The following is a 56,863-nucleotide window of genomic DNA, read 5'->3' on the forward strand; positions in this document are numbered from 1 at the left end:
GGCGACACCGCCATATCCGGCCTCCGGTTCCGCTTCGCTCCACCTCCGTCCGGATATGGCGGCGATGAGCTTAATGCACTAACAAACCAATCGGTCCACTCGGTGGGGGCAGATCAAGATGCGCTGGTTTCTATCGCAGGAAGCCGCTGGCGAAGCGGGTTTCGACGACCTGGTTGCGATGACCCAAGTAAAGCTGCCGGCGCGCGCGAAGCTCGAACTGGCACGCAATTACTGGGACGAGATGTGGCGCGGGAATGCGAAGGGTATGCATGGGCCGATGCTGGGCCAACTGGTCGATATCCTCGAGCTCGACGCGCGTATCGAGAACACTGTCTGGGAAAGTTTGGCGCTCGCCAATGCCATGACGGCCATGGCGACCTCGCGCTATTTTGCCTGGCACAGCGTGGGCGCCCTGGGCGTGATCGAGCTCACCGCGCCAGATCGCTCGGCGCACACCGCCAGAGGATTGAGGCGGATCGGTCTGTCCGGATCTGAACGACGTTATTTCGATCTGCATGCTGTGCTCGACATTAAGCACAGCCGTGACTGGAATGATGAGGCGATCCGCCCGCTGGTGGCGGAGGATCCCCGTCGCGCAACTGCTATGGCGGAAGGAGCGCTGATCCGCTTGCGATGCGGCGAACGTTGCTTTGACCGTTATCGCGGCCATTTCGGATTGGAATGAGTGATGAACAACCGCATCCTGCTGGTCGAGGACGACCCTGCTGTTGCCACCGTTATCGCCGACATATTGGAGGGCGCCGACTATGTGGTAGACGGGCCTTATCAAACGCTTGTCGACGGTATCGCTGCCGTCGCTGACGATATGCCGTCCGCCGCTGTTCTGGACATCCGGTTGCGGGACGGCGACGTCGGCCTTTTGGCAGATGATCTTGATTTGTACGACATTCCCTATGTTTTCTGTTCAGGTGCACAGGACTTCGCGATGATGCGCAGGCATCCTGCCGCGCCCCTGATCCTCAAGCCTGCGCTTTCCACCGAACTCGTGCGCACGCTGCGAAATATGCTGCACTGAGGGCTGTCATCCGGATACGCCCAACGTGAAGGAACGCGTGGTTGCGGAGAAAGCGTCGCGTCTCGCCATTCGCACCTTGCTGTCGGTTTCTCGTCGCGGCAATGGCAGGAAATGGCGTCGGCTAGTGCGCGCGATTTTGGATCGGTTATCCGATAGCAGAATTCTCGGACCGATAGATAATCGGTACAGGATCGCGCACAGCCCTACGGCTCTTTTTGAGCTAGAGAACTTGCCATCCGAATCGATCGCGCCGCTGTAGAGGATCGCGTCGGATAATGGTCGCAAGAAATGAGCCGCCGCCATTTTCAGGCGCCGACCCATTCCGTATTGCCGGCTGATCAGGCTGCGAGCAGATTCACAGCCGTAGGCTTTGCGGCGGGCAGCCCGTCTGTCTTCGCCTGGGCAAGCAATTCTTCCTTGCGTGTGGACATCATGTCACGGAGTGCCACAAGATCGACGTCCGTCTTCCGGCATTGAGCGAACATGCCCTCCGACGGCATCTCCTCCTCGTGAACATGATGCTTGATCTCCTCTGACAGCACCTTCACCTTCGCGTCGTAGAAAGCGTCATCAGGCGATCCGGCCTCAATGTCATTGATCAGCACCTTGGCACCATCATGTTCGACATAGGCTTCGTCGAGCGTGTCATCCTCGATCAACCCGCGGAAAGCGGGGTAGAAGATTTCTTCCTCGATGAGCGTGTGGATTTTGAGCTCGACGCAAATCTCGTGCGCCAGCGCCTGCTTGCGGTCTGCGGATTTCGCGCCCTCGAACTTCTCGAACAGATCCTCGACCTTGCGATGGTCGGCCTTCAACAGGGCGATCGCATCGGTGAATTGCGGCTCGGCCATCCTAATTCTCCTATGGGGTGATGGCCAATGAAGCTGTCGGCACCAACTATGGTTCCTCGCTAACGACTCGCAAAAAGGAAGTAGGCCGGGAGTATGGAGCCATCCACATCTGCTTACTCGCCCGTCTGGTTATGAGGGGCTGCTACAGCCTTGGATTCCGGCGATTCCCGTTGGCGCAGAAAAATGGATAGAAGCACCAGAACTGCAGTCGAGAGAAATTCGCTTTGCCAGTTTTGGAAGGATTCAAACCAAAGCTGAGGATCGCCGAGATAGGCTATCGTTGTCAGCGGCTGTTCCCCATGTGCTATTGCATCCTGCGCTGCCACCCTGGCACTTTGGCTCCAATGGATGACGAAAGAGATGACGAAAAGGGCGGCCAGAGCCAGGCCGAGCGATTGCGCATAGAGAGCGCGCCAGATTGGCCCCCATCGCAGGATTTTCGGTGCACCGGGCTTGCTCGCCTGGAGATCGAGGTCTGCGTCTCGCGGCGGGCCGTCCGGGTCCTTGGATTCGGCCGAACCGCGCTGGATGAGGAAAGCTGTCAGCACCACATAGGCTGACATCTGAAGGAACTCGCTCTCCCAATTTTCAAAGACACTGGAGAGAAATTCGGGGCTGAAGCTGTAGGCGCTGAGCGAAAGCGCCTGTTCGCCATGGCGGTGCGCATCTTCGACCTGAACATGCCAGCCCGCGATCCATTGCCCGACAATGCTCGCTCCAAACAACAACAGCAGCACGAGCGTCAGTCCGTTGTTCCGCACCATGACCATCTTCCAATCCTCATGATCCTGTGGCTGACGGCTTCCTGGCTTTCGGTCCGTCGGTAAAGAATGCCACGTGACACTCCGTGGGCAGCAGTCCGGGGTTGAATGGACACGCCTGCGCCGGCCCGCGGCGCCTTGCCTGCGGACCGGCAGGGGCTATCAGATGATCGCGCCGACGCTGGTTGCGGCGCTGTTGCGCTCGATAAATTGGTAGGCGGCTTCCGCGACATCCTGCCAGCCCGGTTCATTGCAAATATAGTGGCTGCGACCGGCGAAGGGCAGAAACTCGGTCAGGCTCGCGGCATCCGTGTACGCCTTGAAATTCTTCTCGGTGAGGTGCGCAGGGATGATCTGATCCTCTTCACCACCAATCAGAAGAAGTGGTGCGTGGGGTGCATCGAGATCGATTCTGCCATCCTCACCCATGCAATCGCGCAGCACATTGCGGCTGTCATGCGTAGCCGTTGCCTCGAACTCGGCTGCAGCCTCGGCTTCGCTGAGCGTGTTGGCGAAGGCGCGATGGAAGGTTTTTTCATCCATAAGCACAGGCGCATTGCCCTTCAGGGGGTTTGCGATGATCGCGGCGTTCTTGATGAAGCCCCAGTCAAGATCGATCATCGCGTTAGGCGCGACCGAATTGATCGCAACGCCGCTCGACAGCAATCCGCGACTGAGCAGGATCTGGGTGATGAGCCCACCGACCGAATGACCGATCATGATCGGCAGGTCGTAACGCCGCACTTGGGCCTCGATCGCTTCGATCACCTCATGAAGGTGGAGATCGCCCAGGCCTTCAGGCGGGCTCTCACGCAGATCGACTGGGTTTCCCGCATGAAGCGGCCAGGCCGGGGCCACGCAATCATAGCCCTTCTCGGTAAAATAACTGGTCCATTTCTGCCAACTGACAGGATTTTGAAACATGCCATGGACGAATATTATGGTCTTCATGGAACACTCCTCGACTGGTGGGGATGGCCGAGCGAACGGCTCACGCCACTGTCCGTTCCAGCAGCCCAAGGCAGGATATTTACACCAGAAAAGGCTTGCGGGGCCATTTGTGGCGCGGCCCAGCGCATAGCGCGGTGCCAAAACTGATCTCTATCAATAAGATTTATGCTGCCGGTCATGGGGCTATTGTCGAGACCGTCGCGTTGAGGGATGGCGAGACCGAGGATCGCCTTTGATGCGCCCATACATGCTGGCGCAGCCTATTTTCCCATGTCCAAGGAGCTATGCCCATGAGCCATGCGACAGACGATGCCCCTGCGGCCACTGCAAAGTCGAGCGAGCAGAAGAAAGAGGCCGCAACCGCCGTTGAGGGGGCGGGCCATGAAAGCCTCATCGGCAAGTCCGTGACCATCAACCGCCCTCGCACCGAACTTTTTGCCTATTGGCGCGACTTCAGCCAGCTGCCCAGCTTCATGGATAATGTGGAGCGCGTGGACATTCTGGCCGCTGAACGCTCCCACTGGGTGGTGAAGGCGCCGGCGGGAAAGACCGTCGAATGGGATGCCGTGATCACAGAAGAGATAGACGGTGAACTGATCGCCTGGACTTCTGTCGAAGGCGCTGACGTCCCCAATAGCGGCCGGATCGAATTTCGCGACGCAGGCGAACGCGGCACCATCGTCACGGCCACCATCACCTATGATCCGCCCGCCGGGTTCATCGGCAAAATCGTCGCCAAGATGTTCCAGCGTGAACCGGCCATCCAGGCGCGACGCGATCTGCGGCGTTTCAAGCAGCTTATGGAAACCGGTGAGGTCGCCACTGCCGCCCGCACCGCCCAGCAATTTGCCGAGGAGAAGAACTGATGCGCGCGCTCACCTGGCGCGGCAAGCATGAAGTCCGCGTCGACACCGTCGACGACCCTGAAATCCTTAATCCGCGCGATGCCATCATCAAGATCACCTCGACCGCCATCTGCGGTTCCGACCTGCACCTTTATGATGGCTACATCCCGACCATGAAAGCGGGCGACATCCTTGGCCATGAGTTCATGGGCGAGGTGGTCGAGACCGGAGCAAAATCGACGTTGAAGAAGGGGCAGCGGGTCGTCGTGCCTTTCACCATCGCATGCGGGAACTGCTACCATTGCGGCAAGCATCAATATTCCGCATGCGATAACGGCAATCCCGCCGACAATCAGGATATTGGCCAGGAAATGTATGGCCAGCCAATGTCCGGCCTGTTCGGTTATAGCCATCTGACCGGCGGCTATGCGGGGGGGCAGGCCGAATATGTCCGCGTGCCCTTTTCCGACGTCGGGCCGATCGTCGTTCCCGATGGGCTGGAGGATGACCAGGTCCTTTTCCTCTCGGATATTCTCCCCACCGGCTGGCAGGCGGCCGAATTTGCAGATATCGAGCCGGGCGACACCGTCGCGGTCTGGGGCTGCGGACCGGTCGGCCTTTTTGCGGTTCAGTCCGCCTTCCTGATGGGCGCGCAGCGGGTGGTCGCGATCGACCATTTTCCTCATCGCCTTGAGCTGGCGAAGCGCTTCGGCGCGGAAACCATCAATTATGAAGAATCGAAGACCTATGAGGCGCTGATGGAGATGACTGGCGGCATCGGTCCCGACGCAGTCATCGACGCCGTTGGCCTCGAAGCGCACGGCTTCTTTCTTGACAATGTAGTCGATCAGATCAAGGCGTCGATGTTCCTTGGCACCGACAGAACCCATTCGATCCGACAGGCAATCCATGCCTGCCGCAAAGGTGGACGCGTCTCCATGCCGGCAGTTTATGGCGGCTTTGTCGATAAATTCCCACTGGGCGCCTTCATGGAGAAGGGGCTGACGCTCAAGACCGGCCAGACCAGCGTCCAGCATTATATGCCCGCGCTTCTGAACGCGATCGTCGAAGGGAAGATCGATACGACCTTCCTCATCTCGCACCGCATGGGGCTGGAGGATGCGCCCAAGGGCTACAAGATGTTCCACGACCAGCAGAATGAGGTGACCAAGATCGTGCTGAAGCCCGGCCTTGATCGCGTCGCTGCGTGAGGAGAAAAGACATGGCTGACAAATTCGCAATCATCACCGGCGCATCGAGCGGGATTGGCGCTGAATTGGCAAAACTGGCGGCCGCAGATGGCTATGATCTCCTCGTCGTTGCCGACACGCCCTTTGCCGATGCCTGGGCTGGACTCGCAAGCTTGGGCGTTGCGGTCGATACGCTGGAGGTGGACCTTTCGACCGTCCAGGGTGTCGATCAGTTGCTCGATCGCGCCGACGGGCGACAGGTCGACTTGCTCTGCGCCAATGCGGGGCATGGCCTTGGACATGCGTTTCTCGACCAGCAACTGTCCGATTGGCGCCATGTCATCGACACCAACATCACCGGCACCATCTACCTTCTTCACAAGGTGCTCGGCCAGATGGTGGCGCGCGATTCGGGAAAGATTCTGGTCACCGGCTCGATCGCCGGTTTCATTCCCGGCAGCTTCAACGCGGTCTACAACGGCACCAAGGCTTTCATCGACAATTTCACCGAAGCGCTGCGCAATGAACTGAAGGATCATAAAGGCGTCACGCTGACGACGCTGATGCCCGGCGTGACCGACACGGAATTTTTCGACCGCGCTGGCCTGGGCGCCGACACTGCGGTGGGTGCCGACGATAACAAGGCCGATCCGGCCAAGGTTGCAAAGGATGGCTGGGACGCGCTCCTGGCCGGAAAGGACCATATCGTTTCGGGCTTCTCGAACAAGCTGCAGGTCGCAGCAGCGGGTCTAGTTCCACAATCAATATTGGCTGAGCAGCATCGTAAGATGGCTGAGCCCCGCAGTGCGCAATAGGAGGTCAGGATGTGCAAAGATACCGGTAGGGTAGCACGAGGGCCCCTGGGCGATGCTCGTCCAGACCATGAGGCTGACGATGATCGGCCTAAGGGGAAGCCATCCGAAGACGTCGAGGACCGACCCAATGTCGGCACAGTAACACCCGAGGACTATCCGGCCGAGGATCGCGACAGCGCGCGCCCGGATTGAGATGTTTCAAACTATCGCCGGAGGCCCGATGAACAACCCAATCCCCTATACGCCCGACGTCGAACGCATTGACCAGGATGAGGCGGACGTAAATGCCGAACTGGCGGACACTTTCCGCCAGATCATCGAGACCACATATCGTGATCTGGGCCACGGGTTTCGCGGCGTCCATGCCAAGAGCCATGCCCTCCTTCAAGCGCGCGTTCGCGTGCTTGAAGGATTGCCGCCTCACTACGCGCAGGGCGTTTTTACCGAGCCGAAGAGCTTTGATGCTTTGGTAAGAATATCCACCGGTGCTGGCGACATATTGCCTGACAGCGTCTCATTGATCCGTGGCTTTGCAATCAAGCTCGTCGGCGTCGAAGGCGAGCGGCTGGCAGGGAGCGAAGGCGACAGTACGCAGGATTTCCTGTTCGCCAATGGTGTTGCCTTTCCGACCCCGGGTCCAAAGAAGTTCCTCGCGAACCTGAAGCTGCTCGCCAAGACCACCGACAAGGTCGAAGGACTCAAAAAGGCAGTATCTGCCGTCTTTCGAACGGCCGAGAAGGGCGTCGAAGCACTGGGCGGCGAGAGCGCCTTGCTCGAACAGCTTGGCGGCCATCGCCACACCCACCCCCTTGGCGAGAGCTTCTTCACCCAGGCGCCGATCCGTTATGGCGACTATATCGCCAAACTTGGCGTGGTCCCGCTCTCAGAGAATTTCAAGGCGCTCGAAGGCCAGGAAATCGACATCGCCGGTCGTGACGATGCGCTGCGCGAAGAGATTGCCACCCTACTGGCGGCGCAAGGCGGTGAATGGGAAATATGCGTTCAGCTTGCCCGTGATCTTGCTGCCAATCCGATCGAGGATGCGTCGGTTGCCTGGCCTGAAGAGGACAATCCCTATGTTGCGGTCGCGGTCATCAGCATTGCGCCACAGCCGAGCTGGACCTGGGACAGAGCGCGGGTGCTCGACGATCAGACAGCGTTCAATCCTTGGCATGGGATCGAGGCGCATCGTCCGCTGGGCGCGGTGATGCGCGCACGTAAGGTCGCTTATGCTGCTTCGTCCGAGTTGCGCGGACGGCTCAACGGTTGCCCGCTCCATCAGCCGTCGAACGCAGACCTCCCCGCATGAACTGAAGCCGATAGGGCGAAAATGACCACGCACTTACAGCCATAATCTGCAAACAGGAGAAGATCATGTCTCTCAAGGCGCTGGCGATAAACTGTACGTTGAAGGCCCATGCGAACGAGCAAAGTTCAACCGATGCAATGATTGCCGTCCTCGAAAAGGCCTTTGCAGATGTGCAGGTCGAGGTGACCGAAACAGTCCGTGTTGCGGCGCTCGACATCAAGCCGGGCGTTACATCTGACGAGGGGGAAGGTGACGAATGGCCCGCCCTGCGATCGAAGATACTGGCTCATGACATTTTGATTTTCGGTGGTCCGATCTGGATGGGCCAAGTTGGCAGCGTCGCCAAGCGCGTGCTGGAGCGGATGGATGCTTTCTTGTCCGAAACTGACGAGCAGGGCCGCATGCCAAGCTATGGAAAGGTCGCTGTGGCTGCGATCGTTGGCAACGAAGACGGCGCCCATTTTTCATCCGCTCAGCTGTTTCAGGCCCTGAACGACGTCGGATGGACGATCCCGGCTGTGGCCGCATGCTATTGGGTGGGGGAAGCAATGGGATCGACGGACTTTAAGGATCTGGACGAAACGCCAAAGATGGTCACCAAGACCGCGAAGATGGTGGCGGGCAATGCCGCGCATCTTGCGGGCCTCCTGAAAGCCAGTTCTTATCCATGATGATGCGTGACGCTTTAACACGCGATCGAGACGGTGGAACCAGGCACGACGCTATTTGCCGATTATGGCTCGGCCTGACCCCGCCATCTGTCGAGAGCGGATCGGTAAGCCTCGTCTTCCCGATCTCGCCGTTCTTCCAATTTAGCCAGAGCCAAATCCCGCTTTGACCGGAGGGTCTCCCGCTCTTGTCGCAGGTCAGCTATCCGACGGTCGATTTCCGACAAAGCGTCCGCGAAATGTCGCCTTTGCTCTTCCAGAGCATGCGTAGCATTGTCGAGCCTACTCCGACTGGGCTTTGGTTTGGGCTTCGCTCGCATCAGGCTGGGAGCCACGCTGTTCCCGTCCTGCCCTTTTCGCCCCGACTTGGCGCGGCGCGGCCGAGGGGCGCCCGCAGCCGCGAGGTGCTGCGCTGGCGTGCCGCGAGGCGCCCGGATGACCTTGCCTGGCTGTGCGAGCCCCGCCTTGGTGAGTTGCGGATCCGTGACTATCTCAGCCATGCCGCTGGCGAACAGGTTCGACCTCGCTCCCCATGCCTCCAGCGCAGCCTTCTGGCTTTTAGCAGCGACATAGGCATCCTCAAATCCGGCCGAGGTTCGAAAGACTTTGAAAGGACGCTGGGCCATCCTCGCACAACGCACGTCGACGGCTGCCGGTCCCACGCTCAAAAGGCATTATCACAATCACAGTCTGACGCATGAGGACCGGGATCGACCTGCAAATAGCCCATGCCCCTCCGATCATCGGCAAGATCGCATGACAACGCAGTTGATCGATGGCGGAACATCCTGAAGCACAAGCCGTCTCCTTGGTACCACTCACAAGGAGAAGCCATGATGTCGATGACCGTTGCCGAACTTTTGGTGCAGACCCTCGACCAGATTGGCGCCCATCAGGTCTTCGGCATCGTAGGGGACGCGCTTAATCCCTTTACTGACGCTATCCGCCGCCAGGAGGTCGTCCGGTGGATTGGTGTCAGGCATGAGGAAGGTGCCGCCCTGGCGGCTACCGGCCAGGCGAAGTTGACTGGCAGGCTCGGGGTATGTTGCGGCACGACTGGTCCCGGCGCCAATCATCTGGTGTCCGGGCTATATGAAGCGCGCAAGGATCACGCGCCGGTGCTCGCCATTTCCGGCGGCGTCGCATCTGCCAAGCGTGGTACGGATTATTTGCAGGAGGATGCTCCTGTAGCGCTGTTTGGCGACGTCGCGGTTTATAGCGAGATCATTGCGTCTCCCCAGCAGGCAGCCTCGGTGATCCACCAGGCTATAGCGCAGGCCTATGGCAATCGGGGCGTCGCGCATATCTCGATTCCGCCGGACATTTTTTCTGCGAAGGTCACCGCGTCCGTGCCGAGCATCGCCACGCTGCGGCCGCGGCCCGAAGTAGCGCCGGCAGCCGAGGACGTCGCAGGAATAGCTGCGCAAATCGGCGAGGCGACCAAGGTCGCCGTCCTGTGCGGCCATGGCTGCCATGGCGCCGCAACCGAACTCAGCGCCTTGTCGGACAGGCTCCACGCTCCCCTTGTCCACACCTATCGTGGCAAGGACATTCTCCCCTATGATGACCCGCGCTGGATCGGTGGTGTCGGTCTCATCGGAGGTCGTCCCGGTGTCGATGCTCTTGCCGATGCGGATCTTCTACTCATGCTGGGGACCGACTATCCCTATTCGGAATTTCTCCCCAAGGACGTAAAAACCATCCAGATCGACGAGCGCGCTTTTGCCCTTGGACGGCGGACGCCGATCACGCTCGGCGTGGTAGGTTCGGTCAGGCCGGCTTTGCGCCTGTTGCTAGACCGCCTGCCGCAACGGTCCGACACGCATTTCTTGGATAAGGTCAACGCCGACCGCGCAGCCTGGAACAGTATGCTCGATGAAAAGGCTGCTCTCGACCGGTCACATGACAAGCTTCATCCGCAGGTCGTCGCCCGGGCGATCAGCGACCGGGCAAGCGACAATGCCATCTGGGTGACAGATACTGGAGAAGTGACCTTGTGGGCGTCGAACTGGTTACGCCAGTCGGGTCGTCAGCAAATTACCGGCTCATTCAACAATGCGGCGGTCGGCACAGGGCTTGGCATTGCCAATGGCGCGCAGGCGCTGGACCTGCAACGCCAGGTGATATTGCATGTGGGCGATGGCGGTTTCACCATGCTGCTCGGCGAGTTCATGACCGCGGTAGAGCATGCGCTTCCAGTCAAGATCGTCGTCTATGACAACAGCGGCTGGGGCCTTGTCCATCTGGAAATGGAGGGGGCTGGCGTGCCCCCAGCGCCTGGCTCCGTTTTCCCGAACATGGATTTCGCCGCCTTTGCGCAGGCGTGTGGCGTTCAGGGATCTCGCGTTGAAAAGCCTGCCGAGCTTCCGGCTGCGGTCGACCGCTGGCTAGGGGCAGAGGGGCCGGCCATCCTTCATGCCATCGTCGATCCTGATGAGATACCCGCGATGCCCCACATTGAGCCGGGCCAGGCGGCGCGCTTTGGCATTTCCAAGCTCAAGCAAGCCATCAACAGCCTTTCACCATTTAGGCGCTCACCGACACATTAGCCCCCATGACGAAGACGCCTTCATCGGCTTCTTGGCAGACTCGGCGGCATCAGGAGGGGAGGCTATTCCCCTGATTTCGATCAATGTGCCATTTGTTGACACAGTCCTGTGTTGTCGTCATCCCCGCTGCCATGCGCAATCGCCTTTCCCGGAATGTCTCCCTCACCGCCGAGCTTGATCGCTTCATCGAGGCCCGGCTTGAAGCTGGCGAGTATGGCAATGCCAGTGAAGTGGTCCGCACTGCGCTCAAGCTCCTGCGAGAACGGGAAGAGGTTGCATCCGACGACCCATTCTGGTGGCTAAAGGGCCGCGGAGAATCGATCGACCTGATGCGCCGGGTGGACTGGGCGTCGACGCAGCTCGGCAATCCATCGCGCTGGTCGGCGCAGTTGCGCGCCACGGTCAACAATGTGCTGAACTCGCCGGTGCCAAAGGTCCTCATGTGGGGACCGGACCACGTCATGATCTACAATGACGGCTATGTCGCCATTGCGGGCGACTATCATCCCAGGGCGATGGGTGGGACCGTTCCGGGAATCTGGCCGGAAATCTGGGACTTTAATCGGCAGATTCTGGCGTCCGGCTTTGGTGGCGAGGTCGTTTCTCACCTTGATCAGCCTATGGTGCTCAATCGCTACGGCACGCCTGAAGAAGTGATTTTCGATCTCTTCTACACGCCGATCTATGATGAGGACGGCAAGGTCGGTGGGGTGATGTGCACCGTCATCGAGAATACCGAAAAGGTCGAAGCGCAGCGCGCGCTGGCCAAGAGCGAGGCCGAACTGCGCACCATCACGGATTCTCTGCCGGTCCTGATTTCCTATGTCGATGCGGACCATGTCTATCGCTTCGCCAACAGCTTCTACGAGGATTGGGTGGGCAAGCCTCCTTCGGAGGTGATTGGTCGCCATGTCAGGGACGTCGTTGGCGAAAAGACATATGTGGCCCGCCTGCCGCTGATCGAGCGGGCAATGGCGGGCGAATGGGTGGTGGCCGATACCACCATGCCACATCGTTCGGGCGAGGACCGCGCGGCCGAAGTACGCTATATCCCCCGGATCGAGGCAGACGGCGCTGTTGCAGGCTTCCATGTGCTGGTGTTCGATATAGAGGATCGCGTCCGGCGCGAAGCGGCCCTTGAACGACAGGTCCAGCATCGTGAACGGGCGGAGGAACAGCTGCGCCACCTCAACGAGACGCTCGAAACCCGTGTGGTCGAAGAGATGGCAGAGCGGCGCCAGGCCGAGGCGATCCTGGCGCAATCGCAGAAGATGGAGACAATCGGCCAACTGACCGGCGGCGTCGCCCACGATTTCAACAACCTTCTTCAGGTCGTCTCGGGCAATCTTCAGCTGCTGGCGCGCGACATTGCCGGCAACGAAAAAGCCGAAACCCGCGTTGCCAATGCTATGGCTGGCGTCACCCGCGGTGCCAAGCTCGCTGCCCAATTGCTGGCTTTTGGACGGCGGCAGGCGCTTGAACCCAAGGTCGTCAATGTAACGCGCTTCGTGCGCGACATGGATGACATGCTCCGCCGTGCGATCGGCGAGGGCATCGAAGTCGAGACGATCGTGGGCGGCGGGCTGTGGAACACATTCGTCGATCCTGCGCAAGTTGAAAATGCGTTGCTCAACCTTGCTATCAACGCCCGCGATGCGATGGAAGGCCAGGGCAAACTTACGATAGAATTGGGCAATGCCAGCCTCGATGATGAATATGCCCGCAGCCATAGCGAGGTCGCGCCCGGCCAATATGTGATGCTGGCTGTCACCGATACCGGCAGCGGTATACCGCCGGAAATTATCGAAAAAGTGTTCGATCCATTCTTCTCAACCAAAAGCGAGGGCAAGGGCTCGGGTCTTGGCCTCTCGATGGTCTATGGCTTCGTCAAACAGTCGGGCGGACATGTCAAAATCTACTCGGAGGTCGGCGAAGGCACGACCATAAAGCTCTATTTCCCTCGTTCCGTCGAAAATGAGGATCTCGAGGTCGAACTGGACAGCGGTCCGATCCGCGGCGGCAGCGAGACAGTTCTGGTCGTCGAGGATGACGACGCCGTCCGCGCCACGGTCGTCGAGATGTTGAATGATCTTGGCTATGGCGTCCTCAAAGCAGTCGATGCTTCGAGCGCGCTCAGCGTGATCGAGAGCGGCATTCAGATCGACATGCTGTTCACGGACGTCGTCATGCCGGGCCGGCTCAAGAGCGCGGAACTCGCCCGCATGGCGCGCGAACGGCAGCCGGACATCGCCGTGCTGTTCACCTCGGGCTATACGGAAAATTCCATCGTCCATGGCGGTCGCCTCGACGCAGGCGTGGAATTGCTTTCAAAGCCCTATTCGCGCGACGCGCTCGCACGGAAGTTCCGCCATGTGCTGGCCAATCAGCGCCAGCGCAACCTTGCCCGCACGATGTCCGCTCGCCCGGCGCCGGACGACAAGCCGGACCGCCGCAACGCGCTTGCGCTGATCGTGGAAGATGATGCGATCATCCTGGCAAACACCGCCGAGCTGGTAAAGGATCTCGGCCTGACTGTCATCGAGGCGCTAAGCGCTGAGGATGCTGTTTCAGCGCTCCAGACGACCCATGTCGATGTGCTGATCACCGATGCGAACCTGCCGGGAATGACAGGCCCCGATCTTGCGGCGAAAGCTCGTCAGATGTTGCCTCATATCGGCATCATCTTCGCAACAGGTGACACGCAACTCGATTATGATCGGTCCGCGCCAAAAACGGTGCTGCTCGCCAAGCCCTATGATGGCAAGGCGCTTTCGCAGGCTATCGCGGAGGTGGGTATCGACCCGATTTCGGTCAAGATTCGAACCCCGAAAAGCAGTTCGAGCGACTGAACAAGCACAGGGCGCTGATCTCGATCAAGACGAAAGCCGTCGTTCATCCGCAGGACAAATGCTATGTCTGGCACCAGTCCATCATAAAGCGGGTAACGCCCATGGCACCCATCCAAGTTGCACCCTTATTCTCCCTGGCCTCTCCAGACGATGTAGAGGAAGAGACCTCGGATGTGGCGCTGCTTCATCGCATCAGCGTCGAGCTTATCGGCGAGCAGGATCTGGGTGAACTATATAGCAAGATCGTGGCAGCAGCAGTTGCGATTACCCGGTCGCAATTTGGCACGATGCAGCGGCTGTGCCCCCTGGGAGATCCGTCTGGCCATGGCGGCGAGTTGCAGCTCTTGGCCCATTGCAACCTTCCCCCGGAAGCCCTGGAATTTTGGCGATCGGTAAGCCCTGCGGCGCATAGCAGTTGCACCATGGCCCTTCGCTTCGGACAGCGAGCCGTCATTCCGGATTATGAACTGTGGGATGAGATTAGCAATACACCGGATCTTGAGGCATTTCGCCGAGCCGGTATCCGCGCCGCGCAAACCACCCCCTTGCTATCCCGCAATGGCAAGTTGCTCGGCATGCTATCGACCCATTGGGCGGCTCCGCACGAACCATCCGCGCGCGACCTGCGCCTCCTCGATATTCTTGCTCGCCAGGCAGCGGACTTGTTGGACCGCACCATCGCGGAGGAGGAACTGCGTAGGCTGAATGAATCGCTGGAAGTCAGGATCGAGGAGCGCTCGCGCGAATTGCTGGCGGCTGAAAACCAGGTCCGTCAGATGCAGAAAATGGAAGCGATCGGCCAGCTGACCGGCGGCGTTGCCCATGACTTCAATAATCTTCTGACGATCATTCGTTCTTCGGCGGAATTGCTTGGTCGGCGCGAACTGCCGCGTGACCGGCAGCAGAAATATATCGACGCCATTTCAGAAACCGCCGACCGAGCAGCAAAGCTGACAGGACAGCTCCTCGCCTTCGCCCGTCGGCAGGCTCTGCGGCCCGAGATTTTCAACGCCGTCGCCCGCGTGGAAGCGGTGGCCGACATGCTGAGGACCGTGGTGGGCGCGCGTGTCGATCTCATCGTTACGTCTGAAGGGGAAGGCTGCTGCGTCGAAGTCGATGCAAGCCAGTTCGAAACCGCGCTTGTAAATCTTGCGGTGAATGCGCGTGATGCGATGAATGGAGAAGGGCGCATCGAAATCTCGATCGTGCCTGCCGATGGTGTTCCGGCGCGACGGGGACATGCCGCTGCCAAGGGCGACTATGTGAAAGTCTCGGTGATCGATGCTGGATCCGGGATCCCCCCAGAGCAGCTGGAGCGTGTCTTCGAGCCATTTTTCACGACCAAGGAAGTGGGCAAGGGCACGGGCCTCGGCCTTTCCCAGGTCTATGGATTCACCAAGCAATCGGGTGGCGAAATCGATGTGATCAGCAAAGTTGGTCAAGGCACGATGTTCAGCTTGTATCTTCGCCGTGTCACCGCATTGGACGAGAAGGGAGCAGACATTACGGCAACGCGGATCGATGCGTCCGAGGCAAGCATTCTCATCGTAGAGGATAATGAGAAGGTCGGCGAATTCGCGTCTCAACTGCTTGGCGATCTGGGCTTTGTAACCCAGCGCGCAGCCAATGCGCTTGAGGCTATCGCCATTTTGGAAATGGCTCACGACGATGTCGATATCATATTCTCGGATGTCGTCATGCCGGGCATGAATGGCGTGGAACTGGGCAAGAAAATCCGTGCACGCTGGCCCGACAAGACAATAGTGCTCACCAGCGGTTATAGCCATGCCCTGGCCGAAGATAGCGGGCACGGATTTCCGCTTCTCCACAAGCCCTATTCGGTAGAGGAGTTATCTCGCGTCCTCCGCGATGCGGCCGCCTGAGATTGGCCCGGCGCTCTTGATGTGAGAATATGAAGGCGTCGCAGCGTTGCGTGTCGGGTGCCTTCAGTCCAGGCCGGTATGAGGATGAACGCGCGATATCCTAGACGCGGCATTTGCTGGCAGGGCCAAAAGCCCCTTCGATCTGCCTCATGCAAGATCGAAGGGGCAGGGAGCCGGGTCATTGGCGATCACCGCCATGGCCCGTCCGTACACGCAGAGATTCTGAAAAAGGAACCTTCGCTCAGGACTTGAGGCCCTTCGCCATGTTGAGATGTGCGGTCACGATGGGAACAAGCTTGGTCGCGAACTCCTTTAATGAGGGAACCTCGCCACTGGCCGAATAGGCTTTGAGGGTGTCGAGCGTCTCCTGATGTCCCCTGGTCTGCGCTTCGATATAGGCGGCATCGAAGTCGGCCCCTTTCTTGCCCTTGAGCGCGTCGAGCGACTGTTGCTGCGCGCTGGACAGGAGCGGCTTGGGCACGATGGCTGGCGACGCAGCGCTCGCAGCCCGGCCGAGCTTTGCCGTTGAATCGGTATGCGCCTTGATCATCGACTCCGCGAATTTCTTGACGGACGCCGACTGGCTGTTGGCTTGCGCCAATCTCGAGCTTTCGATTTCGAATGTATCGCTCGCCGCTGCCGCATTGGCGAACATCTGGCCTGCGCTCTCCGCAACGGGCGCCGGTTCGATGGCGTTGACGCTGTTCATCGGCGCTGCCGCGGCGTTGTTGGACGTCGTATCGACCTTCTTGCCGCATCCGCCAAGTGTCAGCGCTGCCAATGATATCGCCACTGTCGCGAACTGCATCTTCATCGATCGTCTCCCGGATCATCCTCTGTCGGAACGTCAACCCGCCGCGTCCAAGCTCGTTCCCATGGGAGCCTTCTTTGCCACCCGCCGTTTGGTGATGATTGAACCATCAAACGGAGGACAGGCACATGGGCATCTTCAGCAAGATCAGGGATAAGATTTTTGGTCATGACGACCAGAAGGCAAGCAATGGCGCTCCTGCACCCGCCACGAATGTCCAGACGGCCAGCCCGACCCCGCCAGCCACTACGCCCCCTGCGTCGCCCGCCGCGGCCACCGCGTCACCTGAGGCAGCCTCGCTGCCGCAGGTCGATGTCGGCGCGGTTCTCTCGGCCATGGCCGACGCCAAGGGAGGCGGGGGAAATTATCAAAGTTCGATCGTCGATCTGCTGAAGCTGCTCGATCTTGATTCCAGCCTTGCGTCGCGCAAGGAACTGGCCGACGAACTGGCTGTCCATGAGGGCGCTGATGGCAGCGCCGAGCAGAATATCGCGCTGCACAGGGCGGTGATGACGAAACTCGCTGAAAATGGCGGCGTGGTTCCCGATAGCCTGCGCGACTAAGGCCTCTGGCCGTGCCGCTCCTCCTTGAGGTGGCGGCCCGGCGTTATCCTGTCAGAACCATATCTGTTGGGACGGTGGCCCCGCGGTGACGCGGGGCCATCCTTGCGTCAAGCGATCCCTGCGCCGCCGGTCACGCCATAGACTTCACCGGTGATATAGCTGCCCTCCTGCGAGGCTAGCAGCACATAGACGGGCGCGATCTCGACCGGCTGACCAGGGCGGCCGAACTGGCTCTGCTCCCCGAACTTGGTGACCTTGTCCTGCGGCTGACCGCCACTGGATTGCAGGACCGTCCAGAATGGACCGGGGGCAACCACATTTGCCCGGATGCCCTTTTCGATCAGTTGTTTGGCCAGCGCCTTGGTATAGGCGACAATGCCCGCCTTGGTCGTGGCATAATCGATCAATATGGCCGAGGGCTCATAGGCTTGGACTGAGGCGGTGGTGATCACCGATGCGCCGGCGGGAAGATGCGGAACGGCAGCCTGTGTGATCCAGTGCATGGCGTAGAGATTGGTCTTGAGCGTGCGGTCGAAATCTTCCGAGCTCACTGCCTCCACGTCATCGCGATATTGCTGGCGGCCAGCATTGATGACAAGAATGTCGAGTCCGCCAAGGCCCTTGACGGCCTCATCGACGAGCTTGCGGCACCAGTTCTCGTCCGTAATGTCGCCAGGCAGCGCGACCGCCTTGCGGCCCTCTGCCTCGATCAGGGCGATGACCGCCTTTGCGTCCTCCTTTTCGCTTGGAAGATAGGAGATGGCGACATCGGCGCCCTCGCGCGCATAGGCGATAGCGGCAGCTCGGCCGATGCCGCTGTCGCCGCCAGTGACCAGCGCCTTGCGGCCCTCGAGCTTGCCCGAGCCGGTATAGCTTTGCTCGCCATGGTCAGGCCTGGGATCCATGTCCGCGGCGATGCCGGGAACCGGCTGCGGCTGCTCTGGAAATGGGGGCTTGGGATATTGTGCGCGCGGGTCCTGCATGGTGAGACGCTCTGCCATGTTCGCTCCTTGCTGATGGGGATGAAGGACGACAGTCCAGTTTGCCGTTCTAGGCGACACGGCAAACTACGAGCCGCAGAGCCATCCAGTTCCACACCGGGCTCAGCGGGATGGCAATCTTCTTCAAAGCTCTGATCTGGATCAGGAAAACAGGTCGCCTCTCGTGCGTTCTCCCCTGCAATCAGTTCAAGGGAATGTCGTTATCAACATAATCCGGCTCGACAACGCTCGCCCCCGGCGCGACGCGGAAAACTGGTCCGAGAGCCTCGGCGCCTATAATTTCTATCCGGGCTCGGATCGCCTCGATGCGTCCCTCGCCCTTGCTGTGCGCTTTGGGTTCGATGGACGGGATCGCCTTCGTCGAACGGTCGAGGCGATCGATCGGGAGCTCGGCTGTGGACCCTATCATTATCGCTATTCCGGAGCCGACAAGGAAGAAGGCTGCTTCCTCGCCTGCACCTTCTGGATGGTCGAAGCCAAAATTCTGCTTGATCAGCCTGAAGCGGCGTCCAGGGCATTTACCGAAGCCATTGGAGGGCTGGCGCCCACTGCTGGCGTATATCCTGAAATGATCGACCCTGCGTCCGGGCGCTATCTCGGCAACATGCCGCAAGGACTGACCCATCTTGCGATCATTCAGGCTCTCATGTCGCTGCAGGCTCGCAGAGGCTAGGCTCCCGAACATGGCCCAGCTTCCAGGCTCCGCTGAAACCCGCGCCGTTCAAGGCTGCTGATTATAGGATGGGCCAGTATGCTCGGTCGCGACGTTGTTGCCGGTGGCCTGATCCTGCTCAAGTTCCTCGCCATGCCAGACATTCCTCGCGACGAATATGATGATGAACAGGGCGATGATGACGCCGCAAATGAATGCGCCGGCCTTTGCGAGCCGGCGCGGCGAGGGCTTCTCATCTGACGCCATCAGTGAGCGTCCTCCAGCAATAGCTCGCCTTCCTCCTCGCCATCCCAATAATGCGCGCGCTCGCCGATCACCTGGATCAGGACAAGGCCAGGCGTCTGCGTGCCCTGCGGCCACCACCGTTCCAGGCCTTTCGTCCAATGCGCTTCGAACTGGGCCTTGTCGCGGATGAGCATGGCGGTCCCTTCCACCGCCAGAAAGAAGGGACGTTGTCCCAACAAGCCCGATTTACCCTGATAGCTTAGATTTACTGCGGGATCGGCCTTGATATCGGACACCATGAGCGTGGTTTCCTCCGTGAAAAACCAGGCGCTACCGTCATAATCGACCTCGCGGTTGTTGCTCATCGGACGCGATCCGATCGCGCCGCCACCCGTATGGGTAGCAAGCATCGCGAAATCGATCTCCTTCATCTTGCGCGACAGGTCTTCAAGCGACATGGACATGACTGTCTACTCCCATTGTTACGGCATCAACGCACGAGCAGAAACAACGAGCCACCCCACAGCGAAGCGTCGCTACAAGAACGCGTCCGCCTGGACAGGATCAGCCTTGTACGAGCTTTCTCGCCTGCGACGGCAGTTGCGCCTCTGCCTGGGCGTCCGACGATGACGGGCGGCGGCCGCCTCGGACCATCTCCTCTATCCAGGTGAGCAGCAACTGGTTGTAGGCCCGTCGGCCGCCTTCATCCCGCAGCGAATGATCAGCGCCTTTTAGAATACGATAACTCAGCGAATTGCTGTTGTGGAACGCCGACATGTAGGAGCTGATGGTGGCGTGCGGCACATAATCGTCATGTTCCGATTCAACGATCAGAACATCGCCGGCAAAGCGCTCGCAAGCGGCCAGAGCCTTGTCTTCCCGGCCCGTTCGAAAGTGTGCCCGATAGGCATTGATGAGATCGCGGTCGAGCTTTGCCTTGGGCACATCCCAATGTTCGTCAGGATAGAGCGCAGGAACACGAAGCGCCAACCAGTTGACCGGGCGAGCCGCAGTCAGCAATGCCGCGAGATAGCCACCATAGCTGGTGCCAACGACCGCAATCGCCGAGGGGTCGACCTGGTCCTGCCTGACGAGAAAATCATAGGCCGCCGTCACGTCCGCAAGACCGTGCGACCGGGTCACGACATTGCGCTCTTCGGCATGTCTGGCATGGCCTCGCAGGTCGAACGTGAAGCAGATGCAGCCCAATTGGGCGATCTCTTCGGCTCTCACCATGTCCTGTTCGCGCGAACCGCCCCATCCATGGATGAAGAGAATGCCAGGGACCAGCTTGTCGGGCGACAACAAGGTTGCCTCCAGGCTCTCGCCCTCGACGTCAAAGCATAGCTGACTGCCTGTCATTCCAGCTCCATCGCATATTTTGTCATCGGTCCTGCCACGGGGTCGACACCGCTATAATAGATAATGCTGCCGTCCGGAGCGGCATCGACCTCGCCATAAATCTCCATCGTCATGCATGTCACAGCCGAGCGGCCGGCATCCCGCGCCAGGGCTTCGAACGCCGCGATCTCCGCGCCGCTCGCGCCGCCGGCGCGCCAACTCTGCTCGAGCACGCCGATGCGACGTTCCCCGTAGGAATTGACGCCCGCGGCGACATCGTAATTGCGGCGAGACGCCAGCAAATCCGGATAGAACCGCGAGACGATCGCGTCATAGGCGATCGCTTTATCGATCCCCTGCTGCAGTTCGTCAGCCAGACCCAGGCTCGCAAGCCGGTCCAGACCGCCCCTCACGACATGAAGGGTGGAGCCACCATAGACAGTCGCGCCACTGTTGTTGGTGGTGAGCCGCTGCGTGCCCCAATAGGAAATCACCTCGCCAAACAGGCGCGTCGTGCCGACGCTGTATGTGACAACGTCATCGAGATTCTCCTCGATCACCACGCCATGCCTCGAAATGGCAGCCTGGTCGAGCTGGGCGATCGCTTCGTCCAGTTCCTTGACCGAGGTCGCGACGAACTGGCCTAGTCCGGCAGTGGCCTCGACTTCCTTCAGGCGGATCGCCGTGCGTCCGAGCATATCAAGAGCGGCGGCGCGGACCGCATCGAGAGTGAAGGCCGACCAGCCCGAAAGAACGTGAGGAGCAAGAGCCAAGCCCAGTTCAGCGCGCCATCCGGCGGGAATTGCAGGGTCGTCCCCGAGGACCGGATGCGTGATGACCTTGCTCCCGACAAAGGGAAACGGCACGACGCCACCGTAGATCTGGCTCTCAGTCTGGATGCCCAGTTTTCTTGCCGTCGAGAGATCGATTGTGCCTGTCGGAATGAAGAGCGTGTCCGCCTCGCCCCCCGAAAGCTGCTGGTCGCTCAAACTGTCATGATCGACAAATCTTGCCTCGCCGAGCCGGGCAATCCTGCGGGCAAGCTCGCTCCGTGAGGCCTTGTCATGTTCATTGTTCAGGGCGCTGGACTGCGTGGAATGGATCTTCACAAAGTGGGTCTGATGCGAGCGAGCCATTGGGCCTCACGGATTTGGAGGGGCTGCCGAGCGGCATCTTGCTACAACCCCATGCTCAGACATTTTATCCATGATCTCGCGAACCAGGCATCCCTGATTTGCGGCTCCAGATGTATAAGGGGGTCAGGGCTTTTCCTGGAATGCGCGCCACCAGGGCATCTCGCCGCTTAAATGCCCCTGATCGCCTGCAAAATGATCCATGATATCACGCATATGATCTGCGCAGGCTCGGACGAGAATCCAGCTTGGATCGCCTTTACCCTGCGTGGAAAGGTCGCGGAGGAGCGAAATTTCCTCCGCCATGAGCGTCAGCGCTTCGACATCATCACGCATGCGTGAATCCCGGCTAATATGTTCCTCTCATCCTGGTGAACTCGACACAGGAGAGAAATATCCTGATCGGCTTCATTCCCGCGCTCGCAAAGGGGATCATTTGGCCAACCCATCCATTTCTCCGAAAAGGAGAAAGGCGGTGAAGCAAATGCATTGGCCGAGGAAACTGACGGTCGTTCGGCATGGCCAGAGCGCAGGCAACGTCGCGCGGGATGCAGCCATGCAGGCCAATGTCGATCGCATAGACTTGTCCGAGCGAGACGCTGACGTGCCCCTGAGCGACCTGGGCCGCGACCAGGCCGGAGCGCTGGGACGTTGGTATGCCGGCGAGGCACCGCGTGAGCGTCCGGATGTTCTCCTTGCATCTCCCTATCGACGCGCGTGCGAGACCGCAGATCTGTTCCGTCAAGCCGGAGGTTGCGCAGGCAATGTGCCCATCTGCTTTGACGAGAGGCTGCGGGAAAAGGAATTCGGCATCCTCGATGGGCTAACATCCATGGGGATAAGCAGCATCGAACCGCAGCAAGCAGAATTTCGCAGGCTGCTAGGCAAATTCTATCATCGCCCTCCAGGGGGCGAAAGCTGGTGCGATGTCATTCTGCGACTGCGCTCCGTCATGGATACGATCGCGCTTCATCACGCGGACCGGCATGTGATGATCTTCACCCATCAGGTGGTGGTGCTGTGCTTGCGGTACATCATCGAAGGCATGACCGAGGCCGAGATATTGGAAGTCGACCGTGAAGGCGATGTCGCCAACTGCGCTATCACCGAATATGCATTCGATGCGGAGAAGGGCAAGGATGGAGGGCTATTGCTTGGTCGATACAATGTGACGGCCCCGGTCGAGCAGGAAGACATGCCCGTGACCCGCGCGCCCGATGTCATAGCTGGTGCACGCGGATGAGTTGCCGACAGCTCGACGAGGCCTGGCTGAAGCGACATCCGCTTCCGGCGATCGCACAAGGCGCCGACAAGAACAGTCGCGGCCGCGTCCTGGTGGTTGGAGGTGCCGAATTCGTGCCCGGTGCGCTTCGCCTTACCGGTGAAGCCGCGCTGCGCGCAGGCGCTGGAAAGCTGCAGATGGCGACGGTACGATCTTCGGCCCTGTCCCTGGGCGTGCTCGTCCCGGAGGCAGCCATGATCGCCCTGCCCGCCGACGAAGACGGAGAAATCGCTCCTGCGGCAGCGGCAATATTGAAGGATCGAATCACGGCCTGCGACACGCTTGTCCTGGGACCAGGCATGAGCTCGGGCAAAGGTGCGCGGGCATTTGTCGCCAACCTCCTCGATAGCCTCGATTTCCCCGGCAATCTCATTCTCGACGCTGCGGCTCTGGTTTCACTGCGCGACTTCGACCCATCACGGTGGCGAATAAGCAAGGATGTGATTTTTACGCCTCACCATGGAGAGATGGCGGCGCTGAGCGGCCTGCCAATCGAAGAGGTCGAGGCGAGGCCAGCAGCAATAGCGGCCGAAATGGCAGCGCGATGGAACACGGTCATCCTCCTCAAGGGCGACATTAGCTATCTGGCCACAGCTGAAGGGCAATGTCTCGTTTATGATGGGGGCTGCGTCGGGCTTGGTACGGGAGGCTCCGGCGATGTGCTGGCTGGGCTCATAGGGGGGCTTGCTTCTCGAGGTGCGACTGCATTGCAGGCTGCCGCCTGGGGCGCCTGGATCCATGGAAAGGCCGGCAACATCCTTGCTGAGACGATCGGCGAGGTAGGCTTCCTGGCACGCGAGCTTTTACCGCTCATTCCTGCTCTCATTGAGAAGACCATGCGAACTCGGGGCCCCGGTGAGGACATCCTACTCTAGCTGTCGTCCATTTTTGCCTGAGTGAGCTACCGATCAGCAGATGCACGAAACATGGATTTCCGTGATTCTTCCGACGCGTACCCTATTGCCCGGATCGAGTACTAATGCTGCTGGCAGAGTGACTTCCTGACTTTGCGAGCACCCTGATCCGCTGCTGGTTGAAATCTGTGGCAGACGCAAACGTCTGCATCGCTACAAAAAGCTCCCGTCCATCTGGACAGCGGGGAATGGAGTGAGATGATCGACACCTGCCTCCATAGCGGACCTTCCGCACCTAGGGATCAAGATTTGATCTCTGAGTGTCTCAGAAGGGTCGGTTACAGCGGCCGGGGTTACCGGAGGGCCATTAAATCGTGGTCCATTGACGCTCCGTCGAAGGGGACCACGATCACCTTGCTGCCATGGCCGTTGTCACCAGTCTGGCTCTCCTTCGATGTGTCGATAACCGCGAAGGTCATTGCGATCACATGGCCGTCCTCGATGACCACGGCTGGGCGCTCCAGCTTGTTCCAGGTGTTGTTCGTGCCGTCGGCATAGCGAATGAACTTCGCATTGGGTTCGTAGGCCATCCCCTGGAAGCGCCAGCCCGCAATGCCGTCGCGCGAGATGAGATGGTAGGCCCGGCGGCTGCGCCAGTGATTGACAATCACATGATACCATCCGCCGCTGTACCAGATCACGGGATCTTCGTAGGCGCGCATGTCGGTCTGGGGAATGCCGGCAACACCCCGGTAAATGCTGTCGCCCATGACCTTGTAAGGACCGAGGATGCCTGTGTCGCTGATCAGGATCTGACCAGATCGCTGGATAATTTCAAACCGGCCGTCAGGGCGGGCAATCAGGCTGACATTGGATGCCTTCCAAGGTGCCTTGGGGGCCGAACTAGGCAGATCGCCAGGCGTCTTCACAGATGTGAATGCACTTTGGTCCACGCTGATGCTGCCGAGCTTCTGCCAGGGGCCATCGATGCTTTTGGAAACGAACACGTCACCGTTTCGCGTTTCGCTCACCACGACGGCGTAACGCCCGTCCGGCAGCTTCAAGGCGATGACATTATGCCCTTTGCCACCTTCATCATTTGGCCAGATCAGCCCAGTGTCACGATAGGGACCGTAGAGCGAATTGCTGATTGCCGAGACAGCCAGCGATTGCCCCCAGGCCATATGGCCTAGCGCCTGGCCCCAACGACTTGCGAACATCCTGTATTTGCCGTCCGAGCCCTGCAATATCTGCCCGTCCCAATAGTTCCACTTGGCCAAGGTCGCATCTTCGAGACCGTTTAGCGGATCTCGCCGGCCGACTTCGGCCGCGCCCCAGACTGACGCTGAAAGTCGCGCAGCAGGCATCGGCTTGAAATAGGAGATGAACGGCTTGGGGCCTAACGCTGCTTTGACATCCGGGGAGGGATCCTGAGCTGGCTGATTGGTAGGGGGAGCAGAGAAGACCGGCGATGCCACGAATGCCAGTAATCCGATCAGTCTTGCGCCCCGAACCAGCATGTTTCTCTCCCATCCCTTCATCGGAGAACATACTAATGCGGATACTTAATTATCGCCAGATGAAATATATATTCACTATATGGGATTATTAGTTTTGATGCGTGGATCCACGATGGCAATGACAGGCCAAATATATATCAGCTCGGAGTTACCTCTAGTTTGTGATTTTCGTCATAACGGATGTGGCAGGAATAGCTGTGTCCGCAGTCCGCATGCATCTTCGATATGATTGCCTTCGTTAGATGCCATTTTTTATATCGATGCGATCGACTGTCTGGAAATCGAACGGGGCACCACCTTCCGAACCGGACGGTTGCCTACCGGCCATCTTGGGCATCCAGAATGAGAAAGCAGACTGACCGCAACTGGGAACGGAAAATCGACGGCTGAAGGGCAACAAAGGGTCGTTCTCGTCCTTGGCAAGCATACAAGATATCGGCGCGCGGTAAGGGTACTTCCATCAAACGCCAGTGGGTGAGCACGTCATCGATCGGCCATTGGCATTGTCTCAAAGGGCTTGGAAGAGGCGCCCGTCCAATGCATCAACCGCGTAACGCCGGACTGCGCGCCGCGCACACCGTCGTTCTGGACGAGATAGTATAGGCCATCTCCCAAGGGCTGTATTCCGACATCGGCCTTCTGATACCACCCCCGCACACCCGTCTTCACATCATGAATCCCATCCTGAGCGAGTGGCAGTAGCAGGCCTTTTTCCGGATTCATGCCTTGAGGAGAAGCCAGGCCTTGCAAGGCCTGGCGACGTGGCCGGCTGCGGGCATCGAGCGCGAACAGCAGATAATTGGGCCAGTCGGGTTTGGCACCCTGATAGACGCCCATGAACCAGCGTTGCAGGCTTGAATCATAGGCGAGGTTCTGGACGCCATAGCGGGTGTTGCCGGTAAGGACGAAATATTTGCCCCGAGGGGTAGTCGGGCCAGAATGGTGCAGTGCCTTTTCGTCAATCGGCTGCGCCTCTCGGCCCCAGTCCGTCGCGTCATATTGCAGGAGGACCTGATGATCATTGTCGCTGCGGGCGACGTCGCCATAAATGCCGTAAGCGACGGTCAGGTAGAGCGGGCCGTCGCTCCGGCCGAAGGCGGGGCCAAAAGCGACGCCATCGATGCCTGAACAGCCATAGCGATGATCCGCCTTGCCGTCGCCATCGAGATCGGCGGCATAGTCGCGCGTCACTTCGGGCAGATAGACGGCGCGCAGCAGGTCGGTGCCGGCAACCGTCATGCCGACCCGATCGATCCGTGCCCCGTCGATCATCGCGATATAGAAGGCGTCCTGCTTTCCATATTCCAGCGAGCCATAGACCCGTCCGTCGACCGGGTTGAAGTCCAGGTCGCCCAGATGCCCCGACCAGCCGGTCAGTGTGCCGACGAGCCGGCCTTCAAAGTCATATTTGGCGAGCATGTCGGTGAAGGAATAATAGATGAAGCCGCCCTTGCGATCGACTGCAATGCCCTGGACATGGCCCGAGGCGAAAGGGCCTGCGATCTGTTCGCGCGGCAGGTCGGCAGGCACAGCGGGCGATGCCGACCGAGCAGGCAGGCCAGAACCAAGCAGCAGCAGCGCAACGATCGCGGACCGCATCATAATCTCCTGATCAGGCGCTGAAGACACGGCGGCCGCGCTCGACCGACATGCGATGGGTGCTGGCGATCCGCGTGCTGCGCGCCTTGATCGTATCGAGGAACAGCCATTCGCCCGTCACCCGATCACGGCTGATGTCTATCATCATATAGCCACGCTGGTGCGTGTTCGCCCATTTGAGTTCGGGATTGGCGGCGACGAAGCCGCGCGCCACCGCCGTCGGATCGCCGCGCAGGTCACCCTCCATGCCACCCGACGTGACCGCCTGTCCGGCAAATTCGACACCGGCGGGCTGGCCATCCTCGACCAGGCCATAGGCCCAGGCATTGTGGCTGTCGCCCGCCAGCATGATGAGGTCGGAGTCGCCCGCCTGTGCCGACCGGAGTAGGCGCGAGCGGGCGGCGGGATAGCCGTCCCACCGGTCCATCCACATCGGCAGGCCATTTTGCGCCATGCGCACGCTGTTGCGATAGCGTTGGACCAGCTTGGCGTTAGCGTCGGGACGGAGCCAGTCGGTGACATTGGCCGGCATCACCGTACGGCCCATGATCGTACCCATGCCGACCATCTGCCAGGCGGTGGTGCGGGCGTTCGCCCGGAACGCATGGGCCAGCCAGCTTTCCTGGGTGCTGCCCAACATGGTGGCCGATGGGTCCTGCCACACGCCATCATGGAAGGCCTTCAGCGCGGCGTCCGCATCGGGCGCGCTGGCGGCGAACGTGATGTCGGTTGGGCGCGTACGGGCGAGCAGGCGGGATTCGGTGCGATACAGCGTCGCCAGCGTACCGATATCATAGGCCTTCCACGGCTCGTCCGACACCGGCATCCATTCGCGATAGACCTGCATTGCGGCGGCGCGGCGGGTGTTCCAGTCGCCTTCCTTGTCGGCCTGATGGTTCTGGGCGCCTCCTTCCCAGCTGTCATTGGCCGATTCATGATCGTCCCACAGAGCAACCATCGGCGCCATCTGGTGCAGCCGTTGCAGGTCGGAGTCAGCCCGATAGGTAGCGTAACGCAGGCGATAGTCGGCAATCGCCAGAATTTCCGTGTCGGGCATCAGCGTGCGCCCCACGATGCCCTGACCGGGCCGTACCGACGCATTGCCATATTCGTAGATATAGTCGCCGACATGCAGCCACAGGTCGAGATCGTCGCGCGCCGCAGCATGGGCATAGGCGTTGAACCAACCATAGGGCAGGTTGGAACAGGAAAAGACGCCCAGGCCAAAGCGCGGCACGTCGCCCTGCGGCAACGTCCGGGTGCGGCCGACCGGCGATTTGCTGCCATCCGGCGCGACGAAGCGATACCAGTAGGTCGTGCCCGGCTGAAGCCCATCAATCGTCACTTTCGCTGTCCAGTCGCGATAGCCGCCGGTGCGTACCGTACCGCCGCCGACGGTCCGGGCGAAGTCGGGATCGATCGCGATTTCGACGTCGAGGCGCACGCTCTCGGCATCGCTCGCAGGGACATAGCGGGTCCATAGCAGCATCGAATCCGCCCCCGGCTCGCCGCTGGCTACCGCATGAGTGAAGCCGCGCGCGCCGATCAGTTCGGCTGCCAGCGCTCGGCCCGCAGGCAGCGCCAGCGCCCCAATGCCCCAGGCGCCGCCCAGGATCATGCTGCGGCGGTCGATTTGCATTGCCATGATGATGCCTTTTCGATGGGATTGGAAAGGGACGGAGCTGCCCAAGGCCGCTCCGTCCAGTGGGGGAGGATCAGAAGCTGCCCTTGATGCCGATGTTCCACATCGAGCCGTAGATGCTGTACTGGCGCACCCGGCTTTCGACGTTGGAATAGATAACGTCGGGCGCGTTGAAGATATTGCGGCCGGCGACATTCAATTCGAAATTGGGGCTCAGCTTGTAGCTGAAGCTCACATTCCAGAGCTGGCGATCCGTATGATAGAGGACGCCATTGTTGGCGGTGGTCGGCGTGGCGCTCAATGCACTCACCCGATATCGCGACTGCCAGTTGCCCGTCAGCTGGAAGTCGAACGGCCCATAGCTGTAGCGCAGGCCCCAGTTGGCCGATTTTTCCGGCGTGTTCACACGCTCGGCATCGGGGAAGAGACGGGTGAAGGAACCGCGCAGGCCCAGCCCCTTGAGGATGCCCGGCAGGAAGGTCAGCTGCTGGTCATATTCGAAGATCAGCCCCTCATTGGTGCTGGTCCCCGGAAGATTCTGCGCGCTTCGGAATGTGTAGCCGGCATATTCATCGGGGTCGAAGCCGACGGCGGCGGGATCGACCTCGATCCCAGTAACCTGCATGTCCTTCATGTCGAGGCGATAATAGGACAGGCCGATGATGCCCGACGGCTCCAGATAATATTGAAGGCTGGCGAAATATTTGGTCGAATGTTCGGGCTTTAGCAGGGGATTGGGTACATTGACGATCTGCGTATCGTCATTGACCGACACCACGCCGCCCAGATTGCCATAGTCGGGCCGCAGGATCGACTGGCTGAAGGCAATCTGGCCGACCAGCCGGCGGCTGAAATCATATTTCATGCCCCCGCTCAGGAACCAGTCGTCATATTCGCCATGACGGGTCGAATAGGTGCCGCCATTATATTGATAGAGCAGTCCTTCGACCGTGTTGGTCTTGTAGCCTGCCGCCTCGACCTCGCTGGTCGGACGGATATTGGCGACCAGCGCGCCAGTCCTGGTCTTCTCGTAGCGCAGGCCGAGGTCAAAGGTCGCCTTGCCGACGCGCGCCTCCGCCTCGACATAGGCGGCGTAGATATCTTCCTTGACCCGCTTGTTGTTGTCGAGGTCGCGCTTCAGATTGCCGACCGTATCTGCAACGAAATATTCCGGATGCGCCTTGTAGATGTCGTACATCGCGTAATTATTGTCGGCGCGCCAATTCTGGTCGTTGAGGTTGCCGGCGTTGAAGCCGATGATTTCGAACTGATAGCGATTGGTCCAGGGAATGACTGCGGCTGGATCCTTTTGGCTCAGGTCGCCGTTCGGGCCGACATATTGGAACTGGTCATAAGCCCCCTCATTGGTGCGCCAGTCATTCACCCGCGCGCCGGCCCCCGCCATCAGCGTCAGCGGCACGTCACCGACGAACAGCTTGCGCTTGATGTCCAGATTGCCGCCATACATTTCATTGCGGGCGTCCGATTCAGCCGTGCGGATATTGTTGCCGATGTCATCGTCACGGTTGAAGCTGGTGGGATCGCTCCACGACCGACCGGCAGTCTGTTGCAGCGTCCAGGCGTTCGAGCTTTCCGACGCCCGGTCGAGCGTGAAGCCGATCCGTGTCAGCCAGCTGTCGGTGCGCTGGAAGAAGCCTCTGGAATTGTCGCGGAAATTGAATTCCGAGCTGGAATAGCTGCCGCGCAGCGCGACTTCCCAATCGTCATTCTTATATTCGAGCTTGGGTGCCAGCAGCATTGCCGGGGTGCCGGCATAGCGATGCGAATATTGGGTGTGCAGCCGCGTGTTGGTGCCGTTGGGATTGACGACGATATGGGTACCGGTCGAATCCGGCGTGGCATAGGATTTGGTCGTCGTGCCGAAAATCAAATAGGTATATTGGTTGAAATATTCGACCTCGTAGAGGGAATAGCTGCCCCGCAGCGACAGCGCGAGTTCGTCGGAGAATTTATAGTCGACCGATAGGTTGGCGGCGGTGCGGCTGGTCTTCTTCGGGCCAGGACGCCACATGACCTGATAGGGGATGACCCGGCCGTCGGCGAGATAGGACCAGTCGGTCTGGACGCGATCCTGCTGGACATAATTGGCATTGTAGCTGGCGCTCAGCGCGACGCCGAGCCGCCCGTCCAGAAACACGTCGCCATAGTTGAAGCTGGCCGATGGATAGATGCGGGCATGCTTGTCATTGTCGGGCAAATAGATTTCGCCGATCCCGGCGTCCGAGGTGCCGACCCCGCCGACCTGGAAGCGCAGTTGGCGCTTCTTCAGCTGAAACGCATATTTGCTGCGCAGATTGATCGCGCCGCCAGGCGCGTCGGCATCCATGCGGGCGGTCAGCGTGTTGTTCAGCTCGATAGACTCAATGCCGGTGATCGACATCTGCTCGAAACTGTTCTGCCGGCCATTATTGTTGTTGGACGTCGCCGTTGCCATGCGAGCGCCGTCGGTGGTGAAGGTCGAATATTTGGGGTCGAGACCACCAATGCGTACCGCCGTGGCATCAACCTCGGTATAGTCGAGCGAGATGCCCGGCATCTGCTTCATGAATTCGCCGACATCGCCCATGGTCAGCAGGCCGTAATTGTCTGCGGCCACCACGGTCTTAGCATTGGTTGCAGCGCGGCGTTCCATGATCGCGGCCGCCTGCCCCTCGCGCCGGGCGGTGACGGTGATGGCCGAGCCTTCGTCGGCGGAAGAGCCCGCAAAGGTCGGTGCGCGCAACGCCACGTCCAGCGTCGCGACTTCACGCGGGCTGACAGTGGCGATCAGTCTTTCGGTCTGGAGGCCGGTATATTTGACGACGATCGTCGCTTCACCGGCCGGAATGTTGGACAAACGAAATTCGCCATTATCCTCAGAATAGACGGTGATCGGCGTGCCCTCGACGCGAATTTCCGCGTTGCGCAGATATTCGCCGGTGACCGTGTTGAACACACGGCCGCGCACCATGCCATTGCCGACGCTGGCTTCCGGGCGCGCCGAGCGCAGGGTGATGACATTGCCGTCGTCCGATCCAACCCGCAGCGGCGTACCTGCGATCAGGCGGCGCAACGCTTCGCGCACGTCCATCCGCCCCTTGATTGCGGGCGTGTTGATGCCGGCCAGATCACGGGCCGGGGCTACGATCTGCACTTGTGCCTGTCGGGCCAGTTCGGGGATGGCACGGACGGCGGGCTGGGCGGGTATGTCGAAGAGGCGTTCCTGCGCATGGGCCGGCACGGCCGCGGTAAGCGCAACGACAGAAGCCCCACAAGTGAGGAGAGAATGACGCGAATACATTAGCTGGTAGCCCCCTGCTGGCCGCGCGCTGCACGGCGTTCGACCCTAAGAGGTGGGAGGCCGGCGGTTCCGCTAATGCGGGGTCAATTTTTTTTCGACTGCGCTGTGCGGCTCAGGATGAGGTCATGGTCCTGCCGGACTAGGCTAGCATCGAAGATGGTCGAAATGGCGCGACTGAAGCCAGCGGGATCATTGGCTGTAAACAGACCCGTTACAGGTTCGCGCGCCAGTGCCGCGTCCGGTATAAGGATGCGGGTTTCGCTGTAACGGGCAAAGGCATTGGCCGCCTGCTGCAAGGTCTCGCCCTCGAAGGCCAGTTTCCCGTCGCGCCAGGCCAGCTCCCGGTTGATGCGCTCGGGCGAGATCGGTTCGGGCCGTTCCGCGACGAACAGGCTGGTTGCCGCATTGGCCATGACCATGTGGGTATTGCCAGCCAGGGCAACGACCTGACCGCTCATGGGATTGACCGCAGGCAGTTCGACCAGTCCCTGATGCACCAGTATGTCGACAGGCGCCTTGGCCAGCTTGCGGACGCGAAAGCCGGCCTGCGCTGTGCGCAATCGGCGACCGCCGACCTCGACAATGAATGGGCGCCGCTCGTCGCGTGCGACCGAGAAATAGACTTCGCCATCTAGCAGCGAGACCAGACGTTCCTTTTCACCATAAAGGATCTGGATGCGGCTGTCGGTATTAAGCAGGGCGGTCGACCCGTCCTCCAGCGGCACCAGTCGCATCTCGCCGCGGCCGGTGCGGATTTCCGCGCCCGATGCTGGCATGCCGATGGTCAATGCGGCCATGCCCGCCATGGCGGCCAGCGCACCACCGCCGATGCCGAGCAAATGTCGTCGCGACAGGCCGCGCTGTTTTTTCGGTTCGAACAGACGAGGGTCGAAATCTGGGCCCAGCGCCTGCGCGGACTCACTCATCAACGACAATGCCTGGGCACGCAGCAGGGCACCCTTATGGCGCGGATCGGCGGCCAGCCATTGATTCAGTTCGGCATCCTGCGCCGCAGACAGCGCGCCACGATCCAGCCGCGCCGCCCAATCGGACGCGGTTTGGTCAATGCTGCGACTGTCTTCTTGTCCGGCCATCAACTGCGCGCGTCTCCGTTGTCACATCCCTAGAGGTTTGGGGCAGCGTCTTTCCACCACGACCGAACCAGTCAATCAAAAATCGGATGCCGCGCGAAATATGCGTCTCGACCGTATTTTCCGATATACCCATCTGCGCCGCGATTGCGCGCTGAGGCAGGCCCTCGACCCGGCGTAGGATGAACGCCTCACGCGTCTTGAGCGGCATGGCCGCGATCGCGCAGGCCAGTTGGCGCAATTCATCCCGGTCGATCGCCGTCTGCTCGGGTGATGCGGTATCGTCAGGGTGGTCCAGATAGTCAAGATTGTCGACCGCGTGGATGGGAACGATCCGCGCACGGCGGACATGGCGGGTTACCACAGACCGGGCTACCTGGAACAGATAGGCCCGGGGATAGGCGATGGTGTCCACCCGATCCATCTCCGCGAAGATGCTGTAGGACTCCTGAATGATATCGTCGGGTTCGAGGCCGCCCAATGGCCGACGCGCAAGCCAGCCGCGCAAAGCAGGCTCATGCGGCAAGATATTGCGCAGCAGCCAGCGCGCTCTTTCCCTGTCCGTTCCGCTCATCCCAGTTCCGCGACCGTTTATTATGACGAAGTGTCGATTCTGGGAGTGGCTAGAGGGGAAATGTGACAAACAGGCTGCGGGGCCGACATCTTCAAAACGTGCGGCCCATCTTTTCGAGGGCGGTGCGTTCAAACTGCCAGCATCCTTGGGTGCCCCCCTTTCAGCTTACACTGCGGGAGAAGCACGGCCTTAATCGAATCTAACAAGCAGACCTTCAGCACTTGGCGATTGAAAATCGACCTCCGAACGGCAGCAATGGGTCGACGGCGGAAGTGGCCGCTACGCGCCCACTCAAGCCGTTCGACCGCAATATTACGATGCTTGAAAGCGGACCGCCCGATTATGACTGGGCCTGGGACTTTGCTGCCGTTCGCCTGCGGCATGTCGAACGGCGCCTCTCGTCAGAAGCCGACATTCAACGTTCGCCCGACCGGCCTCTGGTTATGTCAGAAGCTTGGCCGTTATACCAAGGATCATAGATGATGACTCCCCGCGCCAATGCCGAGGCGATCAAGGCGGCGGGCATTTTCCAGCGCTTTTATGTCTCGACCGGCATCGGCCATGAGTTCCTGACCTAGGGGCCAAACCTGTACGAAATGGCGCCGTTGCTGTTTCGCGACCGCACGGGGGCGGGGCATCCGAGGAATTCAATTGCGCGCGTGTTTCATTGCAAATATGCGTAATCGAAGATCACGCCGTCGCGGGAGCGACCCTCGGCGGCGTGGCAGGCAAAGCAGGGGCGGAGCAGGGTGCGCAGCACGAAGCGGCAGGATCTACACGTCGCGCACCGTTGCTGCAGCGGGCCTGCCGCGCTCGCCCTACTGCTCGCCTCTACCGGCACCGCAGTAGCGCAGGAGGCGCCGCCGCCCCCGCTCAGTTTTCAGGCAGCGCTCGCCAGGCTCGACAAAGCCTCACCGGGGCTCAGCGGCGACGACCATGCCGTCCGCGCCAGCGAGGAAATCGCCGCCGCCACCCGAACGCTGCGCCGCCCGGTGGTCACCGCCTCGGCGAGCGTGATCGAATATCAGAAGACGCTCTCGGTCGACCTGTCCGAGCCCAAGGCCGATGCGCTGAGCGCCACCAACGGCTTTCTAGACCAGCTTGGCGGGCAATTCTCCGGCGCGAGCGCGCAGATTGTGGCGCAGGTGACCCAGCGGATCGGCGCGGCCCTGCCCCGGCTGTTTGGCGCGATTCCCAACACGCTGGAGTTCCAGACGCGCGACACCGTGTTCCGTCCGGCGATCACCGCGGCGATGCCGCTCTATACCGGCGGCGCGATTCCCGCCGTCCAGAAGGGCGCGGACGCAGCGGTAGGCATCGCCCGGGCCAAGCAGGCGGGCGGGCAGGATCTCTCCCGCGTCAATCTGGTGCGCGCCTATTTCGGCCAGAAGGTCGCGAGTCAGCTGACCGTATCCACCCGCGAACAGCTCGAAGCCTTCGACCGGCACCTCTCGGACGCGCGCAAGCTGGAAGCGGAAGGCGTGCTCGCCCATGCCCGGGTGCTGGAGGTGGAGGTCGCGCGCAACACCGCCCAGCGCGCCTTCGAGCATGCCCGCAGCGAGGAGGCGATCGCCACCGATACGCTGGCGCGGCTGCTCGATCAGCCGCTGGGCGTCACCGCCTCCACTCCGCTGTTCGTCCATTCGGAGCCGCTGCCGCCGCTCCAGCGCTTCCTCGACGGCATCGACCAGTCGCCGCGCGCGCAGGGTGCGGATGCCGCCAAGAGCGCAGCGCAGGCCGGGGTGGATCTCGCCAAATCGCGTTATCGCCCCCAGGCCTTCGCCTTCGGCAGCTACAACGCCAATCGCAACAACGCGCTGCCGACCGAGCCCGACTGGATCGCCGGCGTCTCGCTGCGCATGACCCTGCTCTCCAACTTCGATCGCCAGAAGGCGCTCTCGGCCGCCCGCGAGAACCAGGCCGCCGCCGCCGATGCCGCCGCGCAAGCGCGCCGCGACGTCGCCGGTGAGATCGTTCGCGCCTGGAACATCGCCGAAGCGGCGCGCCGCTCCTTCCTGCTGCTCGATGCCAACCTCGCCGCCGCGCAGGAAAATCTGCGCGTGCAGCAGCTTTCCTTCCGCGAAGGCGAGGTCGCCTCATCGGCGCTGATCGATGCCGAGGCGGCGCTGTCGACAGTCCGCACCCAGCGGCTCGCCGCCGCCTATGAATATGACCTGGGGTTGATGGCGCTGCTCGCCGCCAGCCACCGCGTCGACGACTATAGCGACTTCATGGCGCGTGCCGACCGGCACGTGGAGGACCAGCAATGACCGACGAGACCGCGGCTCCGCCGCGCCGCAAGCCGCCCATCCTCGCGATCGTGCTCGGCATCGCGGTGCTGGTGCTGATCGTCGGCGGGCTGTGGCTCGCCAACCGGCCCGCACCCGAGCAGCTGCAGGGCATGGTCGATGCCGACGAGGTCAATGTCGCCACCAAGGCGCTCGCCCGCGTCGAGACTCTGGTGGCCGAGGAAGGCCAGCGCGTCCGCGCCGGCACGCTGCTCGCGACGCTGTCGAGCCCGGAGATCGCCGGCGGCAAGGCGCAAGCGCAGGGCGCGGTGGACGCCGCCCGCGCGATCGCCTCGGAAACCAATGAGGGCGTGCGGCAGGAGGACATCGCCTCGTTGCGCTCCACTTGGCAGGCGGCGCAGGCGGCAGCCGACCTCGCCGCAGTGACCAGCCGGCGCACCGCGAACCTTTATGCGCAGGGCGTGGTCGCGGCGCAGCGGCGCGACGAGGCAGCGGCAGCGCGCGACGCCAGCGCCAAGCAGGCCGAGGCCGCGCGGCAACAGTATCTCAAAGCGCTCGCCGGCGCACGCCCGCAGAACAAGCAGGCGGCCAACGCCCAGGTCCGCATCGCCGAGGCGGCGCTGCAGACCGCCACCGCGCTCGGCAGCGAGACCCAGCTGGTCTCGCCGATCAACGGCGAGGTTTCGCGCAAGCTTGTGCAGCCCGGCGAAGTCGTCAGCCCGGTGATCCCCGCCTATCAGGTGCTCGACATCGACCATAGCTGGGTAGCGCTCACCGTGCGCGAGGATCGCTTCAAGTGGATCGCGATGGGCAAGCGGCTGCACGGCCACATCCCCGCGCTCGGCCGCGACGGCGATTTCGCGGTCTATCATATCGCCCCGCGCGGCGACTTCGCGACGTGGCGCGCAACGCGGCAGGCTTCGGGCTATGACGTCCGCGCCTTCGAGGTGAAGCTGCGCCCGGTCACGGCGATCCCCGGCCTGCGCCCCGGCATGAGCGTGCTGTTCGACTGGCCGCAATGAGCGCCTTCGGCCACGCCTTGGGGGCGGAGCTGCGCCATCTGGCGCGGGACCGCTGGGACCTGGCCGGGCTGACGCTGATCCCCGCGCTTCTGCTGTTTCTGATCGGTGCGATGTTCTGGCAGGGATCGATGCGGCGGCTGCCGATCGTGGTGATTGACGACGATCGCAGCTCGGCGAGCCGCGATATCCTGCGCGCGATCGACGCGGCGCCGCTGGTCCATATCGTCGCGATGCGCGCCACCGAGGCGGAGGCAGTGGAGGAAGTGCGGCGCGGCCATGCCAATGGCTTCGTCCACCTGCCCAAGGATCTCGGCGCGGGGCTTGCCCGCCACCGCACGCCGGTAATCCGCATCCTCTACAATGCCAGCTTCCTATCTTCCGGCTCGCAGGCGGCGAGCGGTGCGGAGAGCGCGGTGCAGGCCGCCGCCGCGTCGCTGGTGGTGGACCAGCTTTCCGGCCACGCCCTGCCCCCGGATCCGACGCGGCGCTTCGCCGTCGAGGCGGTGCCGCTCAACAACGCCGCGTCGAGCTTCGAGTGGTTCCTCAGCACGCTGATCTATCCGGCGGTGCTGCATCTGGTCGCGGCGGTCACCTCCGCGATGGCGCTGGGCCGGGAACTGGAGGGGCGGTCGCTCGGCGGCTGGGCGGCGCGCAGCGGCACGATCGTGCCCGCACTGTTCGGCAAGCTGCTGCCGTATGTCGGAGCCGCAAGCCTGTGGGGCATCGCCTGGCTGCTGTTCGTGACGCTGGGGCGCGGCTGGCGGGTGGAGGGCAGCGTAGCGGCGATCGTCGCGGGGCAGACGCTCTTCTATCTCGGCACCGCCGCGATTTCCGCGCTGCTCGTCGCGGCCACGCGCGAAACCGCCACGGCGCTGTCGGTCTGCGCGGTCTATGCGGGTTCGGCGTTAGCCTATGCGGGCGCCACCCTGCCGCTCAACGGCGGCAGCGGCTTCGCGCGCTTCTGGAGTGAGGTGCTGCCCCTCACCCATTACCTCGCGCTCCAGACCGGGCAGCTGGGCGGACAGGATGTCGCCACCATCTTCCCGCCGATTCTGGCACTGCTCGCCTATGTGCTGGTGCCGGGCGCGCTCGCCTGGCTGCTGATCCGGCGGCAGGCGCGATGAGTTTCGCCGCCGCCTTCCGCGCCACCTGGGCGACGGTGCTGACCTCCCGCACCCTGCTCAGCACGATGCTGCTCGCGGTGGTGCTCTATGCCTTCTACTATCCGGCGCCCTACAGCCAGGAAGTCGCTCAGCAACTGCCGGTGGTGCTGGTCGACGAGGACGGCAGCGCGCTCAGCCGCGAGCTGGTCCGCAACCTCGAAGCCACGCGCGCCGTGATCGTGGCCGAACATGCACCGAGCGTAGCCGAGGCTCAGGCGCAGCTCCGCGCGGGCAAGGTGGACGGCGTGGTGCTGATCGCCCGCGGACTGCAACGCCAGCTGCGTACCGGCGCGCCGGGGGCCGGGATCGCGGTATGGGTCAATGCCTCGTACCTCCTGCGCGCCAGCACGATCGGCGAGGCGGTGACCGAGGTGCTGCGCGATCTCGCCGTCGAGAAGCTGGACGTGCTGGGCCAGGCCGTGCGCACCGGGCCGCCGGTCACCATCGTCCGCGAGCCGATGTTCAACCCGACCGCGGGCTACAAGGGCTATGTCTTCCCCGCCGTGACCATCGTCATCATCCAGCAGACCCTGCTGTTCGGCGTCGCTACCTTCGTCGGCGGGCGGCGGCGCGATGGGCGCTGGCGGATGGGGCATGGCGAATATCTCGGCACGTGGGCAGCGTTCACATCGGTTGGGCTGCTGACCTGCCTGTTCCTGTTCGGCTTCATCTTCTGGGTGCAGGGCATCCCGCACGACGAGAATGTCGCGGGCATGCTGCTCGCCGCACCGTTGTTGGCGGCCTCGGTCGCCGGGCTGGGGCTGTGGCTGGGCAGCTATTTCGACCGGTCTGAGCGGGCGATGATGATCCTCGCGCCCACCTCCGCGCCCTTCTTCTTCCTCTCGGGCACTGCCTGGCCGCTCGACCAGATGCCGGGCTTCGTCTGCGCGGTGGCGCAGCTGATCCCCTCGACCAGCGGCGTGCAAGTATTCGTGCCGCTTAACCAGATGCACGCCAGCCTCGCCGACGTGGCGCCGGGGGTGCTCACGCTCCTCGGCCTTGCGCTCCTCTATGGCGGGCTAGGCTGGTGGCGGATCACCGGGCTGCGTCAGAAACTGAAGCTGAGCTAGCCGGCGACGAAGTCCGAACTCGCATAGCCTGCCTTGGCCGACGCCGGCCCAGCGGCGAGATGCTCGTAGCGGCCGGTCAGCGACAGCCGCGGGGTGAGTGACCAAACCTCCTGCAGCCGAGGGACATCGGAGGTCCGAGTGTGGCGGACTTCACTCTTTATACCGAAGGCGATCAACCACGATGCGGAAGGCTGTGGTTGCCTAGGGCCGCTTTTGGCCCGAGCGGTCGTTCAAAGTGACTGGTGGGAACGGCTTGAGCTGGTCGCAAACTGCCGCGCTGTGAACGTCAGCTATCCCTCCATTCCACATTCGAAGCGGTCATTCGCCTACCGGCCAGACTTGGGCATCCCGAACGGGAAAGCGGACGGGCTGCACTTAGGGATCGAAAAATTGAGGCTGAAGGTCTGATTTCGGTCGACCTCGGGAAACGGCTACTACGCGCCCATTCAAGCCGTTCGACGGCGAAATTTGCGCGCTTGGAAGCGGACATTCAGAATACGGCCAGGCCTGACCTGACCGACATTGCCGAGTTCTGGGAGAAGACCGAGGCCCAGCTTCTGGCTGATCTTTCGGCCGGCACCAAGCTGCGCACCCCGGTCAGTCTCATCTATCACAGCCTTGAGGATGTGAACGAGAAGCTGCGCCTCGGGCGCTATTTCTTCATGGACATCGTGCGCGATGGCATCGCGCTGTACGACGCGCCGGATCACCCCTTTGCCGAGCCGCAGCCGCTATCCCCAGAGCAGGCGCTCAAGGAGACGCAGGACTATTTCGAAGAGTGGTTCGAGACGGCTGGGCAGTTCTATCGACAGTACGAACATGCGGTCGCAGATGGAGCCCCAAACATCGCTCCTTTCGACCTTCATCAGACTGTCGAGCGGCTCTACCACTGCCTCTTTCTGGTCCGCACGCTCTACTCACCCAAGAGCCATAATCTCAACCGTCTGCGGGATCTGGCCGAGGAGTTGGAGCCATCGCTCAAAGCCGTCTGGCCGCGGGAAACCCGGTTCGAGAAGCGCTGTTATGCCCTGCTGCGCGACGCCTATGTGAAGGCGCGCTACTCGCGCTCCTATCGCATCACCGAGGAAGAACTGGACTGGATCGCGCAGCGCGTGAGCATGCTCCAGAACCTTGTTCGCCAGGCCTGCGAATGCCGGATCAACACATTGGCCAAAGTCGCCTGACAAGCGCCGCTGGGCGCAGCAGAGGAAATTTGGGCGGGCGCTGTACCCGGCTGTAGTATTCTACCGGTGTTTGCCGTCACGCGTTCGACAAAGCGATTTCTCGCGCTGATCGATCGCTGTTGGTATGGCATACGTCGCCTGCGATTGGCGCAATTTGGCGGTAACTGTCATATCCTGTCATATCGTGCGAGCAGCCCTTTGACGCGATCATTTAATGGTCCCGAACGGATCAGGCCGGCGGGACCGGAGACTGATCGTGACACCGACGAAGCTGCTTTTCGGTCAAATGCTGATCGTGCTGGCCATTGTCACGGCCGGTCTGTGGCTGGCAACCCAATGGGTTGCCGCAATGCTTGGGTTTCAGGAGGCGCTCGGTCCATGCTGGTTCTGGCTGCTCGATTGGCCGATCTACCGGCCCTGGTCGCTTTTCGTCTGGTGGTACCAGTTCGATGCCTATGCGCCCGTCATATTCGACAAGGGCGGAATCGTCGCGGGTGCCGGTGGCCTCGTGGCATGCGGCGCGGCGATATTCGGCTCGGTGCTGCGCGCGCGGCAGGCCCGTCATGTCACGACCTATGGGTCAGCCCAATGGGCTAATCGGCGCGCGATCAGCAGAGCGGGCTTGGCTGGTAAGGCTGGTATCGTGCTCGGCCAGACCGGATCGACCTATTTGCGGCACGATGGCCCCGAGCATGTCATGGCCTTTGCTCCGACCCGCTCGGGCAAGGGCGTGGGGCTGGTCGTTCCGACCCTGCTCAGCTGGACCGGGTCTGCAATCATCCATGATATCAAGGGCGAGAACTGGTCGATAACCGCCGGCTGGCGCGCCGGTTTCTCCCATTGCCTGCTGTTCAACCCGACCGATCTGCGCTCGGCGCGCTACAACCCGCTTCTGGAGGTGCGTCGCGGCGCCGACGAAGTGCGCGACGTCCAGAATATCGCCGATATCCTAGTCGACCCCGAGGGAGCGCTTTCTACGCGCAATCATTGGGAAAAGACGAGCCATTCGCTGCTGGTCGGCGCGATCCTCCATATCCTCTATGCGGAAGAGGAAAAGACGCTGGCGCGTGTCGCAAGCTTCCTGTCCGATCCCAAGCGCAGTTTCGTCGCGACGTTGCGCCACATGATGACCACCAATCATCTGGGCTACAAGGCAACAATCCAGGTTCATCCCGTCGTCGCCTCGGCGGCGCGCGAACTGCTCAACAAGAGCGAGAACGAACGGTCCGGCGTGCTTTCGACGGCGATGTCCTTCCTTGGCCTCTATCGCGATCCGGTCGTCGCCGAAATCACCTCGCGCTGCGACTGGCGGATCGCAGATCTGGTGGAAGGCAAGCAGCCATGTTCGCTTTATCTGGTCATCCCGCCGTCAGACATCAGCCGGACCAAACCGCTGGTTCGCTTGATCCTCAACCAGATCGGACGCCGTCTTACCGAGCGGCTCGATCAGGCGCCGACCAATCCTCATCGCCACCAGTTGCTCATGATGCTGGACGAATTTCCTGCTCTGGGCCGGCTCGATTTTTTCGAAACGAGCCTGGCATTCATGGCGGGCTACGGGATCCGCGCCTTTCTCATTGCGCAGAGCCTCAATCAGATCGAAAAGGCCTATGGCGAATATAATTCGGTCCTCGACAATTGCCATGTCCGCGTCGCCTTCGCGACCAATGATGAGCGAACCGCCAAGCGCATTTCCGATGCGCTGGGCACTGCGACCGAGCAACGGGCCATGCGCAACTACGCGGGCCATCGGCTCGCACCATGGCTCGCCCACGTCATGGTCAGCCGGCAGGAAACCGCGCGCCAGCTTCTGACACCAGGCGAAGTCATGCAACTCGCGGCAGATGAAGAGCTTGTTCTTGTCGCAGGCCATCCGCCCGTTCGGGCCCGCAAGCTGCGCTATTATCAGGACAGCAATTTTGCAGCGCGGCTTCTCCCGGCGCCGAGGCTCGGCCTCAATGGCTATGCGGACAGGCCGGCCAGGCGTCCCGATGTCTGGCAGGGCCTATGCGTGACGGAGGCAGCCATGCCGGCACCCCAGCAGTCATTGTCCTGCGAAAGCGATGCGATGGAGCAGCAGCGTCATCCGGCCTTGCCCGAAATGGGGGAGGGGGAGCGCGATCGAGACGGGTTGGAGCCGGATCGTGCGATTGCGGAGGATGATGATCTGATCGCCGACCAGCGCGCGATGGATCAGGCGCGGGCATTGGCCCCGGTGGTCCAGGGCCATGCGATCGACGCAACTGATCATAACCCCCTGCTGGGCCTGTGAGGCGATCATGAAAATCCGCCAGAATCTCTACATCGACCGCGACATTTGCGAGGAGCTTACCCAGCTTGCCCGCGGCCATGTGGGCAACAAGAGCCGCCTTGCCAATGACGCTCTGCGCAACTGGTTGGAGCAGCGCCGCCACAGCGAACTCGACACGCAGTTCAAGCTTCGGCTCGACAAGCTGTCCCGCGAACTCGAGTCCGCCCGGCGCGATATCGATCTGCTGGTCGAAACCCTGGCCCTGTTCATCCGCTACGAGCTCATGGTCCTGCCGCCACTGGCCGAGGGTGATGTCGCAGGACGGGCGCGGGGGCGCGAGCGATTCGGCGCGTTCGTGATGGAGGTCGGTCGCCAGCTTGCAGGCGGCAAGCGCGCTGCCGGCGAATTTTCCAAAAGCGAGACGATCCGTGGATGAGCTCGGTCCCTTCGTCCCCGCCAGCGATGAGCCGGCCGCGCGCCGTCGCCAGATGCTGCGGACCGCTATGGGGCCGGCCATCGCTGCCGCGCTTGCCGATCCTGAAGTGATCGAGATCATGGTCAATCCGGATGGTCGGCTGCGGCTTGATCGGCTGGGCGAGGGGCGCGTTACCACCGATACCGTCCTGGATAGTGGCGAGGCGGAGCGCATCATCCGGCTTGTGGCCGCCCATTTGCGGACCGAGATTCACGCCGGCGCCCCGATCCTTTCAGCAGAGCTGCCCTCGTGGGAAGAAGGAAGGGCAGGGGAGCGGTTCGAGGGCATCATCCCGCCGATCGCGCAGGCGCCCTGTTTTGCCATCCGCAAGCCTGCAACACGGCCCTATGCGCTAGACGACTATGTCTCCGACGGGATCATGTCGCATGTTGCCGCCGATATCCTGCGCGGCGCAGTGCGCGCCCATGCCAACATCCTGGTTGCTGGCGGGACCAGCTCGGGAAAGACCACGCTGGTCAACGCGCTGCTGCGGGAAATGGGCGAGGCAGACGAACGCCTCATCCTGATCGAGGATACAAGGGAGCTCCACAGCGCTGCTGCCGACACGGTCGCTTTGCGCACGCGTAGCGGCACGGCATCCATGTCGGATCTCGTCCGCTCGACGCTGCGGCTTCGCCCCGATCGGATCATTGTGGGCGAAGTCCGCGGCCCCGAAGCCCTCGACATGCTCAAGGCCTGGAACACGGGACATCCTGGCGGCATCGCGACGGTCCATGCCAATAGCGCGCTCGCCGCGCTCCACCGGCTTGAAAGCCTGATCCAGGAAGCCGTGGCCATCGTTCCGCGACAACTGATAGCCGAAGGCATCAACCTGATCGCCTTCCTGGAAGGGCGCGGCCAGGCGCGCCGTCTTGCCAGCATCGTGCGAATCCACGGCCTCGGGACCGACGGATCATATGCATGGTCGCACTGCCTTCCCGATCCCGCTTTGCAAGGAGAAACATCATGATCGTTCAGCCATCTTCTCGACCGCAAATGCTTGTCGCGTCCGTCATTCTGGGGACGGCCTTTCTCGCAGCTTCGGCACAGGCTGCCGGCTCGGGCATGCCGTGGGAAGAACCACTGCAGCAGGTCCTCGAATCGATCCAGGGGCCGGTCGCCAAGATCATGGCGCTCATCGTCATCATATCGACGGGGCTGGCCCTCGCGTTTGGCGAGGGATCTGGTGGATTTCGGCGCCTGATCCAGATCGTCTTCGGTTTGTCGATCGCCTTTGCAGCCTCCTCCTTCTTCCTGTCCTTTTTCAGCTTTGGCGGCGGAGCGCTCATCTCATGACGGCGCCGGAGGGGTTTGAAGTGCCGATCCATGCGAGCCTTACGGTGCCAATCCTGCTTGGCGGGGCACCACGGAGCCTCGCCATCATGAACGGCACCCTGGCGGCAGCCTTCGGTCTTGGCCTCCAGCAATGGCTGGCCGGCATCGCGATCTGGGCGATCGGCCACAGCCTGGCTGTCTTCATTGCCCGGCACGATCCCGATTTCGTGCCGGTCATCATGCGCCACATCCGGCAGAAGGGCTATCTGTCATGCTGAACCTTGCCGAATATCGGCGACGCTCCGACCGGCTTTCCGATCATCTGCCTTGGGCCTGTCTTGTCGCGCCAGGCATCGTCCTCAACAAGGATGGGAGCCTGCAGCGGAGCTTCCGCTTCCGCGGGCCGGACCTGGAAAGCGCGACGGAGGCCGAACTCATTTCGGCCTGCGCGCGGGCGAATAATGTGCTGCGGCGGTTCGGCAGTGGGTGGGCGATCTTCTTCGAGGCCGATCGGCGTGAGGCGCTGGCCTATCCGGAAGGAATATTTCCGGATGCCGCCTCCTGGCTGGTCGACCAGGAACGGCGCGAGGCCTTCCTTGCCGAAGGCCAGCATTTCGAGAGCCGCTATCATGGAACCCTGCTGTGGTTGCCGCCAGCCGATCAGAGCGATGCGCTGGGACGCAATCTCATCGAGAAGGACGGGCAGAGCGGCCGCGACTGGCGTCAGGCGCTTGCCGGCTTCGCCGCCGAGACCGATCGTGTCTTCGACCTCTTTGCGGCATTCATGCCCGAATTGGCCCCCCTCGATGACCAGGAAACCCTGACCTATCTTCACGGCACCATTTCGGAGCGGGCCCATCCTGTTCGCGTTCCCTCGACGCCCGCCTATCTGGATGCGATCCTTGCCGACACAGCCCTTGTCGGCGGTCTCGAGCCAATGCTCGGCAAGCTGCACATCCGTGCGCTGACCCTGCGTGCCTTCCCCAATCTCAGCCGGCCAGGGCTTCTCGATGCACTCAACAATCAGGGCTTTGCCTATCGCTGGATGACCCGCTTCATTGCGCTCGACAAGGTCGACGCAACCAAGGCCCTGACGCGCATTCGTCGCCAATGGTTCAGCAAGCGCAAATCGCTGACCGCCCTGTTGCGGGAGGTTATGTATAATCAGCCCACCCAATTGCTCGACACCGATGCCGACAACAAGGTCGTCGACGTTGATCTCGCGCTTCAGGCGCTGGGCGGCGACCATGTCGCCTTCGGCTATATGACCACGACGATCGTGGTGGCGGACGCCGACAGCGCGAAAGTCGAAGAAAAGGTGCGGGCGGTCGAGCGCGTGGTCAATGGCCTTGGCTTCACCTGCATTCGCGAAAGCGTAAACGCGGTCGAGGCCTGGCTCTCGAGCCTGCCGGGCCAGGTCTATGCCAATGTCCGCCAGCCCCTCATCCACAGCCTCAACCTCGCCCATATGATGCCGCTCTCGGCGATCTGGGCGGGCCCTGCGGACAATGGCCATCTTGCCGGGCCGCCGCTGCTGCAGGCGCAGACCCAGGGGGCGACCCCTTTCCGCCTCTCAACCCATGTCGAGGATGTCGGGCATGTGATGGTCGTCGGCCCGACTGGGGCGGGGAAATCCGTGTTGCTTGCTTTGATCGCCATGCAGTTTCGTCGCTATCCTGGTGCCCGACTGATCTTCTTCGACATGGGACTGTCCGCCCGCGCGACCATCCTCTCGATGGGAGGCAGCCATCACTGCCTGGGTGCGGGTGAGGGCGACATGTCGGAGCTCTCTTTCCAGCCGCTTCGCGGAATCGATGATGAGAAGGAGCGTGGCTGGGCAGCTGGCTGGATTGCGGGGCTTTTTGCCCAGGAGAAGCTGCTGATCACGCCGGAGGTGAATGAGGCGGTCTGGTCCGCGCTGTCTACCCTGGCCACGGCGCCGCCGGAGCAGCGAACCCTTACCGGCCTTTCGCTGATGCTCCAGTCCAACACGCTACGGTCCGCGCTCGCGCCCTATCTGCTCGAAGGTGCGCGTGGCGGCCTGCTCGATGCGGCGCGCGAGGAACTGGACGAGGCGGACGTCCAATGTTTCGAGACCGAGGCGCTGATGGGGCAGAAGGCAATCAGCGCATCTGTGCTCACCTATCTGTTTCATCGGATCGAGGCGCGCTTCGATGGCCGGCCGACGCTTCTCATCCTGGATGAGGCCTGGCGCCTGCTCGATGATCCCATGTTTGCAGGCCATATACGCGAATGGCTCAAGACGCTGCGCAAGAAGAATGTCGCCGTGATCTTTGCGACGCAGAGCCTTGCCGACATCAGCGGCAGCACGATCGCGCCAGCCATCATCGAAAGCTGTCCGCAACGCATTTTCCTGCCCAATGCGACCGCGGCCGAGCCACAGTCCCGCGAGACCTATGCCCGCTTCGGGCTCAACAGCAGGCAGATCGAACTCATCAGCCGCTCGACGCCCAAGAAGCATTATTATCTCCAGTCCCGTCGCGGAAACCGGCTCTTCGAGCTGGGCCTCGGGCCGATCGCGCGCGCCCTGTGCGGGGCATCGGATCAGGCCGCGCAGGAGCGGATCAGGGCTATCATGGCAACCCATGGGCGCACGGATTTCGCGGCCCACTTCCTTCGCAGCGCCGGTTTCGCGCAGGCGCAGGCCATGCTCGGCCAATTCCCCCGATCAGACATCATGGAGAAATGACATGTCCGTCAGACCCATATTCGTGCCGGCTCGAAGCATCGCGATGCTCAAGGTCGCCTTGCTGATCTCGCTGTCGGGCGGGCTAGCCGTGCCCGCGGCACAGGCCATTCCGGTGTTCGACAGCGCCAACTATGCCCAGAATCTGCTGACCGCCGCGCGCACGCTTCAGCAGATCAATCAGCAGATCCAGTCGCTGCAGAATGAAGCGACGATGCTGTCGAACATGGCCCGGAATTTGAGCCGTGCAAGCTTTCCCGAAATTCAGGCGATCAGCCAGCGTCTGAAAGAAGTCGAGCAATTGATGGCAACGGCGCAAGGCATCGATTTTCGCATCGATCGCTTCGAGACGCAGTTGCGTCACCTCTATCGGGCGGATTTCGATACCGCCCTGCGCCAGGATCAGCGGCTGGCTGATGCCAGGTCGCGGTTCGAGGCTGCCATGCAGGCGCATGAGCAGAGCATGCGGGTCCAGTCGACGATCGTGAGCGCGATCACCGATGATGCCGCGACGCTCGACGCCATTGCCGACCGCAGCCAGCAATCGGAAGGCGCTTTGCAGGTCGGGCAGGCGACGAACCAGCTGCTCGCGCTCGCGGCCAAGCAGCAGATGCAACTCCAGACCATGATGGCGGCGATGGAGCAGGCCCGCCGCACGCAGGCCGAAGCTGACGCCCGCGTCGCAGCCAAACAGTTCCTTGGCACCGGCAAGGCCTATTCCCCCAATTGAGATGAGGCAGCACCGGTCCCGCCGCTCTCTCGGCCGGATGCTGCCTCGTCGCGGAGCCTCGCCCATCGCTCCCCTCAGCGAGGCTCCGCGACACCGCCAATCAGGATATTGACGAGATGAATGACCTCAACGTCATCGACCGGTTCCTGGCGACCTTCATCGCCTATATCGACAGCGGCTTCGGATTGCTGGGCGGCGATGTCCGCTTCCTGACCGGGACCCTGATCGGGATCGACATGACGCTTGCCGCGCTGTTCTGGGCGATGGGCGGGGAGCAGGATGTGCTGGGCAAGCTCATCCGCAAGATCCTCTATGTCGGCGCGTTCGCCTTCATCATCACCAATTTCTCCGCGCTCTCGGTCATCATATTTCGATCGTTCGCCGCCGCAGGCCTGACCGCTGGCGGGGCAAGCATGTCGGCTGATGATCTGCTCAAGCCAGGCCGGCTTGCGGGCACCGGTTTCGAAGCGGCCTGGCCGCTGCTCGATCAGGCGTCGGAGATGACGGGCTTCACCAGCTTTTTCGACAATTTCCTGACGATCGCGATCCTGCTCTTTGCCTGGGCGATCGTGATCCTCGCATTCTTCGTGCTTGCCGTTCAGATGTTTGTGACGGTGATCGAGTTCAAGCTGGTCTCGCTCGCCGGCTTCATCCTCGTTCCCTTTGCGCTGTGGAACCGGACCAGCTTCCTGGCTGAACGGACATTGGGTCATGTCGTGAGCTGCGGTGTGAAGGTGATGGTCCTTGCCGTCATCGTCGGCATCGGCGCGACCTTCTTCAGTGAGTTCGTCGGCGCCTTGCCCGGCAGTCAGCCCGATATTGGTGCGGCCATGAGCTTGATGCTCGCCGCGCTCGCGCTGTTTGGCCTGGGCATATTCGCGCCCAGCGTTGCATCAGGCCTTGTGAGCGGTGCGCCGCAGCTGGGCGCCGGCTCGGCCGTTGCGACCATGGCTGGAGCCGGTGCCGCCGCGGCACTCGGCGGAGCCGGCATCGCTGGCGCCGCGCGTACCTTTGGCACGAGCGCCTTGTCCGCAATTCGCAGTGGTACCGCAATGGGGGCCGCTGCCCGGGCCTCCTATACGCTTGGGCAGGAAACCGCCGTCTCGTCCTCCATCGGCGCTGGAATGGGCGGAATTGCCCAGACTGTCAGGGGCGCAGCATCGCACAAATTGTCTGAAAGCCTGGGCTTCGATGGCGCCGTCGTTAGAGGGCAGGATTTGGCATGGAAGAACCGGGCGCCGCGCATGCCGGCTGGCGAGACCGGCGAGCAGGGCAAGCAATCGCGGCCGGGATGGGCGCAGGACATGCAGCAGCGGCAGGACAATCGTCACCATCGGCATCTTGCGGTCCAGGCGCTGCGGGAAGGGGATCGCGGTGGCGCAGCAGCTTTGCCTGACATTGAGGAAAAGGAGAATTGAGCCATGTTCTTCAAACGCGCGGCGCAACGCTATGCGCAGACGCCTTATCCCGTAACTCCCTATCAGCGCGCCGCCCAGGTCTGGGACGAGCGGATCGGAAGCGCCCGGGTGCAAGCCTATCATTGGCGGCTGATGGCCCTTGGAAGCCTTGGCCTCTCGGCTGTCATGGCTGCAGGACTTGTCTGGCAGTCACTCCAGAGCCGCGTCATCCCCTATGTCGTTGAAGTCGACCGACTGGGGGAACCGCGAGCGGTCAGTCCGGCCGAGGCTGTCTATGATCCCACCGACCACCAGATCTGCTGGCAGCTTGGCCGCTTCATCGAGAATGTGCGCGGTGTCTCTCTCGACCCCGTGCTGATGCGCAAGGCCTGGCTTCAGGCTTATGACTTTGCAAGCGAGCGCGGCGCCCTGCACCTCAATGACTATGCGCGCGAGCGTCAGCCCTTCGCGCGTATTGGCGATCGCACCGTCGCCGTCCAGATAATCAGCGTCCTGCGAGCGTCGGATCGATCCTTCCAGGTCAAATGGACGGAGACGGAATATGAGCGCGGCGCGCGGACCGGCACTTCACGATGGACCGCCATCCTCACCATATCACGGCACAGGCCAATCTCCGTTGATCGTCTCCGGCGCAATCCACTGGGCATTTATGTCGACGCGATCGACTGGAGCCGGGAGCTGGACGATGGCGAGTCTGTATCGCAGCCAGTCCGGCCACCGGCCGGATCACCCGCACGCGCTCCCTCGATTGATGTCGATGATATGGAGGCACGGTCATGAAGCAGTCCATTTTCTTCGTTCTCGCTCTTGTCTCGCTCACGTCCGGCGAGGCGTCACGGGCGCAGCAATTCACCGACTCGCGTCGCCAGGGCGGAGCGGTCGATGGGGAGGCTCGGAAGGCCCGGGGCGAACGGGCCGGTTCTGGCCAGTTTGTGGGCGCTTTCCAGGCCTTCCCTTACGCCGATGGCAGCATCTATCGGATTATGACCGCGCCTGAACGGGTAACGGACATCGTGCTGCAGGCCGGCGAGACTTTGGTCGCCGTTGCGAGCGGTGACACGGCGCGCTGGATTGTGGGGGACACGAGCAGCGGCTCCGGGCCGGACAAAAGGACACATATCCTGATCAAGCCCGCCAGCGCCGGCCTCACGACCAACCTCCTCGTGACGACAGACAGGCGAAGCTACCATCTCCTGTTGACCAGCGTTCGCGAAACCGGGCTTGCCGGCATTTCCTGGACCTACCCGCAAGACGCGCTGATCGCGTTGCGAGAGGCAGAACAGGCCAGAAGGCTCGCCGAACCAGTTGCATCGGGCCTGAGCGTTGAAAAGCTGGACTTTCGCTATTTCATTTCTGGCGACAGCCCAGCCTGGCGTCCGGTGCGGGCATTTGACGACGGGCGACAGACCTATATCGAATTTCCGTCCGATATCGGTGTGGGAGAGGCGCCTCCGCTGTTTGTCCTCTCGAAGGACGGCGAAGCACAACTGGTCAATTATCGGATGCGGGAACGCTTTTATGTGGTTGATCGCCTCTTCGATCGGGCCGAACTGCGCCTGGGCAAGAAGCGGCAGCAGATTGTCCGGATCAGCAAGGCTTCGTCCAAGCCCGCAAGGGCACGGCCATGAGTGCCGGGGCCGAAGCTGAGGCGAGAGACGAAGCGCCCGAAACGCAGCAAGCGCCCGACGCCGTCGCGAAAGTCGACCCCGAGACACTGGCCCTTCGCGCGCGGCCGCCCCGCACCATCCGTTTCCGCAAGCCTGTGATCATTGGCGGTACGGTCAGCACCTGCCTCTTGTTGGCGGCGGCTGGATGGATGGCGCTCGAACCGGGAGCCATCCAGCTTGCGCCTGCCCAGAGGGAGCCCGACAGCAAGGGGGCGAACGGAAGCGACACGCTCGCGGGCCTTCCGCGCAGCTATGGTGATGTGCCGCAACTGGGAGAGCCGCTACCCGGCGATCTCGGCCGGCCCATATTGCGCAAGCAGGCGCAACTGGCGCAGTAGCATTTGGTGGGCGGGCCTGGCGATCCAGCGCGAGATGCGGATCAGAAATTGGAGGACGCGAGGAAGGCGCGCGAACAGGCCGCCGCCGATCAGCGCGCGGCGCGCGCGTCGGGGCTGATCGCCACGGAGGCGACGCGCGAACGGTCGTCTGCCCTCCCGCCAGTTGCCGAGGTAAAGGCGATCCCGGCGAGCAGCTCTGATCTCACGGTGGAGCCGCAGCCCGCCGGGAGAACGCAAGATGCCAAGTCGCTATTTCTGGCGGACGTGGACAAAGGCCCGGACCTCAATCCGCACAGTGTCCAGCCTGCAGCATCCCCTTATGTCCTGTCTGCCGGATCGGTCATTTCCGCCAGCCTGAGCACCGGTCTGCGCTCGGATCTTCCCGGCCTCGTCGTCGCGCAGGTCACGGAGCGCGTCTATGACACTGCCACCGGGCAAATCCTGCTGGTCCCGCAAGGCGCGCGCCTCATCGGACGCTACGATAGTGTGGTGGCCTTCGGCCAGAGCCGCGCGCTCATCGCCTGGCAGCGAATAGTCTTTCCTGATGGCCGATCCATCAGGCTCGATAATGCGCCTGCAACTGATGCTGCTGGCTATGCCGGCCTGGAAGACCGGGTCGATTTTCATAGTTGGCAATTGCTCAAGGGCATTGCGGCTTCCACGCTCCTGGGCGTGGGCGCAAATCTGAGTTTTGATGGCGAGAGCGATCTCGTCCGCGCGCTGCGGGAGTCTGCCCAGACCAGCTCGGCGCGGGCAGGGGACCAACTGACCAGCCGCAATCTCTCAATCCAGCCGACCATCACGATACGGCCAGGCGCTCCGGTGCGGCTCCTCGTTCATCGCGATCTCATTCTCTCACCCTGGCAGGAAGGAACAACCGTGCCATGATCGACCTCAAGCTTCCGAAAATCCCGGATCGCACGCCGATCAAGATCACTGTCTCGATCATGCCGGGATTGCATGATGCCCTGCGTGACTATGCGTCGCTCTACGAGAAGGCCTACGGCCGGGAGGAGCCCGTCACCGAGCTCATACCTGCCATTTTGTCGGCATTTCTCGAGAATGACCGGGCCTTTGTGCGGGCGCGCGACACGCAAAAGCGCGAAAGCCGCGCATAGGAAGTGCCCGAAGGTGACGGACGATACCCCCATCCTCACCCTGCGCCAGGCGGCGGCCTTCCTTGCCCTTCATCCCAATACGGTTCGCTCACTCGTGCGTGCCGGCCAACTTCCCGGTTCGAAGACCGGGCGCAACTGGCGATTCATAGCGGCCGATCTTGTTGCCTGGATTCGGACGCGCTATCCTGATGGCGCACGGGTGCAGTTGAGTGCCGACGATAAGGAGGCAGCATGGCACTCTATCGACGTGCAAGCACATATTATGTCAAACTCACAGCACCAGACGGAACGCCAGTTAGACATTCTACTGGAACGACCGACCGGAAAAAGGCCCAGGAATATCACGACAAGCTGAAGGCCAGGCTGTGGGATATTGCCAAGCTCAAGGAAAAGCCGTCCCGGACCTGGGACGAGACGGCTTTGCGGTGGCTAAAGGAAAAGAAGCACAAGAAATCCTATCAGGATGATGTGTTCCGGATCCGGTTCTTCACCCGTTTCCTGCGCGGCAAGACATTGGATATGGTGAGTCGGGACATGATCGACGGCATCATTTCGACCCATCTCTCCGCAAAGGCAGCGCGGACCCGAGACCTTTATGTGGGGCTCATAAGAGCCATGTTTCGGATCGCAATGCGGGAGTGGGAGTGGATCGACACGATGCCCGCGTTCAAGACCTACGGGAAGGGCTTGGAGCCTCGCGTGCGGTGGTTGACCCGCCCGCAGGCCGATCGTCTTCTTGCAGAGCTTCCGGCCCATCAGCAGGACCTGATGCTGTTTGCGCTCGCGACCGGGCTTCGGCAGGGTAACATCACGGGATTGACCTGGGATCGGGTCGATCTTTCCCGCCGGATCATCACGATCGAGCATGGGGACACGAAAAATGGCGAAGCTTTGGGCGTCCCGCTCAATAATCTCGCTCTATCGGTTCTCGAACGGCAGTCAGGGCGTCATCCGACTCGCGTTTTTACCTATCAGGGGAAGTCCATCAGGCAGGTGAATACGAAGGCCTGGAAGAACGCCGTCAAGCGGGCAGGGATCAAGGATTTCCGCTGGCATGATCTGCGCCACACCTGGGCGAGCTGGCTTCGGCAGAATGATGTGCCCACCTGGGTGCTTCAGGAACTGGGTGGCTGGAAATCTGAGGTGATGGTGCGCCGTTACGCGCATATGTCAGTGAAGCATTTGCAGCCCTATGCCGACCAGCTGATTTTCAAGGACACAGAAGCGGCGAGCCAAGTGTCTGAGAAGATAGAGGCGGGTGGACACAAAAATGGACACAGGGCAGGGCCTCCGCGGCTCTACCTTGTGGAGTGAGTTCGGTAACTCACTGATACGACTGTGAGAAAATGGTGAGTCCAGCTGGGTTCGAACCAGCGACCTACTGATTAAAAGTCAGTTGCTCTACCGACTGAGCTATGGACCCCCTGTCGAGACCGCTCGCACTAGTGGCGTGCGGGCGGCTGGTCAACCTCTTGTGGCACGATGATAGGACGCTTTTCGCAAAAGCGCATGCAGATGCCGCACGCTCTGCCCGGAAGGCGGGCATTTCCAGTCGGGTGCGATGGCACTGAGCGGGCGCAGGACGAAGTCGCGCTGGGCAAAGGCGGGGTGGGGGATGATGAGGTCCCGGCTGCACCAGCGTCCGCCCGACCAGAGGATGATGTCGATGTCGAGCCGACGCGCGCCCCAGCGCTGGAAACGGCGGCGGCCAAGGCCGGTCTCGATGCCCTGCAGCGCGGCCAGCAGGACGGGCGGGGGCAGCGCGCTGGCGACCAGCAGCGCGGCGTTGGCGAAGCGGCGGCGCGAGGGGCCGAGCGGTGGCGTCTCGATCGTCGGCGACAGGGCGACCACATCGCCCAACGCGCCGATCCGGCGCACCGCTTCTGCCAGCAGGCGCGGCGGCGTCAGCCGGGCCGAGAGCGGCCGGTTTGACCCGATCGAGAGGGCATAAAGGTGGCGGCTTGTGTCCGGCATGGTGCAGCGCCTATCTGAGCGCCATGATCCTGCAAAGCCCCCTATCAAGTGAACCGCCCCGCGACTGTCCGCTCTGCCCCCGCCTGGTCGCGCTGCGCGCGGAATGCCGGGCGGAACTTCCCGACTGGTGGAACGCGCCGGTGCCCGCCTTTGGCGACCCGATGGCGCGGATCGGCATCATCGGCCTGGCGCCGGGCAAGCAGGGCGCGAACCGAACGGGTCGGCCCTTTACCGGCGATGTCGCGGGCGAGCTGTTCTTCGCGACGCTCAAGAAGTTCGGGCTGGCGCAGGGCAATTATGAGGCGCGGGTCGATGACGGGCTGGAACTGCGCGACGCAATCATCATCAATTCGGTCCGCTGCCTGCCGCCGCAGAACAAGCCGGTGCCGGCCGAAGTGCATGCCTGTCGGCCCTTCCTGGCCGATGGCGTGGCGCAACTGCCGCGCGCGCGGACCTTCATCGCGCTGGGCGAGATCGCGCATCAGTCGGCAGTGAAGGTGCTTGGCGGCAAGCTGCCCAAGGCCCGTTTTGCCCATGGCGCGGAGCATCGCATGCCTGACGGGCGGATGCTGATCGATAGCTATCATTGTTCGCGCTACAACCAGAATACCAACCGGCTGACGGCGGAGATGTTCGAGGCGGTGTTTGCGCGGGCGGTCGAACTGGCAGGGCTGACGTCCGCCAATTAGAGCATTTTCGAAGCAGATGGCATCATCTGCCGGCTCGGAAAATGCGGAAAACAAAAAGGCAAACAGAGGATGATCCGATTCAGTATGAACGGATCATCCTCTAGGCGCGGTGCGGGCCGAACAGGATGACGCCCGCGCCGACCAGGCTGAGCGCCACGCCGGCCATGTCCCAGCGGTCCGGCCGCACGCCCTCCACCAGCCAGAGCCAGAGCAGCGCCGAACTGATATAGACGCCGCCATAGGCCGCATAGGCGCGCCCGGCCGCCGCCGCGTCGACCAGGGTCAGCAGCCAGGCGAAGAGCAGCAGCGACCCCGTGCCGGGGATCAGCCACAGCATCGACTTGTCCATCCGCAGCCAGGCCCAGAAGGCGAAGCAACCGGCGATCTCGGCCAGGGCGGCGGCGATATAGACCAGGATCGACTGCATCAGCCGATCCGGGCCGGGTTGCGGCGCGCCATCAGATATCCTGCGCGATGCGGCCGTAAAGTTCGGGGCGGCGGTCGCGGAAGAAGCCCATGCCGGCGCGGTGGATCTTCGCCTTGGCAAGGTCCAGCGTGGCGACCAGCGCGCCATTGTCCTTGGCGTCGGACTCAGCGAGGAAATCGCCCCATTCGTCGCTGATGAAGCTGTGGCCATAGAATTTCTGGCCCTCTTCCTCGCCGATGCGGTTGGCGGCGATCACCGGCATGCAGTTGCTGACCGCATGGCCGATCATCGCGCGGCGCCACATCCGGCTGGTGTCCAACTCCGCATCATAGGGTTCGGAGCCGATCGCGGTCGGGTAGAACAGCATTTCCGCGCCCATCAGCGCCATGCAACGGGCGGTTTCGGGATACCATTGGTCCCAGCAGATGCCGACGCCCACGGTGCCATATTTGGTCGGCCACACCTTGAAGCCGGTATTGCCGGGGCGGAAATAATATTTTTCCTCATAGCCCGGACCGTCGGGGATGTGGCTCTTGCGATAGACCCCCATGATCTCGCCCTCATCATCGATCATGGCGAGCGAGTTGTAATAATGATGGCCATCCCGTTCGAAATAGCTGGTCGGGATATAGACGCCCAGATCCTTGGCCAGCTTGCGCATTTCCTGCACGGCGGGGTGCTGGTCGGTCGGCTGGGCGCGGTCGAACAGGGCTTCGTCCTCTTGCCGGCAGAAATAATGGCCCTCGAACAGTTCGGGCGGCAGGATGATCTTCGCGCCGCGGGCGGCGGCCTTGGTCACATGATCGGCGACCATGGCGATATTGTCGGCCATGTCGTCCGAAAAGGCGAGCTGCAGGGCGGCGACGGTCACGCGGGTCATTCATCACTCCATGATGGGTTCGCCGCGCGATATAGGGGCTATGGCGCCGCCGCGCTACCGGGAAGCGCCTATAGCAGGGAAGCCGATTGCTTGAGCACCATGGAGCACATCTTGCCCTTGGCATCGCCCTTCAGGCTGTCGAGCGAAATGTCCTTCTTGCCGGCATGAATGATGCCGGTCTCGCCGGACTTGAAGGCGCCCGAGCCCTTCACGCCCGGTTTCTTGTTCAGTTTGTCCAGCACGGCATTGGCGCTGGTCGCATCAACGAGCCGGTTCTTGACGCAATAGCCCAGCACGCCTGCGGCATTGTCGGCGCCCATGCCGATGATGCTGGGCAATTGGGCGGTGCCGGCGCTCGCGCCCAGCAGGATCAGTGAAGTGGCAACGATCGGACGAAACATGGGGCAATGCTCCTGAAGCCGGGCGATGCTGCGTCGCCCGGCCCGGAAATTGCGCCCGCATGCGCATCCCCGCAACGGGGGACTAACCCCTAGACCAGCGAGGGCATTTGCTGGCTGCAGCAGTGGAAGCTGCCGCCGCCCGACAGGATCGCGTCGCTGCGCAGGCCGATGATCTGGCGCCCCGGAAAGAAGGGCGCGAAGGCGTCGAGCGCCGCCTGATCATTGGGCTGGCCATAGATGGGGACGATGACGGCGGCGTTGCCGACATAGAAATTCATGTAGCTGGCCGGGATCGCTTCGCCATCGACCAGCACCAGGCCGGGCGAGGGGATGTCGACCACCTCCACGCCATGCGCCTTGGCGCGGGCGCGGGCGTCGGCATAGATGGCCGTGTTGGGATCGTCCGGCGTGGTCGCGATCGGCAGCGCCAGCTTGCCCGGCGCGACGAAGCGGGCGAGATTGTCGACATGGCCGTCGGTATGGTCGTTGAGCAGGCCATCGCCCAGCC

The 56,863-nt window shown here is 61.9% G+C and carries 54 protein-coding genes, 1 tRNA gene and 3 pseudogenes (1 of these 58 cut by a window edge); 36 read left to right on the forward strand and 22 right to left on the reverse strand.

Going from position 1 to position 56,863, the window contains the following annotated elements; genetic code table 11:
* From A0U87_RS10860 to A0U87_RS10870, 3 genes and pseudogenes are all read left to right on the forward strand, one after another.
* Positions 1 to 82 (forward strand): annotated as a pseudogene (locus tag A0U87_RS10860) (integrase catalytic subunit); the annotation flags it as partial.
* A gap of 33 nt (positions 83 to 115) precedes the next feature.
* A pseudogene (locus A0U87_RS10865) lies at positions 116 to 685 on the forward strand (iron-containing redox enzyme family protein); the annotation flags it as partial.
* 3 nt (positions 686 to 688) lie between these two features.
* Complete coding sequence (locus A0U87_RS10870) at positions 689 to 1,036, forward strand: response regulator transcription factor (protein ID WP_137405520.1); 348 nt, start codon at positions 689 to 691, stop codon at positions 1,034 to 1,036.
* A gap of 338 nt (positions 1,037 to 1,374) precedes the next feature.
* Here the strand turns inward: A0U87_RS10870 and A0U87_RS10875 are convergent, their stop codons facing one another.
* From A0U87_RS10875 to A0U87_RS10885, 3 genes are all read right to left on the reverse strand, one after another.
* Positions 1,375 to 1,887: a hemerythrin domain-containing protein gene (locus tag A0U87_RS10875; protein ID WP_137405521.1), complete on the reverse strand. Its 513-nt coding sequence runs from the start codon at positions 1,885 to 1,887 to the stop codon at positions 1,375 to 1,377.
* A 113-nt stretch (positions 1,888 to 2,000) separates the two neighbouring features.
* A complete protein-coding gene (locus A0U87_RS10880; RefSeq protein WP_137405522.1) occupies positions 2,001 to 2,657 on the reverse strand; it encodes a DUF6766 family protein in 657 nt (218 codons plus the stop codon).
* Between the two features lie 153 nt (positions 2,658 to 2,810).
* Positions 2,811 to 3,740 (reverse strand): alpha/beta hydrolase family protein, encoded by a 930-nt coding sequence (locus A0U87_RS10885; protein ID WP_240700545.1) that lies wholly within the window; start codon positions 3,738 to 3,740, stop codon positions 2,811 to 2,813.
* Positions 3,741 to 3,889: 149 nt separating this feature from the next.
* Here A0U87_RS10885 and A0U87_RS10890 point away from each other — a divergent pair, with 149 nt between their 5' ends.
* The 8 genes from A0U87_RS10890 (at position 3,890) to A0U87_RS10930 (ending at position 15,707) form a co-directional block, all read left to right on the forward strand.
* The gene (locus tag A0U87_RS10890) at positions 3,890 to 4,465 is read left to right on the forward strand and encodes an SRPBCC family protein (protein WP_137405523.1); all 576 of its coding nucleotides are present in this window, start codon (positions 3,890 to 3,892) and stop codon (positions 4,463 to 4,465) included.
* A complete protein-coding gene (locus tag A0U87_RS10895) occupies positions 4,465 to 5,655 on the forward strand; it encodes a zinc-dependent alcohol dehydrogenase (RefSeq protein ID WP_137405524.1) in 1,191 nt (396 codons plus the stop codon). Before A0U87_RS10890 ends, A0U87_RS10895 begins: the two co-directional genes overlap by 1 nt.
* A gap of 11 nt (positions 5,656 to 5,666) precedes the next feature.
* Entirely contained in the window at positions 5,667 to 6,449 is a 783-nt protein-coding gene (locus A0U87_RS10900) for an SDR family NAD(P)-dependent oxidoreductase (protein WP_137405525.1), read from the forward strand.
* A 193-nt stretch (positions 6,450 to 6,642) separates the two neighbouring features.
* On the forward strand, positions 6,643 to 7,758 hold the full coding sequence (locus A0U87_RS10910; RefSeq protein ID WP_240700546.1) for a catalase family protein: 1,116 nt from the start codon (positions 6,643 to 6,645) through the stop codon (positions 7,756 to 7,758).
* A 65-nt stretch (positions 7,759 to 7,823) separates the two neighbouring features.
* Entirely contained in the window at positions 7,824 to 8,429 is a 606-nt protein-coding gene (locus A0U87_RS10915) for an NAD(P)H-dependent oxidoreductase (RefSeq protein ID WP_137405527.1), read from the forward strand.
* 830 nt (positions 8,430 to 9,259) lie between these two features.
* Positions 9,260 to 10,975: a thiamine pyrophosphate-binding protein gene (locus tag A0U87_RS10920; RefSeq protein ID WP_240700547.1), complete on the forward strand. Its 1,716-nt coding sequence runs from the start codon at positions 9,260 to 9,262 to the stop codon at positions 10,973 to 10,975.
* Positions 10,976 to 11,106: 131 nt separating this feature from the next.
* The gene (locus A0U87_RS10925) at positions 11,107 to 13,824 is read left to right on the forward strand and encodes a type II toxin-antitoxin system ParD family antitoxin (RefSeq protein WP_137405528.1); all 2,718 of its coding nucleotides are present in this window, start codon (positions 11,107 to 11,109) and stop codon (positions 13,822 to 13,824) included.
* A gap of 101 nt (positions 13,825 to 13,925) precedes the next feature.
* Positions 13,926 to 15,707, forward strand: coding sequence for an ATP-binding protein (locus tag A0U87_RS10930; protein WP_137405529.1), 1,782 nt, complete (start codon positions 13,926 to 13,928; stop codon positions 15,705 to 15,707).
* 241 nt (positions 15,708 to 15,948) lie between these two features.
* Here the strand turns inward: A0U87_RS10930 and A0U87_RS10935 are convergent, their stop codons facing one another.
* The gene (locus A0U87_RS10935) at positions 15,949 to 16,521 is read right to left on the reverse strand and encodes a DUF4142 domain-containing protein (RefSeq protein WP_137405530.1); all 573 of its coding nucleotides are present in this window, start codon (positions 16,519 to 16,521) and stop codon (positions 15,949 to 15,951) included.
* Positions 16,522 to 16,646: 125 nt separating this feature from the next.
* Between A0U87_RS10935 and A0U87_RS10940 the strand changes: the two genes are divergently transcribed.
* On the forward strand, positions 16,647 to 17,081 hold the full coding sequence (locus tag A0U87_RS10940) for a DUF3597 domain-containing protein (RefSeq protein WP_137405531.1): 435 nt from the start codon (positions 16,647 to 16,649) through the stop codon (positions 17,079 to 17,081).
* Between the two features lie 107 nt (positions 17,082 to 17,188).
* Here the strand turns inward: A0U87_RS10940 and A0U87_RS10945 are convergent, their stop codons facing one another.
* Positions 17,189 to 18,082: an SDR family oxidoreductase gene (locus tag A0U87_RS10945; protein WP_137405532.1), complete on the reverse strand. Its 894-nt coding sequence runs from the start codon at positions 18,080 to 18,082 to the stop codon at positions 17,189 to 17,191.
* A gap of 163 nt (positions 18,083 to 18,245) precedes the next feature.
* Here A0U87_RS10945 and A0U87_RS10950 point away from each other — a divergent pair, with 163 nt between their 5' ends.
* A complete protein-coding gene (locus tag A0U87_RS10950; RefSeq protein ID WP_206366596.1) occupies positions 18,246 to 18,755 on the forward strand; it encodes a hypothetical protein in 510 nt (169 codons plus the stop codon).
* A 48-nt stretch (positions 18,756 to 18,803) separates the two neighbouring features.
* Here A0U87_RS10950 and A0U87_RS10955 read toward each other — a convergent pair whose 3' ends face one another.
* From A0U87_RS10955 to A0U87_RS10975, 5 genes are all read right to left on the reverse strand, one after another.
* Complete coding sequence (locus tag A0U87_RS10955; protein WP_137405533.1) at positions 18,804 to 19,001, reverse strand: hypothetical protein; 198 nt, start codon at positions 18,999 to 19,001, stop codon at positions 18,804 to 18,806.
* A complete protein-coding gene (locus A0U87_RS10960; RefSeq protein ID WP_137405534.1) occupies positions 19,001 to 19,444 on the reverse strand; it encodes a pyridoxamine 5'-phosphate oxidase family protein in 444 nt (147 codons plus the stop codon). The genes A0U87_RS10955 and A0U87_RS10960 overlap by 1 nt, the downstream gene beginning before the upstream one ends.
* A 100-nt stretch (positions 19,445 to 19,544) precedes the next feature.
* Positions 19,545 to 20,288: an alpha/beta fold hydrolase gene (locus tag A0U87_RS10965; protein ID WP_237235119.1), complete on the reverse strand. Its 744-nt coding sequence runs from the start codon at positions 20,286 to 20,288 to the stop codon at positions 19,545 to 19,547.
* A gap of 50 nt (positions 20,289 to 20,338) precedes the next feature.
* Positions 20,339 to 21,457 carry a DUF3182 family protein gene (locus A0U87_RS10970; RefSeq protein WP_137405536.1) on the reverse strand — a complete coding sequence of 373 codons (1,119 nt, stop codon included), beginning with the start codon at positions 21,455 to 21,457 and terminating at the stop codon, positions 20,339 to 20,341.
* Between the two features lie 123 nt (positions 21,458 to 21,580).
* Positions 21,581 to 21,790: a hypothetical protein gene (locus A0U87_RS10975; RefSeq protein WP_137405537.1), complete on the reverse strand. Its 210-nt coding sequence runs from the start codon at positions 21,788 to 21,790 to the stop codon at positions 21,581 to 21,583.
* A 148-nt stretch (positions 21,791 to 21,938) separates the two neighbouring features.
* Between A0U87_RS10975 and A0U87_RS10980 the strand changes: the two genes are divergently transcribed.
* Entirely contained in the window at positions 21,939 to 22,697 is a 759-nt protein-coding gene (locus tag A0U87_RS10980; protein ID WP_137405564.1) for a histidine phosphatase family protein, read from the forward strand.
* Positions 22,694 to 23,611 carry an NAD(P)H-hydrate dehydratase gene (locus A0U87_RS10985; RefSeq protein WP_137405538.1) on the forward strand — a complete coding sequence of 306 codons (918 nt, stop codon included), beginning with the start codon at positions 22,694 to 22,696 and terminating at the stop codon, positions 23,609 to 23,611. Before A0U87_RS10980 ends, A0U87_RS10985 begins: the two co-directional genes overlap by 4 nt.
* A gap of 332 nt (positions 23,612 to 23,943) precedes the next feature.
* Here the strand turns inward: A0U87_RS10985 and A0U87_RS10990 are convergent, their stop codons facing one another.
* The 6 genes from A0U87_RS10990 to A0U87_RS11015 form a co-directional block, all read right to left on the reverse strand.
* Positions 23,944 to 25,110 carry a glycoside hydrolase family protein gene (locus A0U87_RS10990; protein ID WP_137405539.1) on the reverse strand — a complete coding sequence of 389 codons (1,167 nt, stop codon included), beginning with the start codon at positions 25,108 to 25,110 and terminating at the stop codon, positions 23,944 to 23,946.
* A gap of 483 nt (positions 25,111 to 25,593) precedes the next feature.
* Entirely contained in the window at positions 25,594 to 26,712 is a 1,119-nt protein-coding gene (locus A0U87_RS10995; RefSeq protein WP_137405540.1) for a hypothetical protein, read from the reverse strand.
* Positions 26,713 to 26,722: 10 nt separating this feature from the next.
* Positions 26,723 to 28,354 (reverse strand): alkaline phosphatase D family protein, encoded by a 1,632-nt coding sequence (locus tag A0U87_RS11000; RefSeq protein WP_137405541.1) that lies wholly within the window; start codon positions 28,352 to 28,354, stop codon positions 26,723 to 26,725.
* A 70-nt stretch (positions 28,355 to 28,424) separates the two neighbouring features.
* Entirely contained in the window at positions 28,425 to 31,592 is a 3,168-nt protein-coding gene (locus A0U87_RS11005) for an outer membrane beta-barrel protein (protein ID WP_206366597.1), read from the reverse strand.
* 143 nt (positions 31,593 to 31,735) lie between these two features.
* Complete coding sequence (locus A0U87_RS11010; protein WP_136187710.1) at positions 31,736 to 32,746, reverse strand: FecR domain-containing protein; 1,011 nt, start codon at positions 32,744 to 32,746, stop codon at positions 31,736 to 31,738.
* Positions 32,715 to 33,317 (reverse strand): sigma-70 family RNA polymerase sigma factor, encoded by a 603-nt coding sequence (locus A0U87_RS11015; RefSeq protein WP_010335864.1) that lies wholly within the window; start codon positions 33,315 to 33,317, stop codon positions 32,715 to 32,717. Before A0U87_RS11015 ends, A0U87_RS11010 begins: the two co-directional genes overlap by 32 nt.
* Before the next feature lie 749 nt (positions 33,318 to 34,066).
* Here A0U87_RS11015 and A0U87_RS11020 point away from each other — a divergent pair.
* From A0U87_RS11020 to A0U87_RS11115, 20 genes and pseudogenes are all read left to right on the forward strand, one after another.
* Positions 34,067 to 35,587: a TolC family protein gene (locus A0U87_RS11020; RefSeq protein WP_063141607.1), complete on the forward strand. Its 1,521-nt coding sequence runs from the start codon at positions 34,067 to 34,069 to the stop codon at positions 35,585 to 35,587.
* Positions 35,584 to 36,588 (forward strand): efflux RND transporter periplasmic adaptor subunit, encoded by a 1,005-nt coding sequence (locus tag A0U87_RS11025; protein WP_017502347.1) that lies wholly within the window; start codon positions 35,584 to 35,586, stop codon positions 36,586 to 36,588. Before A0U87_RS11020 ends, A0U87_RS11025 begins: the two co-directional genes overlap by 4 nt.
* Positions 36,585 to 37,712 (forward strand): ABC transporter permease, encoded by a 1,128-nt coding sequence (locus tag A0U87_RS11030; RefSeq protein WP_137405543.1) that lies wholly within the window; start codon positions 36,585 to 36,587, stop codon positions 37,710 to 37,712. The genes A0U87_RS11025 and A0U87_RS11030 overlap by 4 nt, the downstream gene beginning before the upstream one ends.
* Positions 37,709 to 38,821: an ABC transporter permease gene (locus tag A0U87_RS11035; protein ID WP_122928377.1), complete on the forward strand. Its 1,113-nt coding sequence runs from the start codon at positions 37,709 to 37,711 to the stop codon at positions 38,819 to 38,821. Before A0U87_RS11030 ends, A0U87_RS11035 begins: the two co-directional genes overlap by 4 nt.
* Positions 38,822 to 39,297: 476 nt before the next feature.
* A complete protein-coding gene (locus A0U87_RS11045) occupies positions 39,298 to 40,005 on the forward strand; it encodes a HEPN domain-containing protein (RefSeq protein WP_240700548.1) in 708 nt (235 codons plus the stop codon).
* 256 nt (positions 40,006 to 40,261) lie between these two features.
* On the forward strand, positions 40,262 to 42,277 hold the full coding sequence (locus tag A0U87_RS11050) for a conjugal transfer protein TraG (protein WP_137405545.1): 2,016 nt from the start codon (positions 40,262 to 40,264) through the stop codon (positions 42,275 to 42,277).
* Positions 42,278 to 42,284: 7 nt separating this feature from the next.
* Positions 42,285 to 42,692, forward strand: a complete 408-nt coding sequence (locus A0U87_RS11055) for a CopG family transcriptional regulator (protein WP_137405546.1) — start codon at positions 42,285 to 42,287, stop codon at positions 42,690 to 42,692.
* A 52-nt stretch (positions 42,693 to 42,744) separates the two neighbouring features.
* Positions 42,745 to 43,701 carry a P-type conjugative transfer ATPase TrbB gene (gene trbB / locus A0U87_RS11060; RefSeq protein ID WP_137405565.1) on the forward strand — a complete coding sequence of 319 codons (957 nt, stop codon included), beginning with the start codon at positions 42,745 to 42,747 and terminating at the stop codon, positions 43,699 to 43,701.
* Positions 43,653 to 44,027, forward strand: coding sequence for a TrbC/VirB2 family protein (locus tag A0U87_RS11065; protein WP_137405547.1), 375 nt, complete (start codon positions 43,653 to 43,655; stop codon positions 44,025 to 44,027). The genes trbB and A0U87_RS11065 overlap by 49 nt, the downstream gene beginning before the upstream one ends.
* Positions 44,024 to 44,284 carry a VirB3 family type IV secretion system protein gene (locus A0U87_RS11070; protein ID WP_137405548.1) on the forward strand — a complete coding sequence of 87 codons (261 nt, stop codon included), beginning with the start codon at positions 44,024 to 44,026 and terminating at the stop codon, positions 44,282 to 44,284. Before A0U87_RS11065 ends, A0U87_RS11070 begins: the two co-directional genes overlap by 4 nt.
* A complete protein-coding gene (trbE, locus tag A0U87_RS11075; protein ID WP_137405549.1) occupies positions 44,278 to 46,716 on the forward strand; it encodes a conjugal transfer protein TrbE in 2,439 nt (812 codons plus the stop codon). Before A0U87_RS11070 ends, trbE begins: the two co-directional genes overlap by 7 nt.
* A gap of 1 nt (position 46,717) precedes the next feature.
* On the forward strand, positions 46,718 to 47,443 hold the full coding sequence (gene trbJ, locus A0U87_RS11080; protein WP_240700550.1) for a P-type conjugative transfer protein TrbJ: 726 nt from the start codon (positions 46,718 to 46,720) through the stop codon (positions 47,441 to 47,443).
* Positions 47,444 to 47,559: 116 nt separating this feature from the next.
* Positions 47,560 to 48,861 (forward strand): P-type conjugative transfer protein TrbL, encoded by a 1,302-nt coding sequence (trbL, locus tag A0U87_RS11085; RefSeq protein ID WP_137405550.1) that lies wholly within the window; start codon positions 47,560 to 47,562, stop codon positions 48,859 to 48,861.
* 3 nt (positions 48,862 to 48,864) lie between these two features.
* On the forward strand, positions 48,865 to 49,641 hold the full coding sequence (gene trbF / locus A0U87_RS11090; protein WP_137405551.1) for a conjugal transfer protein TrbF: 777 nt from the start codon (positions 48,865 to 48,867) through the stop codon (positions 49,639 to 49,641).
* A complete protein-coding gene (gene trbG, locus A0U87_RS11095) occupies positions 49,638 to 50,489 on the forward strand; it encodes a P-type conjugative transfer protein TrbG (protein ID WP_137405552.1) in 852 nt (283 codons plus the stop codon). Before trbF ends, trbG begins: the two co-directional genes overlap by 4 nt.
* Positions 50,486 to 50,866, forward strand: a complete 381-nt coding sequence (locus tag A0U87_RS27105; RefSeq protein WP_346763659.1) for a hypothetical protein — start codon at positions 50,486 to 50,488, stop codon at positions 50,864 to 50,866. The genes trbG and A0U87_RS27105 overlap by 4 nt, the downstream gene beginning before the upstream one ends.
* 6 nt (positions 50,867 to 50,872) lie before the next feature.
* On the forward strand, positions 50,873 to 51,754 hold the full coding sequence (locus A0U87_RS11100) for a TrbI/VirB10 family protein (protein ID WP_346763660.1): 882 nt from the start codon (positions 50,873 to 50,875) through the stop codon (positions 51,752 to 51,754).
* Complete coding sequence (locus A0U87_RS11105; protein WP_137405553.1) at positions 51,751 to 51,984, forward strand: DUF2274 domain-containing protein; 234 nt, start codon at positions 51,751 to 51,753, stop codon at positions 51,982 to 51,984. The genes A0U87_RS11100 and A0U87_RS11105 overlap by 4 nt, the downstream gene beginning before the upstream one ends.
* Positions 51,929 to 52,153, forward strand: a pseudogene (locus A0U87_RS27110) (helix-turn-helix domain-containing protein); the annotation flags it as partial. The gene A0U87_RS11105 and the pseudogene A0U87_RS27110, both read left to right, overlap by 56 nt.
* 62 nt (positions 52,154 to 52,215) lie before the next feature.
* Complete coding sequence (locus tag A0U87_RS11115) at positions 52,216 to 53,298, forward strand: site-specific integrase (RefSeq protein WP_137405555.1); 1,083 nt, start codon at positions 52,216 to 52,218, stop codon at positions 53,296 to 53,298.
* Positions 53,299 to 53,331: 33 nt separating this feature from the next.
* Here the strand turns inward: A0U87_RS11115 and A0U87_RS11120 are convergent.
* Together A0U87_RS11120 and folK are read right to left on the reverse strand one after the other, a co-directional pair.
* Positions 53,332 to 53,407 (reverse strand) — tRNA-Lys (locus A0U87_RS11120).
* A 41-nt stretch (positions 53,408 to 53,448) separates the two neighbouring features.
* Entirely contained in the window at positions 53,449 to 53,958 is a 510-nt protein-coding gene (gene folK, locus A0U87_RS11125) for a 2-amino-4-hydroxy-6-hydroxymethyldihydropteridine diphosphokinase (RefSeq protein WP_048937276.1), read from the reverse strand.
* A 23-nt stretch (positions 53,959 to 53,981) separates the two neighbouring features.
* Here folK and A0U87_RS11130 point away from each other — a divergent pair, with 23 nt between their 5' ends.
* A complete protein-coding gene (locus A0U87_RS11130; protein WP_137405556.1) occupies positions 53,982 to 54,647 on the forward strand; it encodes a uracil-DNA glycosylase in 666 nt (221 codons plus the stop codon).
* Positions 54,648 to 54,747: 100 nt separating this feature from the next.
* Here the strand turns inward: A0U87_RS11130 and A0U87_RS11135 are convergent, their stop codons facing one another.
* The 4 genes from A0U87_RS11135 to A0U87_RS11150 all read right to left on the reverse strand — a co-directional run.
* Positions 54,748 to 55,074 (reverse strand): YnfA family protein, encoded by a 327-nt coding sequence (locus A0U87_RS11135; RefSeq protein ID WP_037507824.1) that lies wholly within the window; start codon positions 55,072 to 55,074, stop codon positions 54,748 to 54,750.
* 31 nt (positions 55,075 to 55,105) lie between these two features.
* Positions 55,106 to 55,954 (reverse strand): N-carbamoylputrescine amidase, encoded by an 849-nt coding sequence (gene aguB, locus A0U87_RS11140; protein ID WP_004211973.1) that lies wholly within the window; start codon positions 55,952 to 55,954, stop codon positions 55,106 to 55,108.
* A gap of 68 nt (positions 55,955 to 56,022) precedes the next feature.
* Positions 56,023 to 56,355, reverse strand: a complete 333-nt coding sequence (locus A0U87_RS11145; protein ID WP_048937274.1) for a DUF2501 domain-containing protein — start codon at positions 56,353 to 56,355, stop codon at positions 56,023 to 56,025.
* A gap of 89 nt (positions 56,356 to 56,444) precedes the next feature.
* On the reverse strand, positions 56,445 to 56,863 hold the final stretch of the coding sequence (locus A0U87_RS11150; RefSeq protein WP_048937273.1) for an agmatine deiminase family protein. Its footprint extends 574 nt past the window's final position; only the last 419 of its 993 coding nucleotides appear in the window; the start codon falls outside the window, past its right edge; its stop codon occupies positions 56,445 to 56,447.

Origin of the sequence: Sphingobium sp. MP9-4 (assembly GCF_005281675.1) — a bacterium.
Classification (GTDB): domain Bacteria; phylum Pseudomonadota; class Alphaproteobacteria; order Sphingomonadales; family Sphingomonadaceae; genus Sphingobium; species Sphingobium yanoikuyae.

Coding starts and splice junctions, on each gene's coding strand:
- A0U87_RS11055 (WP_137405546.1), top strand. CDS start 42,285: ATGAAAATCCGCCAGAATCTCTACATCGACCGCGACATTTGCGAGGAG.
- A0U87_RS11010 (WP_136187710.1), bottom strand. CDS start 32,746: ATGGCCGGACAAGAAGACAGTCGCAGCATTGACCAAACCGCGTCCGAT.
- trbE (WP_137405549.1), top strand. CDS start 44,278: ATGCTGAACCTTGCCGAATATCGGCGACGCTCCGACCGGCTTTCCGAT.
- A0U87_RS10940 (WP_137405531.1), top strand. CDS start 16,647: ATGGGCATCTTCAGCAAGATCAGGGATAAGATTTTTGGTCATGACGAC.
- A0U87_RS10935 (WP_137405530.1), bottom strand. CDS start 16,521: ATGAAGATGCAGTTCGCGACAGTGGCGATATCATTGGCAGCGCTGACA.
- A0U87_RS10880 (WP_137405522.1), bottom strand. CDS start 2,657: ATGGTCATGGTGCGGAACAACGGACTGACGCTCGTGCTGCTGTTGTTG.
- A0U87_RS11030 (WP_137405543.1), top strand. CDS start 36,585: ATGAGCGCCTTCGGCCACGCCTTGGGGGCGGAGCTGCGCCATCTGGCG.
- A0U87_RS27105 (WP_346763659.1), top strand. CDS start 50,486: ATGAGTGCCGGGGCCGAAGCTGAGGCGAGAGACGAAGCGCCCGAAACG.
- A0U87_RS10945 (WP_137405532.1), bottom strand. CDS start 18,082: ATGGCAGAGCGTCTCACCATGCAGGACCCGCGCGCACAATATCCCAAG.
- A0U87_RS11105 (WP_137405553.1), top strand. CDS start 51,751: ATGATCGACCTCAAGCTTCCGAAAATCCCGGATCGCACGCCGATCAAG.
- A0U87_RS11130 (WP_137405556.1), top strand. CDS start 53,982: ATGATCCTGCAAAGCCCCCTATCAAGTGAACCGCCCCGCGACTGTCCG.
- A0U87_RS10920 (WP_240700547.1), top strand. CDS start 9,260: ATGATGTCGATGACCGTTGCCGAACTTTTGGTGCAGACCCTCGACCAG.
- A0U87_RS11015 (WP_010335864.1), bottom strand. CDS start 33,317: ATGAGCGGAACGGACAGGGAAAGAGCGCGCTGGCTGCTGCGCAATATC.
- trbB (WP_137405565.1), top strand. CDS start 42,745: ATGCTGCGGACCGCTATGGGGCCGGCCATCGCTGCCGCGCTTGCCGAT.
- A0U87_RS10985 (WP_137405538.1), top strand. CDS start 22,694: ATGAGTTGCCGACAGCTCGACGAGGCCTGGCTGAAGCGACATCCGCTT.
- A0U87_RS10915 (WP_137405527.1), top strand. CDS start 7,824: ATGTCTCTCAAGGCGCTGGCGATAAACTGTACGTTGAAGGCCCATGCG.
- A0U87_RS10960 (WP_137405534.1), bottom strand. CDS start 19,444: ATGTCCATGTCGCTTGAAGACCTGTCGCGCAAGATGAAGGAGATCGAT.
- A0U87_RS11135 (WP_037507824.1), bottom strand. CDS start 55,074: ATGCAGTCGATCCTGGTCTATATCGCCGCCGCCCTGGCCGAGATCGCC.
- A0U87_RS10970 (WP_137405536.1), bottom strand. CDS start 21,457: ATGGCTCGCTCGCATCAGACCCACTTTGTGAAGATCCATTCCACGCAG.
- A0U87_RS10910 (WP_240700546.1), top strand. CDS start 6,643: ATGTTTCAAACTATCGCCGGAGGCCCGATGAACAACCCAATCCCCTAT.
- A0U87_RS10900 (WP_137405525.1), top strand. CDS start 5,667: ATGGCTGACAAATTCGCAATCATCACCGGCGCATCGAGCGGGATTGGC.
- A0U87_RS10890 (WP_137405523.1), top strand. CDS start 3,890: ATGAGCCATGCGACAGACGATGCCCCTGCGGCCACTGCAAAGTCGAGC.
- A0U87_RS10980 (WP_137405564.1), top strand. CDS start 21,939: ATGCATTGGCCGAGGAAACTGACGGTCGTTCGGCATGGCCAGAGCGCA.
- A0U87_RS10955 (WP_137405533.1), bottom strand. CDS start 19,001: ATGGCGTCAGATGAGAAGCCCTCGCCGCGCCGGCTCGCAAAGGCCGGC.
- A0U87_RS11070 (WP_137405548.1), top strand. CDS start 44,024: ATGACGGCGCCGGAGGGGTTTGAAGTGCCGATCCATGCGAGCCTTACG.
- trbJ (WP_240700550.1), top strand. CDS start 46,718: ATGTCCGTCAGACCCATATTCGTGCCGGCTCGAAGCATCGCGATGCTC.
- A0U87_RS10875 (WP_137405521.1), bottom strand. CDS start 1,887: ATGGCCGAGCCGCAATTCACCGATGCGATCGCCCTGTTGAAGGCCGAC.
- trbF (WP_137405551.1), top strand. CDS start 48,865: ATGTTCTTCAAACGCGCGGCGCAACGCTATGCGCAGACGCCTTATCCC.
- A0U87_RS10995 (WP_137405540.1), bottom strand. CDS start 26,712: ATGATGCGGTCCGCGATCGTTGCGCTGCTGCTGCTTGGTTCTGGCCTG.
- A0U87_RS10975 (WP_137405537.1), bottom strand. CDS start 21,790: ATGCGTGATGATGTCGAAGCGCTGACGCTCATGGCGGAGGAAATTTCG.
- A0U87_RS11065 (WP_137405547.1), top strand. CDS start 43,653: ATGGTCGCACTGCCTTCCCGATCCCGCTTTGCAAGGAGAAACATCATG.
- A0U87_RS11000 (WP_137405541.1), bottom strand. CDS start 28,354: ATGGCAATGCAAATCGACCGCCGCAGCATGATCCTGGGCGGCGCCTGG.
- A0U87_RS11115 (WP_137405555.1), top strand. CDS start 52,216: ATGGCACTCTATCGACGTGCAAGCACATATTATGTCAAACTCACAGCA.
- A0U87_RS10925 (WP_137405528.1), top strand. CDS start 11,107: ATGCGCAATCGCCTTTCCCGGAATGTCTCCCTCACCGCCGAGCTTGAT.
- aguB (WP_004211973.1), bottom strand. CDS start 55,954: ATGACCCGCGTGACCGTCGCCGCCCTGCAGCTCGCCTTTTCGGACGAC.
- A0U87_RS11145 (WP_048937274.1), bottom strand. CDS start 56,355: ATGTTTCGTCCGATCGTTGCCACTTCACTGATCCTGCTGGGCGCGAGC.
- trbL (WP_137405550.1), top strand. CDS start 47,560: ATGAATGACCTCAACGTCATCGACCGGTTCCTGGCGACCTTCATCGCC.
- folK (WP_048937276.1), bottom strand. CDS start 53,958: ATGCCGGACACAAGCCGCCACCTTTATGCCCTCTCGATCGGGTCAAAC.
- A0U87_RS11025 (WP_017502347.1), top strand. CDS start 35,584: ATGACCGACGAGACCGCGGCTCCGCCGCGCCGCAAGCCGCCCATCCTC.
- A0U87_RS10990 (WP_137405539.1), bottom strand. CDS start 25,110: ATGCTGGTTCGGGGCGCAAGACTGATCGGATTACTGGCATTCGTGGCA.
- A0U87_RS10870 (WP_137405520.1), top strand. CDS start 689: ATGAACAACCGCATCCTGCTGGTCGAGGACGACCCTGCTGTTGCCACC.
- A0U87_RS10930 (WP_137405529.1), top strand. CDS start 13,926: ATGGCACCCATCCAAGTTGCACCCTTATTCTCCCTGGCCTCTCCAGAC.
- A0U87_RS10895 (WP_137405524.1), top strand. CDS start 4,465: ATGCGCGCGCTCACCTGGCGCGGCAAGCATGAAGTCCGCGTCGACACC.
- A0U87_RS11035 (WP_122928377.1), top strand. CDS start 37,709: ATGAGTTTCGCCGCCGCCTTCCGCGCCACCTGGGCGACGGTGCTGACC.
- trbG (WP_137405552.1), top strand. CDS start 49,638: ATGAAGCAGTCCATTTTCTTCGTTCTCGCTCTTGTCTCGCTCACGTCC.